The organism is Rhodococcus sp. NPDC127527, assembly GCF_042672245.1.
In the GTDB taxonomy this organism is placed as follows: Bacteria; Actinomycetota; Actinomycetes; order Mycobacteriales; family Mycobacteriaceae; genus Rhodococcus_G.
Genome location: NZ_JBHXVP010000002.1, coordinates 1 through 43,916, shown reverse-complemented (window position 1 = coordinate 43,916; position 43,916 = coordinate 1). Strand labels below are relative to the sequence as shown.

Sequence of the window (43,916 nt, the reverse complement as noted above, 5' to 3'; positions counted from 1 at the left end):
TCCTGCCCCCCCCTTCTATGTTGGCCACGGGGGAGCCCGCTTCCAACAGCGTCACTTACGGGGTGGGGGGGTGTGCCCCCGGGGCTCCCGACCCCGCCGAGGCCACCGGCGATCCGGCGGACGCGACGGTCGCGGCGAGCAGAATCGCGGCGACCGTCCCCGTCACGCGCCCGGCCACCCGACGATCCACGGGTCGATCATGCTCCCCCGGGCCGGCCGTGTCAGGCCGCGCCGGTACCGGACTCGGACTTCTCTGCCTTCTTCGCGGCGGGCTTCCGCGCGGCGGGCTTCTTCGCGGCAGGGGTGCCGCCGCGAATCTCGACGATGGGCAGCACCAGCGCGGCCGGCGCGCCGGCGGGCACCACCGGGCTGTTCGGGGCGACCGGGTCCAGTCGCTGATAGCCCTCGCCCTGCGCGGGCCGGGTGTCCTGCTCGCCCTTGTTCGGCCACAGCGACGCGGCGCGCTCGGCCTGCGCGCTGATGGTCAGCGACGGGTTGACGCCGAGGTTGGCCGACACCGCGGCGCCGTCGACCACGCTGAGCGTCGGGTACCCGTACACGCGGTGGTACGGGTCGATGACACCGTGCTCGCGGTCCGCCGCGATCGCGCAGCCGCCGAGGAAGTGCGCCGTCAGCGGGACGTTGAAGACCTCGCCCCAGGTGCCGCCCGCGACGCCGTCGATCTTCTCGGCGATCCGGCGGGTGGCGTCGTTGCCCGCGGGAATCCACGTCGGGTTCGGCTCGCCGTGGCCCTGCCTGCTGGTGACCTTGCGGCGGCCGAGGATTCCGCGCTTGGTGTAGGTGGTGATCGAGTTGTCGAGGTTCTGCATGACCAGGGCGATGATCGTCCGCTCGCTCCAGTTCCTGACCGACAGCATCCGGGCCATCTGCTTGGGGTTCGCGGCAATCACCTTGAGCAGCTTCACCCAGCGTGGCGTGGTGCCGCCGCCGTCGGTCAGCAGGGTCTGCAGCAGGCCCATCGCGTTCGAGCCCTTGCCGTAGCGGACCGGCTCGATGTGGGTGTCGGCGGCGGGGTGGAACGAGGAGGTGATCGCGACGCCCCTGGTCAGGTCGAGCTTCGGGTCGACCTCCAGCTTCGCCGCCCCGAGGATCGCCTCGGAGTTCGTCCGGGTCAGCTCACCGAGCGTCGACGAGAGCTTCGGCAGCGCGCCGGTGTCCTTCATCGTGTGCAGCAACTGCTGGGTGCCCCACGTCCCGGCCGCGACGACGACGTGCTGTGCGGTGTAGGTCTTGTGGTTCTTCCGGACCTTGGCGCCGGTGCGGCGGGTCACCACGTCCCAGGTCCCGTCCGAGGCCTCGTGCAGTCCGGTGACCGTGGTCATCGGGACCACTCGCGCGCCGGCCTTCTCGGCCAGTCCGAGGTAGTTCTTGACCAGGGTGTTCTTCGCGCCGTGCCGGCAGCCGGTCATGCACTCGCCGCATTCGATGCAGCCGGTGCGGTCCGGGCCGGCGCCGCCGAAGAACGGATCCTTCACGGTCTCGCCCGGCTCCCCGAAGAAGACGCCGACCGGGGTCTGGATGAAGGTGTCGCCGACCCCCATGTCGTCGGCGACCGACTTGATGATCTCGTCGGCGGGGGTCATGTGCGGGTTCTGCACGACGCCGAGCATCTTGCGGGCCTGCTCGTAGTGCGGCGTCAGCTCGGCGTCCCAGTCGGTGATCTCGCGCCACTGCGGGTCCTGGAAGAACGACGTCGGCGGCTTGTAGAGCGTGTTCGCGTAGTTGAGCGAACCGCCACCGACTCCGGCACCCGCGAGGATCAGGACGTCACGCAGCATGTGCACGCGCTGGATGCCGTAGCAGCCGAAGGCGGGGGCCCAGAGGAACCGCTTGAGGTCCCAGCTCGTCTTCGCGAAGTCCGCGTCGGCGTACCGCCGGCCGGCCTCGAGCACGCCCACCTTGTAGCCCTTCTCGACCAGTCGCAGCGCGGTCACGCTGCCGCCGAAACCCGAGCCGATGATCAGGACGTCGAAATCCGTTGCACGCTTGCCCATCAGGACACCTCCACCAAGAACTCGTTAGTTACCCGCCAGTATGCACCCTGCGACTGTGACCGATGCCACAAGGGTTACCTAACTGTCACGACAGGTAGCAGAAACAGTAGACGAAGGCCCGGAAGGTTCATCCGAGAATGCGAACGGACCGTGCAGCGCCGCAAAGTGGGCGCCACACGGTCCGTTCCCGCGTGCGGAGGAGGTCAGGCGCGGACCGTGAGTCCGACCTTCTGGAACTCCTTGAGGTCGGAGTAGCCCGACTTGGCCATCGAGCGACGCAGGCCGCCGACCAGGTTGAGCGAGCCGTACGGGTCGTCCGACGGACCGGTGAGCACGCGGTCGAGGGACGGCCGCTCCTCGCCGAAGGAGACCGGCAGCAGCGCACCACGAGGCATCGACGGGTGCGCGGCGGCGGACGGCCAGTACCAGCCGTGCCCGGGCGCCTCCGCGGCGACCGCCAGCGGGGCGCCGAGGACGGCGGCGTCGGCGCCGCACGCGATGGCCTTGGCGAGATCGCCGGAGGTCCGGATGTCCCCGTCCGCGATGACGTGCACGTACCGGCCGCCCGTCTCGTCCAGATAGTCGCGGCGCGCGGCCGCGGCGTCCGCGATCGCCGTCGCCATGTGCACGCCGATGCCGAGGACCTCACCGGTGGTGGTGGCACCCTCGGTGGACCCGTAGCCGACGATGACGCCCGCCGCGCCGGTGCGCATCAGGTGCAGCGCCGTGCGGTGGTCGCTCACGCCGCCCGCGACCACCGGAACGTCCAGCTCCGAGATGAACGTCTTGAGGTTCAGCGGCTCGCTGTCACCGTGCGCGACGTGCTCGGCGGAGATGATGGTGCCGTGGATGACCAGCAGGTCGATGCCCGCCTTGACGAGCGCGGGCGTCAGCGCCCGCGCATTCTGCGGGCTGACCCGGACGGCGGTCGTCACGCCGGCCTCGCGCACCTGCGCGACCGCGGCCGCGAGCAGTTCCGGCTGGATCGGCGCGGCATGCAGCTCCTGCAGCTTCGCGATCGGCGCGTCCGCGTCGGTGTCCGACTCGGCGACCTGGATCAGCCCGGCGATCGCGGCGTCGACGTCGGCGTGCCGACCCCACAGCCCCTCGCCGTTGATGACGCCGAGGCCGCCGCGCTTGCCGAGTTCGATCGCGAACGACGGCGAGACGAGCGCGTCGGTCGGGTGGGCGAGCACCGGGATCTCGAAGCGGTACGCATCCAGCTGCCAGGCGGTCGACACCTCCTTGGAGGATCGAGTCCGGCGCGAGGGGACGATGTCGATGTCGTCCAGCTCGTAGGTGCGGCGGGCGGTCCGGCCCATGCCGATTTCAACGAGGTCGCGCACGCGCGCCCCTTTCTTCGTGGTGGCTGATGCTTGCCTTGGATCTTCGCTGGAAACTATCCCGCGGCGTCAGCGCGCGGCGTAGTTCGGCGCTTCCACCGTCATGGTGATGTCGTGCGGGTGGCTCTCCTTGAGGCCCGCCGCGGTGATCTGCACGAACTGCGCCTCCTGCAGGTCCTCGATGGTCTCGGAACCCGCGTAGCCCATCGCCGCACGCAGTCCACCGGTGAGCTGGTGGATGACCTGCGAGAGCGGACCACGGAACGGGACCCGGCCCTCGATGCCCTCGGGCACGAGCTTGTCCTCGGAGAGCACGTCGTCCTGGAAGTAGCGGTCCTTGGAGTAGGACTTGCCCTGCCCGCGACTCTGCATCGCGCCCAGCGAACCCATGCCGCGGTAGCTCTTGAACTGCTTGCCGCCGACCAGGACCATCTCGCCGGGCGACTCGGCGGTGCCGGCGAGCAGCGAACCGAGCATCGCGGTCGACGCGCCTGCAGCGAGCGCCTTGGCGATGTCGCCGGAGAACTGCAGGCCACCGTCGGCGATCACCGGCACACCGAGCGGCTTGCAGGCTGCGACGGCCTCGAGGATCGCGGTGATCTGCGGGGCACCGACGCCGGCGATGACGCGGGTGGTGCAGATCGAGCCCGGTCCGACGCCGACCTTGACCGCGTCCACGCCGGCATCGACCAGCGCCTGGGCGCCGCCGCGGGTGGCGACGTTGCCGCCGATGATCTGCACCCGGTCGCCGACCTCGGCCTTGATCTTGGTGATCATCTCGAGCACGTTCCGGGAGTGGCCGTGCGCGCTGTCGACGACGAGCACGTCGACGCCGGCATCGGTGAGCGTCATCGCCCGGGCCCACGCGTCGTCGCCGACACCGACCGCGGCGCCGACCAGCAGGCGGCCGTCGCGGTCCTTGGTGGCGTCCGGGTGCTGCTCGGTCTTGACGAAGTCCTTGACCGTGATCAGTCCGGTGAGCTTGCCCTGACCGTCCACGATCGGCAGCTTCTCGATCTTGTGGCGGCGCAGCAGACCGAGCGCGGCCTCGGCCGTGACGCCCTCGCGCGCGGTGATCAGCGGCGCCGGGGTCATCACCTCGGAGACCGGGCGGTTCTGGTCGACCTCGAAGCGCATGTCGCGGTTGGTGATGATGCCGACCAGTTGGCCATGCTCGTCGGTCACCGGCAGACCCGAGATGCGGAAGCGGGCACACATGGCGTCCACCTCGGCGAGGGTGTCGCTCGGCTTGCAGGTGACCGGGTCGGTGACCATGCCCGCCTCGGACCGCTTGACGGTCTCGACCTGCCCGGCCTGCGCCTCGGTGGACAGGTTCCGGTGCAGCACGCCCATGCCGCCGGCACGCGCCATCGCGATCGCCATCCGCGACTCGGTGACGGTGTCCATCGCGGAGCTCACCAGCGGCACCCGCAGACGGATGTCGCGGGTCAACTGACTGGACGTGTCGACCTGGCTCGGGATGACGTCCGACGCGGCGGGCAGCAGCAGCACGTCGTCGAAGGTGAGTCCGAGCATGGCAACCTTGTCGGGGCGGTCCCCTCCGGTACGCACGTGTCCTCCGGAAATACTCATGCGGCTCGGGACCCTTTCCTGAAACTGTGGTGCCCCGCCGTGCAGGGTGTCGTAACCCGCGGCGCGGTCAAGTCGTGATTGCTTCGGGTCTGGGAAGAATGCTCGATCGAGGGCGAACTATTCCCTCAGCCCGCCCACAATGGTATCGGCTGTACGACCATGCGAGCGAACGCGGTGACCGATCCGCTGGCGCAGACCCGCCTGCGCTGCGTACCGTGGGACCTGTGCGAGATCAACTGCCCCCCGGTCTGCCGCCGGACCCGTTCGCCGGTGACCCCGCCGACCCCTCCGCCGCGCTCGACGCGATCGAGCCCGGTCAGCCGCTGGACCCACACGAGCGCCTTGCCGTCGAAGAGGACCTCGCGGACCTCGCCGTCTACGAGGCGCTGCTGGGCCACCGCGGTATCCGCGGCCTCGTGGTCTGCTGCGACGACTGCCAGCAGGACCACTACCACGACTGGGACATGCTGCGGGCGAACCTGCTGCAGCTGCTCGTGGACGGCACCGTGCGACCGCACGAGCCGGCCTACGACCCGATCCCCGAGGCCTACGTGACGTGGGACTACTGCCGCGGCTACGCGGACGCGTCGATGAACGAGGCGCTGCACGGCGACGGCTTCGACGCCTGACGGCCCGACAGCGAACGAAGAGAACGGCCCGGCAAGGATCCCTTGCCGGGCCGTTCTCTTCGTGCTGGACCGCCTAGGACGGTGTCGCGGGCACCAACGGCCGAGTGTCGACCGACGGCACGGTCCGAACGGTCGTCGACGCGGCGGGTGCGCTGGTCGTGGTCGGCGCCGGTGACTGCGGCTTGGACGGTTCCGTGGTCGGCGGGACCTCGCTCGGTGTCGCGGGCAACGTCGGCGTGACCGACGGGACCGACGGCGTGACCGGCGGGGTTCCGGGCGACTCGCTCGACGGGACGCTCGGCACGGTCGTCGAGGGCAGTCCGGGGACCGTCACCCCGGGCACGACGGGCACGGCGGACACCGACGTGGACTCGCCGGGAGGGGTGGTCGTCGTCGTGGTCGTGGGCGTCGTGGTCTTCGCGACGTCCGCCATCAGCCGGTCGTGCCAGGCGTTGAGCTCGTCACGCTTGTCCGAGTCGTTGACGTCGCCGGCCCGCTTGCTCGCGGACTGCAGGACCGTCATGGCGGCCTGGGTGTCGCCGGCCTTGATCAGCCGCTCGGCCTCCTGCAGGTTCGACGTGGTGTCGATGCCGGCCACGGTGGAGTTCGCTCGCTCGGTGAACACGACCTCCTTGACCTTCCACAGCGGGTCGCCGGGCTGGGCGTTGTAGGAGAACACGGTCACTCCCGCCATCACGACGGCGATCGCGGCGGCCGCGCCTGCGATCGGTCGCAACAGGCGCAACCGGCCGGTCCCCCCGGAACCGGGCGCGAGTTCCTCGTTCACCGCCGCCACGACCTCGTCGAGGCTGGGTTCGTCGGGCAGTGCGGGCGTGACGATCTCGGCCCGCCAACCTGCCAGCAGCATCGCGAGGCGGTACTCCTCCGGAGTCTCCGTCACGACCTGACCCTCGCCGGAGATCGCGTCGATCAGCGCGTCGTCGCGCTGGACCGCCGCAAGGTCGAAGGGCGTCGAGTCCGTCTCCTCGTCCAGCTCCAGCGGTGCCGGGGCGAGATCGGCGTCGGACGTTGTGCGCCGCGTCCACTTGTCGTTTCCGCTGCGTTTGCTCCCCCTAGCCATACATCTCACCCGCTTTCGCTACTTCGTTCTTCAACTTCGCGAGTGCCCGGTGTTGGGCCACTCGTACTGCTCCGGCAGTGCTCCCCACAGCCACCGCCGTTTCCTCCGCGGACAGACCCACCACCAGCCGCAGGATGACAATCTCTCGATGCTTCTCGGAGAGCGTCGAGAGCAGGGCGTTCATCTGCCTGCTCGTCTCCGAGTCGAGCGCGAGTTTCTCCGGTCCCTCGTCGGTCGATACGACATCCGGAACCTCGGCCATCGACTCGGCCTTGTTTCGGCCGGCATTGCGATGCGCGTCGGCGACCTTGTGCGCGGCGATGCCGTACACGAATGCCATGAAGGGCCGACCCTGATCCCGATACCGCGGCAGAGCGGTCATCACAGCCAGGCACACCTCCTGCGCCACGTCGTCCGCGGAGAGCTGTCCTCTCTCCGCGGCTCCGACCCGTGATCGGCAGTAACGCACGACCATGGGTCGGACACTCTCGAGAACCCGAGCCAAGGCAACTCGATCGCCCTGCGCTGCCGCAGCGACGGCTGAGTCCAACTCCTCGCTCGTACTAGTCATCGTCAGAGAATGTCCCGGCGTTACAGGGGCGCTAGAACGCGGCGCTTCCACCCCGGCGGTGGAACGATTGAAGGATAGCGACAGGGACTCACAGTTCCCTGAATCGCCCGCCCCACCCGGCGATCCGCCGTTCGCACAGCGCCCGGACCGCGGTCGCCTCGTCGCTCGGCTGCACACCGCCGAGCAGCATCGACGCCGCCCACTGCAGTGGCACGAGACCGTGTTCCGCACAGCTGTCGAGCACCCGCGCGGCCGGCCCCGCCGCGGCGGCCGGGTCCGGGCCGGCGCTCTGGGCGGCGGCCAGCAGGAGTGCGGACTTGACCTGATGCCGGACCGATTCCCCGGCACCGGCGAGCTCGAGTGCGGCGGCGGCGTGCCTGCGCCCGGCCTCCGCATCCCCCGTCGCAAGCGACATCTCCGCGTTGACCCAGTGCCACCGGATCCGCTGTCGCCACAACGCCGGGTCGGGGCGGTCCGCCACCGCGCCGCAGCGCTCGAGCAGCCGGAAGCCGAGCGGGAACCGTCCGCATCCGAGCGCGTCCGCGGCCAGCCCGGTGAGTGCATCGCAGCGCGCCGCCGCACTCTCGCCTGCGGGGCCGACACCGGGGTCACCGATCAGGGCCAGCGCGCGCCCGTCGTGACCCGCGGCGAGCGCGTGCCAGCCGAGTTGACGCAGCAGCGAGGCCTCGGTGCTGGCCGCGAGGGAGGCGAGCACCGGTCCGGGACTGCACCGGCGCAGCTCTGCGAGTTCGGCGCGCGCTGCCGCGTAGCGCCCCTGCCCGCCGAGGGCGACCGCACGGAGCCAGTGCCCGCGCGCGTCGGTGGCCGCGGGCAGGTCGGGGGCGCCGGGGGTGTCACCGAACGCGGCGCGCTCGAGCACGGAGTCGGTCATCTCACGACCGCCACTGTGCGGGTCGAACTCGATCGGATACGCGCCCGCGGGCATTTCGGTGCTGCACGGCGTAAGGGTAGGTCCCCGGACGTGCGCCGCGGCGGCGCGGTCGGGTTCCGACGGCACGGCGCCCCGATAGTCGTTCAGTTCGGATTTGTCGAGAGTTTTCCTCGCATTAACATTCGCCACCGCGGAATCGTTCAACCCATTAGTGGTGACCGACGTCTCGGTCTCCCCCATTGCGTTAATCGCATATCGTGCGGCCTCGGCCGCACCGATGCCGTCCGCGACCGCCCGACACATGCATTCGAGGCGGGCGACGTCGCGAGCGGTGTACCTCCGGTGGCTCCCGCTGACGTGGCTCGTCGGCCCGATTCCGTACCGGCGGTCCCAGGTCCGCAGCGTGGACGGCGCCACCCCCAGCCTCGCTGCCAGCGCAGATACCGAGATTGCCGGCTCCGAACCGGCGGCGGGGACCGAAGCTGCGCGCCGCTCTCCGGACTCCGCCGGCGAATCGTCGACCTGGGGCATCGGCCCATCGTCACCCCGCGGGTCCAGGTTTTCAACACGGGGAAAGAATCACGAATGCGTGTCGATTACGTATCTATGTCGATGAACGTGGCGTTAATTCACCGTTCGCGGGGTATGTAAATCACCACTTGAACAACTATTGACTCGATTTCCCGGACACCTCTAACGTGGCTAACGGAAATTGAGAACGCGCCTGAACGACCATCAGGTCGGGGCCCCGAGCCCCGCATACGTCAGGAGATGACATGCCGCAGCCGAATCACCTCCCCGGACCGAACGCCGACATCTGGGATTGGCAAATGCACGGGCTCTGCCGCGGAGTCGACTCCTCCATGTTCTTCCACCCCGACGGGGAGCGCGGACGCGCCCGCACGCAGCGGGAGATGCGCGCCAAGGAGATGTGCCATCGCTGCCCGGTGCTCGCGCAGTGCCGCACCCACGCGCTGAGCGTCTCCGAACCGTACGGAATCTGGGGCGGACTGTCCGAGTCCGAGCGTGAGTCCCTTGCCCGCCGAGGACGCCAGCGCATCGCCTCGTAGTCGGTTCGCGACACCCACACCTGTCAGGGGTGGCCCCACCGTCGCTCGTCGACCGCGCGGTCGCGCCCACCACCTGAACACGCAGGGCCCCGGACGGGATTCGTCCGGGGCCCTGCGTGTGTTCTGCGGCGGTGTGCCTAGTGGCTGTGGCCGTGTCCGTGGCCCTCGTCGACGGCCTGAACCGGCTTCTCGACCACGGCGCTCTCGGTGGTGAGCACCATGCGCGCGACGGAGGCGGCGTTGACGACCGCCGAGCGGGTCACCTTGACCGGGTCCACCACGCCGTCGGCGAGCAGGTCGCCGAAGGTGAGGGTCGCGGCGTTGAAGCCGTGGCCCTTGGGTGCGTCCGCGACCTTCGCGACCACGACGGCCCCGTCGAGGCCGGCGTTGCTGGCGATCCAGAACAGCGGCGCGTTCAGCGCGGCGCGCACGACCTCGACGCCGGTGGCCTCGTCGCCGGACAGCGACGCTGCGAGCCCGGTGAGGACCTGACCGGCCTGGACCAGCGCGGAACCGCCGCCGGGCACGATGCCCTCCTCGACCGCGGCCTTGGCCGCGTTGACGGCGTCCTCGACGCGGAACTTGCGCTCCTTGAGGTCGGTCTCGGTGGCGGCGCCGACCTTGATGACCGCGACGCCGCCGGAGAGCTTCGCGAGCCGCTCCTCGAGCTTCTCGCGGTCCCAGTCGGAGTCGGTGTTCTCGATCTCGCGGCGCAGCTGCGCGACGCGGGTGGCGATGTCGGCCTCGGTGCCGGCACCGTCGACGATGGTGGTCTCGTCCTTGGTGACGACGACGCGGCGAGCGCTGCCGAGCAGTTCCAGCCCGGCCTCCTTGAGCGAGAGGCCCACGTCGGTGTTGATGACGGTGCCCGCGGTCACGACCGCCAGGTCGTCGAGGAACGCCTTGCGGCGGTCACCGAAGAACGGCGCCTTGACCGCGACGGCCTTGATCGTCTTGCGGATGGAGTTGACCACCAGCGTGGAGAGGACCTCGCCCTCGACGTCTTCGGCGATGATGAGCACCGGCTTGCCGGACTCGGCGATCTTCTCGAGCAGCGGCAGGAAGTCCGGCAGCGAGCCGATCTTGTCGCGGTAGAGCAGGATCTGCGCGTCCTCGAGCACCGCCTGTTGTGCGTCGATGTCGGTGACGAAGTAGGGCGAGAGGTAGCCCTTGTCGAACTGCACGCCCTCGGTGACGACGAGCTCGGTCGCCAGCGTCGAGGACTCCTCGACGGTGACGACGCCGTCGACGCCGACCTTGGTCATCGCCTCGCCGACGAGCGCACCGATCTCCTCGTCGCGCGAGGAAACGGTTGCGACCTGCGCGATCGCTTCCTGGCCCTGGACGGGGGTGGCGGCGGCGATCAGCGCCTCCGACACGGCGTCGGCGGCCTTGCCGATGCCCACGCCGAGCCCGATCGGGTTGGCGCCGGCGGCGACGTTCTTCAGTCCGCCGCGGACCAGCGCCTGCGCGAGCACGGTGGCCGTGGTGGTGCCGTCGCCCGCGACGTCGTTGGTCTTGGTGGCGACGCTCTTGACGAGCTGGGCGCCGAGGTTCTCGAAGGGATCCTCGAGCTCGATCTCGCGGGCGATGCTCACGCCGTCGTTGGTGACGGTCGGGCCGCCGAACGCCTTGGCGAGCACGACGTGCCTGCCGCGCGGGCCGAGGGTGACCTTGACGGCGTCCGCGAGCTGGTCGACGCCACGCTCGAGGGCCCGGCGGGCGGTCTCGTTGAATTCGATTTGCTTGGACATGTCGCTTTGCTGCTCCTGGGTGTGGAGGGTCGTCAAACGCGATCCGCCCCGGGTCACCAGTGGTGGGACGCCGGGGCGGATCGCAAGTGGCTTACTTGGAGATGACAGCCAGCACGTCACGCGCCGACAGGATCAGGTACTCCTGGCCGGCGTACTTGATCTCGGTTCCGCCGTACTTGCTGTAGATGACGGTGTCGCCTTCCTTGACGTCGACCGGGATGCGGTTGCCCTTGTCGGTCACGCGGCCTTCGCCAACGGCGACGACGGTGCCCTCCTGGGGCTTCTCCTTGGCCGTGTCGGGGATGACCAGGCCAGAGGCAGTCGTCGTCTCGGCCTCGTTGGCCTGGACGAGGATCTTGTCCTCGAGCGGCTTGATGTTCACGCTCGCCACGATGAGCCCTCCACTTTCAGGGGTTGTTCCGCCCGGGGCTGTTCCCTGGGCGGTTCTTTTCGGTTCCGTACGCTTGCGGCCCCTCGCCAAGCCCCGTCGTCGCGGGTGCCGGAGCTGGGTCAGCGCCAACTAGCACTCTATACATGCGAGTGCCAGCGCTCAAGAGCGGCGGGTGCCGGGACCGTCGACGGAACGACCTCCGACATGAACCCCCTTTGAACGCCCGGTGACAGGGCGATGACCTACAGTCGTCGCCGTGGCGAACATGAACCGACGATCGTTCCTCGGACTGGCAGGCCTGGGCGCTGCGGGCGCGATGGGAGTCGGCGCCTTCGGGCGCGCCCCGTGGGGCACCTGGTACGCCGCCGCCGACGTGCTGCCGGAGGCCCTGGCCGGGACGACCCTCGAGGCCGTCGCGACGCCGATCGGGAGCTCCGGCTACCGCACCCTGACCGCCGGGCCCGGCTGGCCGGTGATCGTGCGCGGCGAGCTGGCCGAGGCCAAGTCGGGCCGCGAGGCGCGCCGCGCGGCGTTGGCATCGTTCGTCCAGATGACCGACATGCACGTGCTCGACGCCCAGTCGCCGATGCGGTTCGAGTACCTGCATCCGTTCACGGGGTCGGCGTTCCGGCCGCACGAGACGCTGACCACTCACGGCCTGGCGTCGCTGGTGTCCCGCATCAACTCGCTCTCCGGCGGGCCGCACACTCGGCGCCGCTTCGACGCCGTCGTCACCACCGGCGACAACACCGACAACAAGGAGCACGCCGAGCTCGGCTGGCTGCTGGCCACCCTCAACGGCGGCACCTTCCGGCCGAACACCGGCGCCCTGGACCGTTACGAGGGTGTCCAGAACTCCGGCTCGGACCTGTACTGGAATCCCGAGTCACCGATCCACGACATGTACAAGAAGGCCGGCTTCCCCGAGATCCCCGGGCTGCTCGGCGCCGCCCTCGCCCCCGTCACCAGCCCGGGCCTTCGCACCCCCTGGTACTGCGTCTTCGGCAACCACGACGACTCCGTCGAGGGCACCGTCCCGAGCGGCATCCCGCCCCTCGAGGCGATGTACACCGGGTCGATCAAGATCGAGGGACCGGACTCCGAGCAGGCCCGCGCGATCGGCAGTGCCGCGAGTTCGGACCCGTCCGCGTTGCCCGCCCTGCTCGCCGCCGTCACCACCCCGCCGCGCATCGTCACACCGGACGGCAACCGGGCGCCCTTCACTCCGCGGCAGTTCATCGCCGCGCACCTCGATCCGAGAAACACCGGACCGGGCCCGGTCGGGCACGGCTTCGCCCCGGACGCCGGCGAGACCGGGGTCGGCTACTACTCGTTCGAGATCGCGCCCGGTGTGGTCGGAATCAGCATGGACTCCACCAACCGCGCCGGCTTCGTCGACGGGTCGCTGGGCGAGGCCCAGTTCCGGTGGATCGAGCACACCCTGCAGTCGGGCAGCAGCCGCTACTACGGCGTGGACGGCCGGCCGGTGACGCAGTCGCGTGAGGACACCTACTTCCTGCTGTTCAGCCACCACACCAGCGACACCATGGACAACCTCGTGCCGGACCCGGAGAACCCGGCCGAGCGCCGCCACTCCGGCGCCGAGCTGGTCGCGCTGCTGCACCGCTTCCCCAACGTGCTGGCCTGGGTCAACGGCCACACGCACGAGAACAAGATCTCCGCGCGTTCCGGGCCCACCCCGGTGCAGGGCTTCTGGGAGATCAACACCGCGTCGCACATCGACTTCCCGCAGCACGCGCGCATCATCGAGGTCGCCGACAACCGCGACGGCACGGTCTCGGTGCTCACCACGCTGATCGAGTCGGACAGCCCGTACCAGGTCGGTCACGGCGACTTCTCGCAGTCCGGACTGGCGTCGCTGTACCGGGAACTGTCCTTCAACGACATTCACGCCGACCCGAAACTCATGGGCGCGTCGAGCGACCACAACACGGAGCTCCTGCTGCCCTCGCCGCGCGCCTGACCAGTGCCGATCCCGATTTCGATTTATTGCATACGAAATGCAAGTAATATACGGTCGTCATCGTGCAGCTGACGCGATTCACTGACCTGGGGCTGCGCGTGATGATGCGCCTAGCCGTCTCCCCAGGAGGCGGCGGCTTGACGACGAGTCAAGTGGCGGATGAGATGGCGATTCCGTACACGCACACGACCAAGGTCGTGCTGCGGCTACGCGAACTCGGCATGGTCGAAGCCCGCCGCGGTCGGGGCGGCGGGCTCACGATCACCGACCGCGCGCGCGCCACCTCGATCGGATGGCTCGCGCGTGAACTCGAGGGCGAAGGCGAGGTCGTGACCTGCGAGGGCGCGACCCCGTGCCCGCTCCGCAGCGCGTGTCGGCTGCGTGGAGCGCTGCGCCGGGCACAGAACGCCTTCTACGAGTCCCTCGACGGCGTCACCGTCGACGACCTGGTCTCGGCCCCCGACACCGTCTCGATTCTCTCGCTCACCGCCAGGCCGGCGGACTGACTAGTCCTCGGATTGGCGGCGCCGCTGGCCCGCCTTGACCGCGGCGGTGATGATCTTCACGCCGACCGCGAGCAGCACCAGGTTCCCGACGATCTGCACCGACACGATCGCGCGCGCGGTCTCGCTGACCGCGGTGATGTCGCCGAAACCCACGGTGGAGAAGCAGACCAGCGTGAAGTACAGCGAGTCCAGCTTCGTGAGCGGTTCGGTGAAGCTGGATGGCGTCACCGTCGAGGTCACCACGTAGATCGTCGCGAACGCGAGCAGGTACGCGGGCAGGGCCAGCGCCAGCGCCTCGACTGCCTGCAGCCCCGGATACTGCGCGTGCACGATCTTCCAGATCTGCCACGCGCACAGGGCCCCCACCAGCGCGAGTCCCAGCAGCAGCCCGCCCAGCGCGGAGGCCGACTGCAGGTTCCACATCGGCAGCAGGAAATACGCGATCACCAGTAGCGACGCCGAACAGACGGGGCGCACCACCGCCCGACGGAGCAGCCGGTTCCGGTCCGCCTTCGGCAGGGCGGCGAAACCGTCAGCGGGCATCGCCGAGGTCCCGCGACTGGCTGACCGTCACGGACAGGCCCGGATCGGTGGCGACGGTCAGCGGCGACGGCAGCGCGCCCCCCGCGATGACGTGTGCACCCAGTGCCGCGATCATCACGCCATTGTCGGTGCACAGTCGCGGCTTCGGGATGCGAAGCGTCAAACCTGCGGCGGCACAGCGCTCCTCGGCGAGCTCTCGGATGCGCGAGTTCGCGGTCGCACCGCCGCCGAGGACGAGGGTGTCCACGCCCACGTCGGTGGCCGCCCGGACGGCCTTCATGGTGAGCACGTCGGCCACCGCCTCCTGGAAGCTGGCCGCGACGTCCGGGATCGAGACCGGTTCGCCCGCCCGCTCCTTCGACTCCACATACCGTGCGACGGCGGTCTTCAGTCCGGAGAACGAGAAGTCGTTGCGCGCGTCTCGCGGGCCGGTCATGCCGCGCGGGAAGGCGATCGCGGTGCGGTCGCCGTCCTGGGCGGCCCGATCGAGCGCCGGACCACCCGGGAAGCCGAGGCCGAGCAGCCGGGCCACCTTGTCGAAGGCCTCGCCCGCCGCGTCGTCCACGGTGGTTCCGAGCTCGACGATCGGCTGCGCGAGATCCTGCACGTGCAGCAGGTGCGTGTGCCCGCCGGAGACCAGCAGCGCCACGCAGGGCGGCATGGGACCGTGCTCGAGGGTGTCCACCGCGACGTGTCCGCCGAGATGGTTGAGGGCGTAGAAGGGCACGTCCCAGGCGGCCGCGTAGGCCTTGGCCGCGGCGGCACCGACGAGCAGCGCACCGGCGAGGCCCGGGCCGATGGTCACGGCCAGCGCGTCCGGCTTGGCGATGCCCGCCTGCGCCAGCGCCCGGCGCATGGTCGGGACGATCGCCTCGAGGTGTGCGCGCGAGGCGACCTCCGGCACCACGCCGCCGTAGCGCGCGTGCTGGTCGACGCTCGAGGCCACCTCGTCGGCGAGCAGTTCACACGTCCCGTCGGCGCGCCACCGGACGATGCCGACTCCCGTTTCGTCGCAGGAGCTCTCGATGCCCATCACGATCATGCCGGCTGCTCCTTCGTCACGTTCTCCGTCGCTTCGCTCGCCCGGCGCTCCCGACGCATGGTGTACGCGTCGGCGCCGCTGGGCTGGTAGTAGTTCCGCCGGGTGCCGAGGATCTCGAAGCCCTCACGCCGGTAGAGCGCGATGGCCGACTCGTTGTCGGTGCGCACCTCGAGGAACACCGGACCGCCGTGAGCTCCGGCGACCCGCAGCAACTCGTCGAGCAGCCTCGATCCGAGCCCGCGCCGCTGGTGCGCCGGATCGACGCCGATCGTGTGCACCTCGGATTCGGGGTCGGATCCGCCGCCCAGCAACGCAATTCCCGCGTAGCCGACGGTCGTTCCGGACTCGTCTCGGGCCACGAAGTAGTGATTGTGCGCATGGGCGAGTTCCGAGCGGAAGGCCTCCGCACTCCACGGCCCGTCCCCGGGGAACAGGATCTCCTCCAGCTCCGCACAGCGAGTCGCGTCGGCCGCCGTCATCGCGACGATGGCGACACTCATCGGGTGCGGTTCGCGATCTCGACCGCGTCGGGGCGTCGAAGATACAGCGGGACAAGCGGTTCCGGTTCCGCCCCGTCGATCAGCGCTTGTCGGGCGACCCGGACGAGCCCGGCGGGCGAGGGCGTCTCGACCGGCTCCACCGGCAGGTCGAACAGGTCCACGTGCGCGGCGGAGCCGGCAACCACGTTCGACGGCAGCGGGTTCACATCGGCCGGTTTGTCCACCGCGGGTCCGGACACCCGGGCACCACCGGAGTACCGCGCCCAGTACACCTCTCGTCGCCGGGCGTCGGTGACCACCAACAGGTCTCGCCCGAGCGCGGCCTCGACGGCGATCGCGTCGAGACTGCACACGCCGTACACGGGAATGCCGAGCGCGTCGCCGAACGCCGCCGCGGTGGCCATCCCGACCCGCAGTCCCGTGAAGGGTCCCGGGCCGCAGCCGACCACGACCGCGTCCAGGTCGCGCGGCGTGTGCCCCGCCTCCGCGAGGCATTCGAGGATGTGCGGCGTCAGCACCTCCGCGTGCGCACGGGCATTGACGGTGACCCTGGTGGACAACGTCGTGGGTTCGTCGCCCACGAGGCGGACGACCCCCGCGGTGACGGCCGGGGTGGCGGTATCGACGGCGAGTACGAGCACGGCTACCGAGGATACCCGCACGTCAGCACGCATCTCGACACGACGACGGCATACCCGGCCCCGCGGCTCTCACTCCTCGCGATAGCCGAGGGCTGCCGAGATCCGTCCGGCGGCACGACGCACGACCGGCACCAGGCCCTGCATCCGCTCGTCCGGCATGTAGGGCGTCGTCGCCGACACGCTGATGGCACCGACGATCCGGCGGGACACGTCGCGCACCGGCGCCGCGACGCAGCGGATCCCGGGCTCGTTGTCCTCGAGGTCCAGCGCGACCCCGGTCCGGGCGTAGCTGCGCATCCGCGTACAGAACTCCTCGAGACCGACGGCGTCCACCGGCGACGCCTGCGCCTGGGCCGCGTCCGCGCGGTACAGCGACTCCCACCGCTCCGACGAGTCCAGCAGCAGCGCCTTGCCGACGCCGGCCCTGGTCAACGGCATTCGGTAGCCGACCCGCGAGCGCATTTCCGCACCCCGAGAGCCGGACAACTTGTCCAGGTAGAGCACCGATCCCCCGTCCTCCACCGCCAGGTGCACGGTGTCGTGCACGTGCGCCGACAGGTCCTCGAGGATCGGGCGCGCGACCATCGGCAGCGGATTGCCGTGCAGCGCCTTGAAGCCGAGTTCGATGAGCGCGGGGCCGAGCGCGTAGCCGCCCACCCCGGTCCGCAGGTAGCCCTCGCGCACCAGCAGCTGCACGAACCGGTGCGCACTGCTGCGGCCCAGCCCGGTGGCCTCGACGACGCCGCGCAGGTCGTGGGCCCCCTCGGACACTGCGCGGATCACCGCCAGTCCACGGGCGAGGGTCTGGGTGCCGGGCGGGATGTCGTCGGTCGCGGTGTCCACTGCCCCAGTATCCCATATATAGGGATACTGTTCGTCATAATGGGAACTGGGGCACATAGTGGTGGCCGTGATCGACAGCACCACGGCACACCCGACACCGCGCCTCGTCGCCCTCGACTGGGGCACGACGTCGCTGCGCGCCTGGCTGCTCGGCGACGACGGACGCATTCTCGACTCCCGCCGCCACGACGACGGGCTGCTCAGCACGACCGCCCGCGACGAGGCCTCGCGCACCGCCCACTTCGCCGCGACCTTCGACCGGGTGTGCGGCGACTGGCTGCGCGCGCACCCCGGTCTGCCGGCAATCGCCTGCGGCATGGTCGGCAGCGCGCAGGGCTGGCACGAGGCCGGATACCTGACCGTGCCGACCGATCTGCGCGCGATCGCCGACGCGCTGTCCACGGTGCGGCACGACCGCGGCGTGCTGCACCTGGTTCCCGGGCTGCGGATGCCGAGCGAACCCGGCGGTCGGGTGCCCGGCGACGTGCTGCGCGGCGAGGAGACGCAACTGCTCGGCGTGCTGCCCGACGGCGACGCCCACCACACGGTCGTGCTGCCGGGTACGCACACCAAGTGGGTCCAGGTCGAGGATCGCAAGGTCACGTCGTTCGCCACCGCGATGTCCGGCGAGCTGTACGGACTGGTCCTCGAGCACGGCATCCTCGGCCGCACCGCCGCCCCTGCCGTCCGCGACGACGCGGCGTTCGCCCGGGGGCTCGCCACGGGTGCGTCCGTTCCCTCGCGCGGCCTGACCGCGGAACTGTTCGGCGCACGGGCGCTCGTGCTCGACGGGCTGCTCGCACCGTCCGCACTGCCGGACTACGTGTCCGGCGTGATCATCGCCGACGAGGTGGCGCACCTGCTGCCGCACCGCGGCGAACACGAGCGGATCCTGTTGTGCGGCACCGCCGACCTGTGCCGACGCTATGCCACCGCGCTCGCCGCGCGCGAGGTGACCGTCGACATCGTCACCGAAGAGGCCTCGGCCCACGGACTGTGGTCGATCGCCCTGTCCGCCGGGCTCGTCGAACCGACCGAGCGCGGCGCGCGCACCCAGAAGGAGCAGCCATGACCATGTCAGCAACCACCACCCGGACCGGTTTGGTGGCGATCCTCCGAGGCATCACCCCGGACGAGGTCGTCGCGGTCGGGGAAGCCCTTGTCGAGGAGGGTTTCCCCGCGATCGAGGTACCCCTCAACTCGCCGGACCCGTTCGAGTCGATCGAGCGGCTGGCAGCAGCCGTCGGCACCGACTGCCTGGTCGGGGCCGGCACCGTGCTCACCGTCGACGACGTGATCCGAGCCCAGTCCGCCGGCTCTCGGATCATCGTCTCGCCCGACGCCAACACCGAGGTCGTCGCCGCGGCCGTGCAGCGCGAGCTGCACCCCTACCCCGGTGTGACCACGCCGACCGACGCGTTCCGGGCGATCCGCGCGGGCGCCCGCAGCCTCAAGCTGTTTCCCTCCGACGCCGTTCGGATCAGCGGCATGCACGCCTGGCAGGCCGTGCTTCCGCCCGAGGTCGAACTGCTTCCGGTCGGCGGAGTCGACGCGCGCAACCTCGCCGCCTGGGCCAGCGCGGGCGCGGGCGGCGCCGGGCTCGGCTCGTGCCTGTACCGCCCGGGGGACGCCGCCGCGGACGTCCGAGTCCGCGCCCGCATGCTGCTGGACATCTGGTCCGAAGCACTGGCCTGACCGAGAACACATCGCCCCGGGCCCACGCCGCGCAGGAGGAACCCCATGAAGATCAGATCGTTGACCACCCACCTCGTCCCGCCGAGGTGGCTGTTCCTGCGGATCGAGACCGACGACGGTCTGGTCGGCTGGGGCGAACCGGTGCTCGAGGGCCGCGCCGCCACGGTCGCCGCGGCGGTGGACGAGCTGTCCGACTATCTGATCGGCCGGGATCCGCGCAACATCGAGGACCTGTGGACCATGCTGTACCGCAGCGGCTTCTACCGCGGCGGCGGCATCCACATGAGCGCGCTCGCCGGCATCGACCAGGCGCTGTGGGACATCAAGGGCAAGGCACTCGGGGTCCCCGCGTACGAACTGCTCGGCGGCCGCGTCCGCGACTCGATCAAGGTCTACTCCTGGATCGGCGGGGACCGGCCGGCCGACACGGCCGCCGCCGCGCGGGAGGTCGTCGACCGCGGCTTCACCGCGGTCAAGATGAACGGCACCGAGGAACTCCAGTACCTCGACACGTGGGACAAGGTCGACCGCTGCGTCGCCAACGTCGCGGCCGTGCGCGACGCGGTGGGACCCGACGTCGGCATCGGCGTCGACTTCCACGGCCGTGTCCACAAGCCGATGGCGAAGGTGCTGCTCCGGGAACTCGAACCGTACCGACTGATGTTCGTCGAGGAGCCGGTGCTCTCCGAGCACGTCGACGGCTTCGTCGACGTGCTCCGGCAGTCGCCGATCCCGATCGCGCTCGGCGAGCGCCTGTACTCGCGCTGGGACTTCAAATCGGTGATCACCTCGGGCGCCGTGGATGTGATCCAGCCCGACCCGTCGCACTGCGGCGGTATCACCGAGGCGCGCAAGATCGCCCACATGGCGGAGGCGTACGACATCGCACTCGCGCTGCACTGCCCCCTCGGGCCGATCGCACTGGCGTCCTGCCTGCAGATCGACGCGGGCTGCTACAACGCCACCATCCAGGAGCAGAGCCTGGGCATCCACTACAACACCGCGAACGACCTGCTCGACTACCTCGTCGACCCGTCCGTGTTCGCCTACTCCGACGGCCAGGTCGCGATCCCCACCGGACCCGGCCTCGGTATCGAGATCAACGAGGACTATCTGGCCGAACGGGCGGCTGAGGGACATCGATGGCGCAACCCGGTCTGGCGCCACGGCGACGGATCGATTGCGGAGTGGTGAGGACGATGACGGTGAACGAGCGAGTCGAACACAGGCCGGCGCTCGCGACGCAAGCGTCACGGGCGCGGCTGCTCATCGCGGTCATGCTGTTCGCGACCGTGGTGATCAACTACATGGACCGCGCGAACCTGTCGATCGCCATGCCGGCGATCGCGCACGAGATGGACCTGTCCAAAGCGCAACAGGGACTGCTGCTCTCGGCGTTCGGATGGACGTACGCGGCAATGCAGATCCCCGGCGGCTGGCTCGTCGACCGGATCCCGCCGAGGGTGCTGTACCCGGCGTGCCTCGCGCTGTGGTCGCTGGCCACCGTGTTCATGGGAGTCATCGGCGGCTTCGTCGCGCTCATCGCCCTGCGGCTGTTCGTCGGCGCGTTCGAGGCGCCCGCGTACCCGATCAACAACCGCATCGCCACGGCGTGGTTCCCCGAACGCGAACGGGCGTCGGTGATCGGTTTCTACACCTCCGGCCAGTTCATCGGCCTCGCCCTGCTCACCCCGTTCCTGTCATGGCTGCAGTCGGAGATGTCCTGGCACTGGGTGTTCGTCGTGACCGGCGTGATCGGCCTGGTCTGGGGCGGCATCTGGTACCTGCGTTACCGGGAGCCACGGGACTCGCGCGCCAACGACGCGGAGATCGAGCTGATCCGGGACGGCGGCGGGCTGGTCGACCTGGCGCAGACGCTGCGCCCGCGCGCCGCGATCACCCGCGAGGACGTGGCGACCGTCCTGGGCCGCCGCAAGCTGTGGGGCATCTACCTCGGACAGTTCTGCCTGACCTCGACCCTGTGGTTCTTCCTGACCTGGTTCCCCACCTATCTGGTCGAGTACCGCCACATGGACTACATCAAGTCCGGCTTCCTGGCCTCGCTGCCGTTCGTCGCGGCGCTCATCGGCGTGCTGTTCTCGGGCGTGTTCTCGGACTTCCTGCTGCGGCGCGGGGTCTCGCTCGGCGCGGCCCGCAAGGGTCCGATCATCGTCGGCCTGCTGCTGACCACCGCGATGATCGGTGCGAACTTCACCGACTCGACGGTGCTGGTCATCGCGTTCCTGTCGGTCGCGTTCTTCGGCAACGGGCTGGCCTCGATCACCTGGTCGCTGGTGTCCGCCCTGGCCCCGGAGCGGCTGCTCGGGCTGACCGGCGGGACGTTCAACTTCATCGGCAATCTCTCCTCGATCGCCACGCCGATCGTCATCGGCCTGCTCGTCACCGACCAGAGCTTCGCCCCGGGATTCGTCTACATGACCGTGGTGACGGCGATCGGCATTGCCGCCTACGTCCTCCTGGTCGGCAAGGTGGAGCGCGTCCGCGACTAGGAGACCCAACCCCACTGCGCGGTGCGGACGTCGGACTCGGGTTCGCGGCGCAGCCGCACCAGCAGGTGCCGGTCGGTCAGGTGCTCGACCACGCCCTCACCCCATTCGACCACCACGACGGCTCCGGCCAGGTCGGTGTCCAGGTCGAGGGCGTCGAGCTCGTCGAAGGTCTGCGCGCTGCCGGCGCGGTCGCCCGCCCCGAGACCGAGCCGATACGCGTCCACGTGCACCATGGCCACCGGCGGCCCGCCACCGGGACGCTCCCCCGCCCGGTGTTCGCGGGCGATGATGAAGGTCGGCGAGCTGACCCGGCCCTGTACGCCGAGGCCGGCCGCGATGCCGCGCGCCAGCGCGGTCTTCCCGGCGCCGAGCGGACCGTCGAGGACCACCAGGTCGCCTGCGTCCAGCTCGCGGGCGAGGCGCCTACCGAACGCCTCGGTGTCCTCGGTGGCCGGCAGCTCGATCGTCGCGTGCATCGACTCAGCCACCGAAACCCACCCGATCCGCGTACTCGCCGTGCGCAGCGGCCCGATTGACGAGCCGGTCGATCGCGTCCGTGACCCGAATCGGGAACTCGAGCTGGACCAGATGGCCCGCGGAGACCACCCGAACCAGTTCCGAGCGGGGCAGGACCGCCGCCATCGCCTCCGACTGCGCGAACGGAATCACCATGTCCGCGTCGCCGCACAGCACCAGTGCCGGCAGGTCGGCGATCACCGGCAGCGCCTCCGACTCGTCGTGCAGCTCGAGCGACTTGAGGAAGTTCACGATGGTCGTGACCGACGTCTCGTTGAGCATGCTCTCCGAGAACCTCATCAGCGAGGGGCTCACGTCGGTGCCGTACGACGCGGCACGCAGGATCGGCGAGATGATCGCCCGGGCGGCGCCGCGGCCGAACTGGACGACCCCGGGCGCGGTGCGGACCGCGAGACGGAACGCGTCGATCACCGGGTTCCGCAGGTTACGGCTCAGTCCTGCTTTGTTCAGGCCCTCGGCCGCGGTGGCGACCAGGCCGACCCCGACCACCCGCGTGCCGAACTGCTCCGGCATCTGCCGGGCCATCGCCAGGATGCTCATGCCGCCCATCGAGTGTCCGACCAGCACCACCGGTCCGGTCGGTGCGACCGCTCGCACCACCGCGTCGAGGTCCCGTCCGAGCTGGCCGATGGTGCAGCTCTCGGGGCTCGGGGTGCCGGAACGGCCGTGGCCGCGCTGATCGTAGAAGACCATTCGCACCGCACTGCCCCAGCGCCGCTCGAGCTGGCGGCGCTGGAAGTGCCAGGAGTCCATCCGCAGGCAGTAGCCGTGCACGAACACGACCGTCAGCGGCGCGTCGGCGGGTCCCACCTCCCGCACCGCCAGCGGGATGCCATCGTCGGCGGTGACCAGGCTGCCCCGGTCCGCGTCCATCAACCCGAAGTCCTCGCGGGCGTGCCGGTCCCGCCTGCCGCGCCGCGGCTGCGCGGGACGATGGGCGACGCTGACGCCTGCAAACGCCCCGAGCACGGTGGCGACGCCGGCGCCACCGATGAGCCCGGCCTTTCCGAACGGCTTCACCGCGCGACCCGCCCGCCGCCGGTGTACGTGCGCACGACGCGTCCGCGCACACCGGTCACCACCTCGTAGTGGATGGTGTCGAGCGCGTCGGCCCAGTCCTGCGCGACGGGTTCGCCGGAGTCACCGGGGCCGAAGAGGATCGCAACGTCGCCCTCGGCGACCGGGCCCGGATCGGCACCGAGATCGACGACCACCTGATCCATGCACACCCGACCGATCTGCGGGTACCGCCGGGATCCGATCTGCACCTCGAACCGGCCGCCGATGGCGCGCGGGATGCCGTCGGCGTAGCCGACGGGCAGCAACGCGACGGTGGTGTCGCGCGGCGCGATCCAGGTGTGGCCGTACGACACTCCGCCGCCCGCGGCGACCTTCTTGACCAGTGCCACGCGCGCGCGGAGCACCATCGCGGGCCGCAGGCCGAACTGGCCGAGCTCGGGCACCGGGGACAGCCCGTACAGCGCGATGCCGGGACGCACCATGTCGAAGCGCAGGTCGGGCCGTGTCAGCGTGGCGGCCGAGTTCGACAGGTGCACCCGATCGGCCTTCAGGCCCCGGCGCGCGGCCTCGGCCACGGCGTGCCGCAGCGCCTCGACCTGGAGGTCGATGACGGGATGGTGCGGCTGGTCCGCGTGCGCGAGGTGGGAGAAGACGCCCCGGAACCGGATCGCGCCCTCCGCCTCGGCTCGGGCGAGCCCGTCGAGCAGTGCGGCCAGCTCGGTCGGCGAGACGCCGTTGCGGTTCAGTCCGGTGTCCACCTTCATGGTGACCTGTGCGGTGGTGCCGAGCTCGCGGGCCGCGGAAACCACCGCACTCAGGTGGCGCGGCGAGGAGACGGCGAGTTCCACGCCGGCCGCGATCGCCGCGGCGAAGTCGGCGTCCGGGGTGTGCAGCCAGGACAGCACGGGCGCCTCGATGCCCGCGGCGCGCAGGTCGAGCGCCTCGTCGATGGTGGTGACGCCGAGTTCGGTTGCGCCGGCGGCCAACGCGGTGCGGGCCACCTCGACGGCCCCGTGGTTGTAGGCGTCGGCCTTGACCACGGCCATCACCGCGGCACCACCCGCGTGCTCGCGCAGCAGTCGCACGTTGTGCGCGACGGCGTCGAGATCGACGAGTGCCTCTGCCTGCGGTGCGTTCCGGTGCGACGGGTCGCCGGCCGGGCGCGGGTTTCCACCCGACCCTGACAATACGGACAAGTCGACACCCGCCCGAAGAGCGAATGCCGCATGGTCGAGCTGCGGAGCGGTAGTCATGGTGTCGTAGATCCTGCCATTTTCAGTTGCCTAGCCAAATGACATCCGTCACTCCGCGGGTCACGGTTTGAGAACCCGCTGCGCCCGCAGGACCCGAACGGCATCCCTGACCTGGGACAACAGGGTTCCGGCAGAAATCGGGGCGGCCGTGTCGGAACCACCGCCCGCCGCGAGCGCGGCGGCCAGCGCGTGGGCGCGGGCCCCCATCGCCGCCGCCGTCGACTGTGTCAGCCCGGTCGCCGTCAACGCGCCGATCATTCCCGCCAGCACGTCGCCCGCGCCCGCGGTGGCCGCCGCGGAGCCGCCTGCCTCGTTGACCAGCACCTGACCGTCCGGGTCGGCGACGACCGTGCACCTGCCCTTGAGCAGGACGCTCACGCCCCACTCGGCGGCGAGGCGGCGGGTATGGCCGATCCTGTCCTCGGCGGGATCGCGACCGGTCAGTCGTTCGAATTCGCCCGCGTGCGGGGTCAGCAGGGTCGGAGCCCGCCTGCCGGACACCAGTGCCGGGTCCGCCGCGAGCAGCGTCAGCCCGTCCGCGTCGACGAGCACCGGCAGGTCGGTCTCGAGCGCGGACCGCAGCACCGACCGGGCGGCCGCGTCGGTGCCGACACCCGGCCCCACCACCCAGGCCTGCACCCTGCCGGCGGCCGCGAACCCGTCGACCGCCACCACCTCGGGCCACCACGAAATAACTTGTGGCGCAGCGGTTCCCGCGTATCGAACCATCCCCGACGTGGCGGCCACCGCGCCGCCCGCGCACAACACGCCCGCGCCGGGATAGTGCGCACTGCCCGCGACCACCCCGACCACGCCCTGGGTGTACTTGTCGTCGGTCGCCGCCGGGACCGGCCAGAGGGCACCGACCTCCGGCGCGGTGAGCGCCCGAATCTCGGCCGCACCCACCCCGAGACCGATGTCGACGAGTTCGACGCGTCCGCAGTGCGGCGCGGCGAGCACGTGCACCGGCTTGAGCGCACCGAAGGCGACGGTGACCTGCGCGGTCACCGCCGGACCGGAGACGGCGCCGGTGTCGGGGTCCACCCCGCTCGGCAGGTCGACGGCCACGATCGGCGCGCTGATCGACTCGACCAGCGCCGCGGCGGCCGGGCGCAGCGGTCCCCGGCCCGAGATCCCGACGATGCCGTCGAGCACGAGGTCGGGCTCTCCGAGACCGGTGTCGACCCGTCCGCCCGCGGCGCGGAACGCCGCCAGCCCGGCCGGGTGCGCTCGGTCCGGCGCGAGCAGCACCGCGCGGACCGCGACGCCGCGCGCGCGCAGCATCGCTCCGGCCCACAGCGCGTCCCCCCCGTTGTCCCCGGATCCGACGAGGAGCGCAACCCTGCGGCCCGCCACACCTCCTGTGCGCGAACGTAACTCGTCGGCCGCGACCCTGGCCAGTCCGTACGCGGCCCGGCGCATCAGCGCGCCGTCGGGCAGCGCGGCGAGCAAGGGTGCCTCGTACCCGCGCACCCGGTCCGCGGTGAAGTAGTCACGCATCGATCGACCGTAACCCGCCGAGTACGACCGCGCGGTCCGCGGAGGGGTTCCGTCGGCGCCGCGACGGGGATAGCGTGTAGCTCATGCAGGCATTATCGATGCGGGCATTCGGAGTCATGGTGGCGTCGGGGCTTCTCCTGACGTCGGCGATCGCGGGATGTGCCGTGACCAACGAGTCGGCCAATGCCATAACCACCACGCAGTTCGTGCGGGTGACGAGCATGCAGTTCCAGCCGGCCACCCTCCGGATCCAGCTCGGTCAAACGGTGACGTGGAATTTCGTCGGAAACACCGACCACAACGTCACCTCCGATCCGAACGCACAGGAGACCTTCAGCAGCCCGACCATGAGCGACGGCAGCTGGAGCTACACCTTCAAGGAGCGGGGCACCAACCCGTACTACTGCACGATCCACTCGAACATGGCCGGCACCGTCATCGTCCAGTGATGGCGGCGGCGCGAGGCGGCCACCCCGTTCCGGGTGAACACCTCGCGCCGACTGCTTGACGTGCTACTCGACCGTGACGGACTTCGCCAGGTTGCGCGGCTTGTCGACGTCGTAGCCGCGAGCCTTCGCCACCTCGGCCGCGAACACCTGCAGCGGCACCGTGGACAGCAACGGCTGCAGCAGAGTCGGGGCCGCGGGGATCTCGATCAGGTGATCGGCGTGCGGTCGCACCGTCTCGTCGCCCTCCTCGGCGATCACGATGGTCCGGGCGCCGCGGGCCTTGATCTCCTGGATGTTCGAGACCAGCTTCGAGTGCAGCACCGCCCGCCCCTTCGGCGACGGCATCACCACGATGACCGGCAGGCCCTCCTCGATCAGCGCGATCGGACCGTGCTTGAGCTCGCCCGCGGCGAAGCCCTCGGCGTGCATGTACGCGAGTTCCTTGAGCTTGAGCGCGCCCTCGAGTGCCACCGGGTACCCGACGTGCCTGCCGAGGAACAGCACCGTCGACGAGTTCGCGAACTCGCGCGCCAACGCGCGCACCGGCTCGACGTTCTCGAGCACCCTCGCCACCAGCGCCGGCATCGCCTCGAGGTCCGCGTACTCACGACCGACCTCGTCGGGGTACTTGGTACCGCGGGCCTGTGCCAGTGCGAGACCCACCAGGTAGTTCGCGGTCACCTGGGCCAGGAACGCCTTGGTCGAGGCCACCGCGATCTCCGGCCCCGCCCGGGTGTAGAGGACGGCGTCCGCCTCACGCGGGATCTGCGCACCGTTGGTGTTGCAGATGGCCAGCACCCTGGCCTTCTGGTCCTTGGCGTGCTTCACCGCCTCGAGCGTGTCCGCCGTCTCACCGGACTGCGAGATCGCCACCACCAGCGTGGAACGGTCCAGCACCGGGTCGCGGTAGCGGAACTCGCTCGCCAGTTCCACCTCGACGGGCAGCCGGGTCCAGTGCTCGATCGCGTACTTGGCGAGCAGACCGGAGTGGTAGGCGCTGCCGCAGGCGACGACGAACACCTTGTCGACGTCGCGAAGCTCCTGGTCGGACAGGCGCTGCTCGTCGAGGACGATCCTGCCGTCCGCGAAGTGACCGAGCAGCGTGTCCGCGACGGCCGCGGGCTGCTCCTCGATCTCCTTGAGCATGAAGTAGTCGTGACCGCCCTTCTCGGCGGCCTTGAGGTCCCAGTCGATGCGGAACGGACGGCCCTGCGCCTCGTTGCCCGCGAAGTCCACGATCGAGTAGCCGCCGGCGGTGATGACCACGACCTGGTCCTGCCCCAGCTCGATGGCGTCGCGGGTGTGCTCGATGAACGCCGCGACGTCCGATCCGAGGAACATCTCGCCTTCGCCGACTCCGACGACCAGCGGGGTGGAGCGGCGCGCGGCGACGAGCGTGTCGGGGTGGTCGGCGTGCGCGAACACGAGGGTGAACGCGCCCTCGAGCCTGCGCACCACGGCCTGCGCGCTGGCGACGAAGTCGCCGGCGGTCTCCCCTGCCGCGTATGCGCGGGAGACGAGGTGGACGGCTACCTCGGAGTCGGTGTCGCTGAGCAGTTCCACGCCGGCGGCCTCGAGTTCGGCGCGCAGCGGGGCGAAGTTCTCGATGATGCCGTTGTGCACCACCGCGACCTTGCCGGTCGCGTCGACGTGCGGGTGCGCGTTGCGGTCGGTGGGACGACCGTGAGTCGCCCAGCGGGTGTGTCCGATCCCGGTGCTGCCCACGAATCGGTCGGCACCGACCTCGGCGAGTTCGGCCTCGAGATTGGCCAGCTTGCCCGCCTTGCGCTCCACGGCGAGCCCGCCGTTGCCGTCGAGGACCGCGATGCCGGCGGAGTCGTAGCCGCGATACTCCATCCGGCGCAGAGCCTCGACGCCGACGTCCAACGCCCCCCGGTGGCCGACGTATCCCACGATTCCGCACATGGTTAGAAAGGGTACTGGGAACGTGGCCGCCTGCCGACCACGAGGGGCTCAGGTCGATGCGTGCTGGTCCGGATCGAACTCGGCCAGGAATTCGGCAAATGCGGGCCACAGGGTGTCGCGGGCGGCGCGACCGGTGAGCACGCCGAGATGGCCGCCGGGAAACACCCCGTAGCGAACGTCCGGCGACCCGGTCAGCAGCTCTGTGAGATGGAGCACAGCACGTTTCGGGGCGAGTCCGTCGCCGCTGCCTGCGACGACCAGGACCGGCACGTCGATGGCATGCAGGTCCACCCTCCGGCCGCCGATCTGCATGTGCCCGGTCGCGAACTCGTTGGAGCGCATGATCACGTGGTAGAGCTGCCCGAAGGTCCGGCCAGGGTAGGCGTACATGCTGCTCATGAACCGGTCGACTGCCTCGATCTGCTCGAGGTGGTCGCGATCGTCGAGGTTCGCCAGCACCGTCCACGGCCGGGTCAGGTACTTGTCGACGCTGGCGGCCTTGAATCCGAGGCTGGTCAGCGGTGCCGGAACGGTGCCGAACAACTTGTAGAACGGGGCGACGGTGTACGGGCCGAACAGGCGGTCCAGCGGCCGGAGGGTGGCGAACAACGGCACCTGGCGCAGATCGAACGGGCTCGCGATCGGTGTGACCGAGCGCAGCGGCAGCTCGGGGTGCGCGGCTGCCGCGTAGACGGCGAAGATCCCGCCGAGCGACCACCCGGCCAGGTGCACCTGCTGTCCGTTCGCATCCTCGCTGACGACCCGGACGGCATCGGGGACGACGTCGTCGACCCAGTGCTCGAACCCGCGCGCACGGTCCGCGAAGTTCACCGGGCCGTAGTCGACGACGTACACGTCGCGGCCCGTCTCCTTCAGGTATTCGACGACGCTGCACCCGCGCCGCAGGTCGAAGGCGACCGAGGTCGCGGCCAGTGGGGTGACCAGCAACACCGGTGCGCCGGTGGCCTCGCGGTGGGTGGAGCGGAACCTGCGGACGGTGCGGTCGGCGTTGGTGTCGACGATCTCGGACTCGGTCGGGCGGAGGTCGGCCAACCCGTTCGACTCGATGCGCGCCCGCACGTTCGCCACTGCTCGGGGAAGGTCGCGCGGAACGGGTACCGGAATGCCAAACACTGCGTGAGATCTCCTAGCTCGCTGCCCTGCCCGATCCCGCCCATCGGCTACGGTCATCTCCGTGGCGCCGACTTCGAAGACCCTGGCCTCCCAACTATCTAAGCGCGGCCCCCACCAGGTGCTGCGCGGCGACCTCGCGTTGGCGGGCCTGCCCGGTGTTGTGTACACCCCTGCCGAGGGCGTCGCGTTGCCCGCCGTCGTGTTCGGCCACGGCTGGCTGACCGGCGTGGACCGGTACCGGGAAACCCTCGTCCACCTCGCGTCGTGGGGTCTGGTCGTCGCGGCGCCGGACACCCAGCGCTCGCCGGTCGCATCGCATCTCGGTCTCGCGGCCGACCTGCGCAGCGCGGTCGAGATCTGCACCGGTGTGCGCCTCGGCCCCGGCAAGATCAGCGTCGACGGCGAACGGATCGCCTTCGCCGGCCACGCGATGGGCGCGGGCGCCGCCGTCATCGCCGCGGCCGAGCACGGCTCCCCGGCCGCGGTCGCGGCCCTTTTTCCGGCCCCGACGTCGCCGCCCGCCGAGAAGTTCGCGTCGAAGGTGTCGGGCCCGGGCCTGATCGTCGCCGGCGCGGACGACATCGACTCGATGAACTGCAACGCGCGGTCACTGGCGAAGGCCTGGGGCGGCCAGGCGATCCTGCGCAGTGTGGACGGCGCGTCCGGCGGTGGTCTCGCGGAGGGACGGCGACTGTTCGGCGCCCTGGGCCTCGGCGGGTCCGAGCGGAAGACCCAGCGCACCACTCGCGCCCTGCTCACCGGCTACCTGCTCTATCACCTGTCGGGCGAGACGAAGTACGAACAGTTCGCGCTGCCCGGCGCCGAGCTTCCCGGTACGCACGTGATCGACCCGGACGCTCACTCCAACCAGCTCGCCACCGGATAGTCCGCGAGGTCGCCGCGCCCCGTCGGTTCCCGATCGGGGCGGGCTGCTCGCGGGCCACCCGCGGCCGATGGTGCCGCCGAGCGCAACTCGCGCGAGCGGGAGTCCGCCTCCCGGTGGGCGCTCTCGATCCGGTCCCGGACGCCGGCGAGCGCGACGGCGTGCGCAGCGCGCAGCTCGTCGAAGAGCGCGCTCACAACGGACCCGCCTCGGCCAGTTCCGCGCCCGAGTCCGGCGGACGCCCGGCCGTCGCGAATTCCCCGGCGAAGGCCAACGTCCCCGGCACGGGCTGGGCATGATCGGCGTCGGGCTGGGGCGGTGCGGGCACCGGGGCCCACTCCTCCGCCAAGTCCTCGGCCGGGTCCTCGGACGGGTCGTGGGGTGGGGATTGCGGCGGTTCCGCGGGCTCGGGCGCCGGCGCCACCACGCCCGCGCCACCTCCAGAATCGCCTGTAACACATGAACATTCGGCTCGAGATTGCGACTGAGTCGGATCCGGCGACTGCGAGTGCGGCTCGGGATCGACGCGCCCGATCGCGTCGTCGACCGCCACGCGCGCCGCCTCCACGGTGTGCGCGGTCGCCTCGATCAGGTCCAGCAGGTTCTGGGTCTGTGTCCGCACGTACGGGACGAGCACCTCCCGGAGCCACCGCGCACACGCGTCGGTGTCGATGCCGACGAGGGGGGCGAATGCCTGCATCGGGTCCGGTGCCGCGGCCCCGGCGCCACGCGTCAGGGACAGCATCGAGTCCACGTCGGCCGGAGTGCACCCGCCGACGTGCTCGGCGTCGATCGCGTCGGCGGCGTCGTCACGGTCGGCGACCGCCGTGCGGATCACCCCGGCCGCCTCGGCCATCGCGGCGTGCACCTCGTCCATCGCCGCACTGTCCGCCGCTGCCCGCTCCAGTCGGCCGCGCAGCGCTGCGGCCGCCCGGTCGGCGGCCTCCCCGTCCCAGGCCGCGGCGAGCTCCGCGGCCAGCCGCTCCTGCACCCGGACCTGCGCATGCATGGTGGCCGACGACGCCGCCACGACGTCCGCGTCGACCTCGAGCGCGGCCGCCACCCGCCATCCGTCGCCCTCGCGCCAGGCGGCGTTCGCGCCGATCGGCGCGACGGCGGCCGCACGCACCGTGAACTCCGGGAGGTGCCGAAGCTCGGGCATGCCGGTCACCTGTTCGTCCCGTCCAGCGTCCCCGCGAACTCGCCGTCTCGGCCGCGGTACGCCGCCACCGCGGCCCGCAGACGCTCCGCGTCCGCGAATGTCGCCCGCGACCACGCGCAGACGCTGTCCGCGAGCCGATCGAGCCCCCGACCGCGCAACGCCTCCGCGGCCGACTCCAGCGCGTACGCGGATTCGGCCAGCCCCTCGGCAACCGCCTGCACCGCAGACCCGTCCAGCCCGAACTGTCCGCTCATGCCGCTCCTCCCAGTTCACGGATTCAGACGCACCGGACCCGGCCCCGGTTCCCATCGCGGGGCCGGGACTTTTCCCACTCGTCGGGATTGCGGGACCCGAGCCGTGTCCCGACCCGGTGGAATCGGTGTCATGCTCCACACTTCAGCCCTGTCTCCCGGTGCCCTGCTCGCCGGCCGGCGAGCCCTCGTCACCGGCGGCGGCGCCGGAATCGGGGCCGCCATCGCGAGCGCGTTCGCCGCCCACGGCGCCGACGTGCTGGTCGCGGACGTCGACCCGGCCGCCACGCTCGACTTCGACGCGGCCGCAGGCGGCACCATCCGGTCCGTCGAGTGCGACGTGCGCGTCGACCCGGTCCCCGCATCTCTGCTCGAGCACCGGCCCGACATCCTGGTCAACAACGTCGGCCACTACCTGCGCCCGCCGCGCGCCTTCGCCGAGAACGAGCCCGCGCTGTGGGGCGAGTTGCACGAGGTCAATCTCGGCCACGCGCTGCGGCTGACCCACGCGGTGCTGCCCGGCCTCACCGAACGCGGCCGGGGCGGCTCGATCATCAACCTCACTACCGTCGAGGCGCACCGAGCCATCCCCGGCCACACCGCCTACTCGGCCTACAAGGCCGCGCTGATGCAGTTCACCCGCTCGCTCGCCGCGGAAGTGGGCCCCTCGGGGATCCGGGTCAACGCCATCGCCCCGGACCTCATCGAGACGCCCCAGGTCCCGTACGCCGACATCGTGCCCGAGCAGGACCTGCCGCTGTGGCCGACCTGGTCGCCCCTCGGCGGACCCGGCAGGCCCGAGGACGTCGCGGGCGCCGCCCTGTTCCTGGCCTCCGACCTGTCCCGCTTCGTCACCGGCGGCACCATCCACGTCGACGGCGGCACCCACTGCTCCGGCGGCTGGGTGCCCCGCTCCTCCGGCGGCTGGACCAACCGCCCCCGCAACCCCTGAAAGGCAATCCCGTGAAGATTCTCGTCATCGGCGGCACCGGCATGATCGGCGCGCACGCCGCCCTCCACCTGCGCGAGGAGGGCAACGACGTCACCCTGGCGGCGCGCAGCCCGATCGCGGACGGCTCGCCGGTCGCCGACTTCCCGGTCCTGTTCGGCGACTACACGATTCCGTCGTTCACCCCCGACGAGCTGTCCGGGTTCGACGGCATCGTCTTCGCCGCCGGCCAGGACGTGCGGCACAAGAGCAGCGACGCCGACGAGGCGGAGTTCTGGGAGCAGACGCAGAGCGGCGGTGTCCCCCGTTTCGCGGCGCTGGCGAAGCAGGCCGGGGTGCCGAGGTTCGTGCAGGTGGGTAGCTACTACCACCATCTCCGCCCGGATCTCGCGGCCGGCAACCCGTACATCACGGCCCGTCAGGCAGCCGACGAGGGTGCGCGCGCCCTTGCGGACGACTCGTTCACCGTCTCCACCCTCAACCCGCCGTCGATCATCGGGGCCGTGCCCGGCGCGTCGGCGAATCGCTACCGCCGGATGATCTCGTGGGCCGCGGGCAACGAGCCGGGCATCCCCGACTTCGCCCCCGCCGGCGGCACCAACTACATGTCCGCTCGATCACTGGCCGAGGCGATCTGGGGTGCGCTGCGCGGTGCCGAGACGGGCACGGCGTACCTGGTCGGTGACCAGAACCTCCGCTACCGGGAGTTCTTCCAGTTGATCGTCGACGCTGCGGGCGGTTCCCGGGTGATCGAGGAGCGCGACGAGGAGCACCCGCTGCTGCCGGACGGATACATCATCCAGGGCCGCGGCAACGTGCTGGCATACGAACCGAGTTCGGACGACATGCGGGTGCTGGACTACACGCGCGACGACTGCGCTCGTGCGATCCAGGATCTCGTCGACGTCGTGCGCGCCGCCGGCTGAGATTCGGCGAGGCTCGGCCGCGAAGGCCCCGCCGCCGGAATCCGGCGGCGGGGCCTTCCCACATACACACGACATCCCCGCACCGCGCACACGTATCCGAACTCCAGAAAGGCCTCGACGGTGACTGTCAGCTCTGTCCCGAACGACGAAACTCGACCGACCCTGCACCCCGAGGTGGCAGCCCTCATCGGTGCGCTCGAATCCGGCTTTCCCGATGTCACGACGATGCCGCCCACCGAGGTGCGCGATGCGATACGCGGCCGGCGCGGTCCGCTGCAACGCCTGCCGGACATGCGGGAGGTGCACGACCTCACCGTCGACGGGCCGGGCGGCGACCTGGCCCTGCGGATCTTCCGGCCGCACCACGACGAGCCCGCGCTGCCCGTCGTCGTCTTCGCTCACGGCGGCGGATTCGTGTTCTGCGACCTCGACAGCCACGACGAATTCTGTCGCTCGATGGCCGACGGCATCGGCGCTGTCGTTGTCGCGGTCGACTACCGTCTGGCACCCGAGCATCCCGGACCCGCTGCCCACGAGGACGTGTACTGCGGCCTGGAATGGGCATCGAAGAACGCGGCCGCCTATGGCGGCGACCCCGCGAGGATCGTCGTCGCCGGTGACAGCGCGGGCGGCAATCTCGCCGCGACCGTGGCCGTCTCGGCCCGTGACCTCGGCGGCCCCCCGATCGTGGCTCAGGTTCTGCTCTATCCGGTGATCGACGACGACTTCGATACCGAGTCGTACCGCCGCTACGGCAGCGGGTACTACAACACGACCAAGGCGATGAAGTGGTACTGGCAGCAGTACGCGCCGGACGGAACGGACGACGCGCGGCTGGTACCGACGCGGGCCCGAACACTTGCCGGTCTGCCACCGGCAGTGGTGATCACGGCCGAGCTGGATCCGCCGTGCTCGGCGGGCGACGCGTACGCGGAGCGTTTGGCGGCCGACGGTGTCACGGTGCGGCACCACCGCTACGACGGCTTGTTCCACGGATTTCTGACGATCCCCAGCCTGTCGATGACCGCGCCCGCGCGCCGGGAGATCTGGGAGATGGTTCGCGGCGTGCTCGGCCACTGACGGCGCCCCGCCACCGGAGACCGGTGGCGGGGCCGTTTCGTGTACGCCGAACGTTGTGGGGCGCAAACGATTCCGGCATCGGGTAGGAACCGTCGATCGGCCCGGACGTCAGGCGACCAGCTTGTCTCGGAGCGCGGCGATCGTTCGTCCGCTCAGCCCGAGCCCGGTCGTCAGGTAGTTCTCGACCGTGCCGTAGGACGTGGCCAGCTGGTCGATGCCCGCCTGCAGGTAGCTCGACTCGACCCCGAGCAGCGGGGCGATCTTCGCGGCCGTCTCCGCCCCCTGGGCCTGCTCGATGTGCGCGATCGTGGCCGCGATCGAGTCCTTGGCGTACTCGTTGGTGAGCAGGTAGTCGTCCATGATCGCCGCCGGCGCCACCCCGGCGAGGCTCAGCAGCAGATAGGACGCCCAGCCGGTGCGGTCCTTGCCTGCGGTGCAGTGGAACACCTGCGGCCCATCGGTGTTCGCCAACTCGGTGAGCAGTTTCCCGAATCCGGCCCGCTCCACCTCGCCGGTGACGAACGAGCGGTTCGCTTCCCGCATCCGCTCGCGCGCGTCCTCGGGCGTGTGGATGCTCGCGACGATCGCGGCCTCGTTGACGTTGCCGGACAGGACTGGGATGTTCAGGTACGCCACCCCGTCGGGTAGCCGGTCCTGCTTCTTGGCGATCTCCCCCGGGCTGCGCAGGTCGTACGCCACGGTCAGCCCGAGGCCGGCGAGGGTCGCGAGGTCCGCGTCGTTCGGCGCGATCGCGTTGGAACGATAGAACACTCCCTTGGTGACGTGCCGACCGCGCGCCGCGGCGTATCCGGCGCCGGTGCCTGCGACGTCGCGGAAGTTGTCGATACTCGCCAGCCGCGGGGCGTCGGCGACCGGAGCGGAGCTGCCGAGCCCTGCCGAGCCGGACTCGAGCAGCCCGGCCAGTGCCGGGGGAAGAACGGGCTCGGCCGCGGCGAGGCCCGCCGAACCCGTGAGCAGGACGGAACCCGTGACCAGGAGCGCCGCGATCCTGAAACCACATCGAGACATGAAGACCTACCTCTGTCGAATGAGCGAACACTGTCGCCGGGGACGGTAGGCCGGAGTGCGACGCCGCCGAGCGGGGTCTTCCCGCGGAGCGGACAAACCCGTCATTCCCGTCGGCAACCGGTCGAGGACTCCCAAATCTGTTGCCGCAAGCCCACTCTCACCGCAGCGATCCGCCGACGGATGTTCCCGCCGAGCGGACATCGGTGGCCACACGCCCTTGCGGCAGCATTAGCGTCGGCGCTCTCGGCAAGGATCGACCACTGGAGAGGCACACCCGTATGACACTCGACCTGATCGGAAAGACGGCGCTGGTCATCGGCGGCGCCGGAGGCATCGGCGGAGTGGGGGCCCGCGCACTGCTGTCGGCGGGCGCGTCCGTGACGATCATGAGCCGCGACGAGTCGAGGATCGCCGCGTTCGCGGCGGAGCTGGCGTCGCAGGCCCCCGACGGCGTGCGGGTCGACCACATCGCCGGCGACTCGCTCGTCGAGGAGGACGTCGCCTCCGCCGTCGCGAGGGCAGGCGGGGACGCCGGGCTGGACATCTGCGTCAGCACTGTCGGCCGGGGCAGCACCACGCCGCTGCTGATGAACAACGCGCACGACTTCACCGCCGAGCTGGAGGTCAACATCACCAGCGCATTCGTCGCCATCAAGGCGTGCGTGCCGGCCATGGCGAAGGCGGGCGGCGGCTCGATGGTGTTCACCTCGTCGGTCATCGCGGCCCAGACCTTCCCGTACATGAGCGGCTACTGCGCGGGCAAGGCCGGACTCGAGGCGCTGGTCCGCACGGCCGCAGACGAATTCGGCCACCTCGGCGTCCGGATCAACTGCATCCGCCCGGGCCTGGTGAACTCGCCGGACAACCCCAAGGTCGCGGCCAGCTTCACGGGCTCCCGACCGACGGCGTTCCTCGAGCAGACACCGCTCGGGCGGCTCGGGGTGCCGGCCGACATCGTGGGCGCCATCCGGTTCCTCGCGGGCCCGGAATCGTCCTGGGTCACGGGCACGGCGATCACGGTCGACGGCGGCGCCCACATGCGCCGGGCCCCCGACATCACCGGCCGGCTGCGAGACGAGCTCGGTGAGGCCACTGTCGAGGCGCTGCTCGCCGGCCAGGTACCGAACGGTCGGCGCGGCTGACTCCCAGCCGCCGACTGCTATTCTCCAGCCGTGGTCGAACCCACGCCGGATCGCGCGTCGTACCCCGAACTTCCAGCGACCGCCTGGGCGGTCCTGGGGATGTTCACGTTCGGGGAGAAGCTCACCGGCAACGATCTCAAGCGCTGGGCCGACCTGAGCGTCAAGTACTTCTACTGGGGCCCGTCACTGAGCCAGGTATACGCGGAGCTCAAGAAGCTCGAGGAACAAGACCTGGTCGCCTCGACGATAGTCAGCGAGCCGGGCGTCCGGGCCCGTCGCGTCTACGAGATCACCGGGGCAGGCGTCGATGCGATCCGTGCGTGGTCGCACAGCGCGCCAGTGGAACTGCCGGTGCTCAAGCACGGTGTCGTGCTCCGGCTCTGGATGGGACACCTGAACGATCCGGAGCATCTGAAGTCCCTGCTCACCGAGCACATCAGGAATCTCGGTGAGATCCGGGACCGGGCCGGCGCGCAGGCGCTCAGGTCCGACCGCGACCCGGCGTGGGCGTTCACAGCGCTGAGCCTGCGCTGGTCGCAGCGCTACTTCCAGGCCGAGATCGATCTGGCCCGCGGCCTGCTCGAGGACATCGACTCCGCCGCACTGGAGTTCGGCAAGGTCGAGGAGTTCGACGAGTGGGGCATGCCGAAGCCGATCATGCCCGGCGGTTGGCGCACGCACGACGGCGCCGGCACCGATCCGGCCGCGGCGGACTGACGTCCACCGCGGCACGAACAGGCTTACACAGATGTCGAAATCGTGTTGCCGCGCAGCAGCGGCGGTCGGGAGGCCCCGCCGCGGGAGCCCTCGATCGCGCGCCAGATCTGGGCGGCGGCCGCCCGCACCGGGAAGCGGAGCCGGTCCTCCGACACCACGCGGGTGATCGGCGCGCAGATGGAGACGGCGGCCACGACCTCACGGCCCCCGGGCGGACCGATCGGTGCGGCGATGCACCCGAATCCGCGCAGCGACTCCTCGCGTTCGTACGCGAAGCCCGTCTGCCGGACCGTGACGAGTTCCGGCGACTTGAGAATCGCGCAATCGTAGGAAGCCAACAGCGCCTTGCCCACTGCCGACGGGTAGGCCGGCAACCGGCCGCCCACGCGGGAGGTGACCGCCGTGGCGAGTTCGCCGCCGATCTTCTCGAGATAGATCACGTCGGTGCCGTCGAGCACGCCCAGGTGCACGATGCACCCGGTGGTCCGGTGCAGCCACTGCAGACTGGGCAGTGCGGCCTGTCGCAACGGGTCCTGGTGCACTGCGGTCGAACCGAGCTCCATCATCCGCAGGCCGAGTCCGTACTCGTTTCCCTGCCGGATCAACCACCTCAGCGACACGAGCCGCTCGAGCATCCTGTGCACCGACGAACGGGGCAGCCCCGTCCTCAGTACGACCTGCGACAGGTTCAGGCGCCGTCCGCCTTCGAAGGCGTCCAGGACCAGCGAGGCGCGCTGCAACGTGCTGGTGACCGATTCCGCCGGGGCTTGCTGAGCCATCCGGACTCCTCTCCCTACCCCCACCCGCGTGACATGGCTATTTCTAATCGGAAGTGTGTCATATCGGGGAGCGGGTATGCAATGGGTCACAAGTCCGGGTGCGGACCGTCCACCACGGGCCGGGCGTTCAGAGCTCGTCCTTGGGAAGGAGGATCCACATCGCCAGGTAGACGAGGAACTGAGGCCCTGGCAGCAGGCAGGAGGCGACGCACAGAGCCCGCACCAGCCACGGCTTCCGGCCGAGGCCCCACCCGCCCGTCACCGTCGAGCAGGCGTCCCGATCGCCACGTCCTGCGACGCCAGGTCGTGCATCGTGGCGACCAGCCGTCGAGAACTGCCCGCAGTCGCCTCCGACCAGGCGCGGACACTGAGCGCGAGGCGGTCCAGGCCCCGGTCCGTGAATCGGTCCGCCTCCGCCTCGAGTACGCCCCCCGACGCGACGAGCCTGCCGGCAATGACCTGCAACGCCGCCAGGTCCAGCCAGAACTGCTCGCCCATCGTGGCTCCTGTCTTCGAAGATGCCCGTCTCGGTGTCAGACGCACCGGATCGAACGGTGATTCCGTTGATGATCGCGTCCCCGACGGGACGCGGCGGGCACACAATACCGCCTCGCGGGGTGGCCCGACGGCCGCCCCGTCCACAACGGCGCTAGACCGACGCGACGCAGTCCGCGAGGTCGTCGGCGAGCTTGCGGGCGATGTCGATCTCGGTGGCCTCGACCATCACCCGGACCAGTTGTTCGGTGCCCGACGGCCGCAGCAGTACCCGACCCGCCTCCCCCAGCATCTGCTCGGCCTCGGCCACCGCCGCGAGCACCTCGGGCGCTGCCGCGACCGCGGCCTTGTCGGAGACCCGGACGTTGACCAGCACCTGGGGCAGCGTCTGCATGACACCCGCCAGGACGGCGAGCGACCGTGAGGTCTGCGCCATCCGGCCCATCAGCCGCAGCGCGGTCAGGATGCCGTCACCGGTCGTCCCGAACCTAGGCAGCACCACATGCCCGGACTGTTCGCCGCCGAGGCTGAACGATCCGTTGCGCAGTTCCTCCAGGACGTAGCGGTCGCCGACCGCCGTGGTCCGCACTTCGATACCCGCCCCGCGCATCGCGATGTGCAGTCCGAGGTTGCTCATCACGGTCGCGACCAGGGTGTTCCCTGCGAGCTCGCCGGCCTCGTTCATCGCCACCGCGAGGATCGACATGATGGCGTCGCCGTCCACCACCGCGCCGGTCGCGTCGACGGCGAGGCAGCGGTCGGCGTCGCCGTCGTGCGCGATGCCGAGGTCGGCGCCGTGCTCGAGCACCGCCGCCTGCAGGTCCTCGAGGTGGGTGGAGCCGCAGCCGTCGTTGATGTTGCAGCCGTCGGGGTCGGAGTGGATCTCGACGACCGTCGCGCCCGCCGCGCGGTAGGCCGCGGGACCGATGCCGGAGGCGGCACCGTTGGCGCAGTCCACGACGACGGTCAGACCGTCGATGCGGTGGGTGGTGGCGTGGGCCAGTTGCGCGAGATAGCGCTCGGCCGCATCGGTGGCGACGGTGACCCGGCCGATCGCGGCGCCGGTGGGCCGCGGGATCAGGTCGTGGTCGGCGATCGCGGCCTCGATGCGGTCCTCGGACTCGTCGTCGAGTTTGTGCCCGCCCGCGGCGAAGATCTTGATGCCGTTGTCCGGCATGGGATTGTGCGAGGCGGAGATCATCACGCCCAGCGCGGCGTCGTAGGCGCCGGTGAGGAAGGCCACTGCGGGAGTCGGCAACACGCCGACACTGATCACGTCGACGCCCGCGGCGCAGAGTCCGGCGGTAACCGCCGCCTCGAGCATCTCGCCGCTCGCGCGCGGGTCCCGACCGACCACCGCGGTGGGCCTGGGGTTTCCTCGTTCGGACAGGGCGAGCACCGAGGCCGCCGCGCCCGCGATCCGCAACGCCACTTCGGCGGTGAGCTCCGCGTTGGCGAGGCCACGCACGCCATCAGTTCCGAACATTCGACCCATGAATTCCGACCCCTTGCCGTTCCGACGATTCCCGCGGGTTCCGCTTGTCCTACGCCAAGAGCAGGCGTCCGATTCTGCTGGACGCCTGCTCTTGGTGGTGAACAGGTGCCGATGTCGACCCGCCGGGTCGGCATCGGCCTTGCATCAGCGCTTCGAGTACTGCGAAGCCTTGCGGGCCTTCTTCAGGCCGTACTTCTTGCGCTCGACGGCGCGGGCGTCACGGGTGAGGAAGCCGGCGCTCTTGAGTGCGGGGCGATCCTCGGGGGTGACCTCGATCAGCGCACGGGCGATGGCGAGACGCAGCGCGCCGGCCTGACCGGACGGTCCGCCACCGTGCAGGAGGGCGACGATGTCGAAGGACTCGGTGCGCTCCACGGTGACCAGCGGGGCCTTGATGAGCTGCTGGTGCACCTTGTTGGGGAAGTAGTCCTCCATGGTGCGACCGTTGAGCTTGAACTCACCGGTGCCGGGGGTCAGCCGGACGCGGACGACGGCCTCCTTGCGGCGACCGACGGTCTGGATCGGACGGTCGATGTAGATCGGGGCGGGAGCGGCGAACTCCTCCACCACGGTCTCCTCGACGATCTCGGGCTGGTCCGCCGAAGCGAACTCCTCCACGACGGTCTCCTCGACGATCTCGTTCTGCTCGGTCACTGGGCCACCTGCTTGATCTCGAACGGAACCGGCTGCTGCGCGGCGTGGGGATGATTCGGGCCTGCGTAGACCTTCAGCTTGCCTGCGATGGCGCGGCCGAGCTTGTTCTTGGGGAGCATGCCGGTGACGGCCTTCTCGACCAGACGGTCGGGGGTCCGATCGAGGACCTCGCCGACGGTGCGGGACTTGAGGCCACCCGGGTAACCGGAGTGGTTGTACAGGAGCTTGCCGTCGCGCTTGTTGCCGCTGATGGCAACCTTCTCGGCGTTGATGATGACGACGAAGTCGCCGCCGTCAACGTGCGGGGCAAAGGTGGGCTTGTGCTTGCCGCGCAGCAGGTTCGCTGCCTGGACGGCAAGGCGGCCGAGCACCACGTCAGTGGCGTCGATGACGTGCCACGTGCGGGTCACATCTCCGGCCTTCGGGGTGTACGTAGACACAGAACTTCCTCGTCATATCGTGTAGCTGCTGGCCAGTGGGGTGTGATCGAAGTTCCCGGCGGCCAGTGGAGACCCGGGAACCCGCTCTACGACCGACACCGCAGTGCCATGCCGTAACGCACGCCGACGTAGAACCTTACCGTGCAGGTCAGAACCAGGTCAAAGCGGGTCTGGCGAGTCCAGCAGCGAATCGGCCAACTGTTCGACCGCCCAGGTGAGCTCGTCCCGCTCGACGACGAGCGGCGGGGCGAGCCGGATCGTGCCCTCGTGCGCGTCCTTCGCGAGGACTCGCCGGGCCAGCAACCGTTCGCAGACGACCCGGGCGGGTGGCTGTCCGGGTGCCAACTCGACCCCCGCCCACAGCCCGCGTCCGCGTACCTGCGCGACCGTGCCGGCCGGCAACTGGGCGAGCATTTCGTGCAGGTAGCCGCCGAGTTCGCGGCTGCGCTGCTGGTACTCGCCGGTCTCGAGCATCCGGACCACCTCGGTCGCGACCGCGCAGGCCAGCGGATTCCCACCGAACGTACTGCCGTGCTGGCCGGGCCCGATCACTCCCATCACGGGCCAGTCCGCGACCACGGCCGACACCGGGACGAGACCACCGCCCAGTGCCTTGCCGAGTATGTAGACGTCGGGGACCACGTCCTCGTGGTCGCAGGCGAACGTCTCGCCGGTGCGACCGAGACCACTCTGGATCTCGTCGGCCATCATCAGCACACCGTTGTCGTCGCAGAGGCGACGCACCGCGCCGAGGTACCCGTCGGGCGGCACCAGCACGCCCGCCTCCCCCTGGACGGGCTCGACCAGGACGGCGACGGTGTTCTGGGTGATGGCATCGGCCAGCGCGTCGGCGTCGCCGTAGGCGACCGTCCGGAATCCCGGCGGGTACGGTCCGAATCCGTCGTGTGCGTCGGGATCCGTCGAGAATCCGACGATGGCGATGGTCCGGCCGTGGAAGTTGCCGGTGAAGGTGACGATCTCGGCGCGGTCGACGGGCACTCCCTTGACGTCGTAGCCCCACCGGCGGGCGAGCTTCAACGCCGTCTCCACCGCCTCCGCGCCGGTGTTCATCGGGAGCACGGCATCCTTGCCGCACAACCCGGCCACCGCTTCGCAGAACTCGCCGAACAGCGAGTGCTGGAACGCACGGCTGGTGAGCGACAGCCGCGCCATCTGCGCAGTGGCGACGGCGACCAACCGCGGATGTGCGTGACCGAAGTTCAGGGCCGAGTAGCCGGCGAGCAGGTCCAGGTAGTCCACCCCGTCGATGCCGCGCGCCCACACTCCGCGCGCGGACTCGAGGACCACCGGCAGCGGGGCGTAGTTGTGGGCACTGTGGGCGTCGGCTCGCGCGAGCGCCGACCGCGTCACCTCGGTGACCGGCACCCTGGCCCGGCCGTTCACGGTCGCTCGCCCGGTTCGACCCAGCCGCGCAATTCCATTGTGCAGCATTTGATTCCGCCACCCGACTTGAGGAACTCCGACAGGTTCACCGGCACCGGGCGGTACCCCCGCTCGCGCAGCTGCGCCGCCAGGGAGGACACCTGCGCGGCCATGACGACGTTCAGCCCGTCGCTGACCAGGTTCAGTCCCAACCACGCCGTGTCCGACTCGTCCGCGAGGATCGCGTCCGGGAAGAGCGACCGCAAGGTCTCGCGGCTCCGCGCGTCGAAGGCCGCCGGCAGGTAGGCGATGGTGTGGTCGTCGATGACGCCGAGTGCGGTGTTGAGGTGGTAGTACCGCGGATCGACCAGACGCAGCGTCACCACCCGACGCCCGAGGTGCCGTTCGACCTCGACGTGTGCCCGTTCGTCGGTCCTGAAACCCGTTCCCGCACAGATGATGTCACCGACGACCAGCAGATCGCCCTCGCCTTCGTTGACGAACTCCGGCCGGGTCGGACGCAGCAGTCCGTGCTCGACGAACCAGCGCAGTACGTGCTCTGCCTCCGGCGCGCGGTGCTCGCTCCGGTACCTCGCTCCGAGGGCGACGCCGTCCACCACCAGGCCGCTGTCTGTCACGAAGACCATGTCGGGCAGACCCGGGACCGCGTCGACGAGGTGCACCCGGTGCCCGAGCCGGCGGTACGTGTCCACCAGTGACTGCCATTGGTTCTGCGCGAGCGCGTTATCGACCGGTTCGGCAGGGTCCATCCACTCGTTGATGCTGTAGCGCACGTCGAAATAGGTCGGCGGACACATGAGATAGGTCCGGGCAGTCGCCGTTCGGGCCGGCGGTGGCCCGTCGCTCGGGCCGGATCGCGACATCACCGTCATGTGCGCTCCCCTCCTCGCCGGTGCAGACAGTATCCGCGGTGCGAGTGGGCACGGCAATGCAACTCGGGAAAACATCCCCGGAATGCACGAAGACCCCCAGCGCAATGCTGGGGGTCTTCGTCAACGTATGTTCGGCGGTGTCCTACTCTCCCACACCCTGTCGAGTGCAGTACCATCGGCGCTGGAGGGCTTAGCTTCCGGGTTCGGAATGGGGCC

The 43,916-nt window shown here is 70.3% G+C and carries 45 protein-coding genes, 1 rRNA gene and 2 pseudogenes; 15 read left to right on the top strand and 33 right to left on the bottom strand.

Annotated features, from left to right (window positions below; translation table 11 throughout):
- Positions 1 to 221: 221 nt before the first annotated feature.
- From ACFVH2_RS03195 to guaB, 3 genes are all read right to left on the bottom strand, one after another.
- Positions 222 to 2,015 carry an FAD-dependent oxidoreductase gene (locus ACFVH2_RS03195; protein WP_378427986.1) on the bottom strand — a complete coding sequence of 598 codons (1,794 nt, stop codon included), beginning with the start codon at positions 2,013 to 2,015 and terminating at the stop codon, positions 222 to 224.
- Positions 2,016 to 2,218: 203 nt separating this feature from the next.
- Positions 2,219 to 3,361, bottom strand: a complete 1,143-nt coding sequence (locus ACFVH2_RS03190) for a GuaB3 family IMP dehydrogenase-related protein (RefSeq protein ID WP_378427987.1) — start codon at positions 3,359 to 3,361, stop codon at positions 2,219 to 2,221.
- Between the two features lie 66 nt (positions 3,362 to 3,427).
- Positions 3,428 to 4,951, bottom strand: a complete 1,524-nt coding sequence (gene guaB, locus ACFVH2_RS03185; RefSeq protein ID WP_378427989.1) for an IMP dehydrogenase — start codon at positions 4,949 to 4,951, stop codon at positions 3,428 to 3,430.
- 224 nt (positions 4,952 to 5,175) lie between these two features.
- Between guaB and ACFVH2_RS03180 the strand changes: the two genes are divergently transcribed.
- Positions 5,176 to 5,580: a DUF5319 domain-containing protein gene (locus ACFVH2_RS03180; RefSeq protein ID WP_378427991.1), complete on the top strand. Its 405-nt coding sequence runs from the start codon at positions 5,176 to 5,178 to the stop codon at positions 5,578 to 5,580.
- 73 nt (positions 5,581 to 5,653) lie between these two features.
- Here ACFVH2_RS03180 and ACFVH2_RS03175 read toward each other — a convergent pair whose 3' ends face one another.
- The 4 genes and pseudogenes from ACFVH2_RS03175 to ACFVH2_RS03160 all read right to left on the bottom strand — a co-directional run.
- A complete protein-coding gene (locus ACFVH2_RS03175; RefSeq protein WP_378427993.1) occupies positions 5,654 to 6,661 on the bottom strand; it encodes an anti-sigma-D factor RsdA in 1,008 nt (335 codons plus the stop codon).
- Positions 6,654 to 7,232: a sigma-70 family RNA polymerase sigma factor gene (locus tag ACFVH2_RS03170; protein WP_378427995.1), complete on the bottom strand. Its 579-nt coding sequence runs from the start codon at positions 7,230 to 7,232 to the stop codon at positions 6,654 to 6,656. The genes ACFVH2_RS03175 and ACFVH2_RS03170 overlap by 8 nt, the downstream gene beginning before the upstream one ends.
- A gap of 88 nt (positions 7,233 to 7,320) precedes the next feature.
- Complete coding sequence (locus ACFVH2_RS03165) at positions 7,321 to 8,124, bottom strand: hypothetical protein (RefSeq protein WP_378428061.1); 804 nt, start codon at positions 8,122 to 8,124, stop codon at positions 7,321 to 7,323.
- A gap of 264 nt (positions 8,125 to 8,388) precedes the next feature.
- Positions 8,389 to 8,655: pseudogene (locus ACFVH2_RS03160) on the bottom strand (MerR family transcriptional regulator); the annotation flags it as partial.
- Positions 8,656 to 8,900: 245 nt separating this feature from the next.
- Here ACFVH2_RS03160 and ACFVH2_RS03155 point away from each other — a divergent pair.
- Positions 8,901 to 9,194, top strand: a complete 294-nt coding sequence (locus ACFVH2_RS03155) for a WhiB family transcriptional regulator (protein ID WP_378427997.1) — start codon at positions 8,901 to 8,903, stop codon at positions 9,192 to 9,194.
- A gap of 137 nt (positions 9,195 to 9,331) precedes the next feature.
- Here the strand turns inward: ACFVH2_RS03155 and groL are convergent, their stop codons facing one another.
- Both groL and groES read right to left on the bottom strand, forming a co-directional pair.
- On the bottom strand, positions 9,332 to 10,948 hold the full coding sequence (gene groL, locus ACFVH2_RS03150; RefSeq protein ID WP_378427999.1) for a chaperonin GroEL: 1,617 nt from the start codon (positions 10,946 to 10,948) through the stop codon (positions 9,332 to 9,334).
- 91 nt (positions 10,949 to 11,039) lie between these two features.
- The gene (gene groES / locus ACFVH2_RS03145; RefSeq protein WP_027501788.1) at positions 11,040 to 11,339 is read right to left on the bottom strand and encodes a co-chaperone GroES; all 300 of its coding nucleotides are present in this window, start codon (positions 11,337 to 11,339) and stop codon (positions 11,040 to 11,042) included.
- A 256-nt stretch (positions 11,340 to 11,595) separates the two neighbouring features.
- Between groES and ACFVH2_RS03140 the strand changes: the two genes are divergently transcribed.
- Together ACFVH2_RS03140 and ACFVH2_RS03135 are read left to right on the top strand one after the other, a co-directional pair.
- Entirely contained in the window at positions 11,596 to 13,323 is a 1,728-nt protein-coding gene (locus ACFVH2_RS03140; protein WP_378428001.1) for a TIGR03767 family metallophosphoesterase, read from the top strand.
- A gap of 62 nt (positions 13,324 to 13,385) precedes the next feature.
- Positions 13,386 to 13,829: an RrF2 family transcriptional regulator gene (locus ACFVH2_RS03135; RefSeq protein WP_378428003.1), complete on the top strand. Its 444-nt coding sequence runs from the start codon at positions 13,386 to 13,388 to the stop codon at positions 13,827 to 13,829.
- On the opposite strand, the gene ACFVH2_RS03130 is transcribed toward ACFVH2_RS03135, so the two are convergent.
- The 5 genes from ACFVH2_RS03130 to ACFVH2_RS03110 form a co-directional block, all read right to left on the bottom strand.
- Complete coding sequence (locus ACFVH2_RS03130) at positions 13,830 to 14,372, bottom strand: potassium channel family protein (RefSeq protein WP_378428004.1); 543 nt, start codon at positions 14,370 to 14,372, stop codon at positions 13,830 to 13,832.
- Entirely contained in the window at positions 14,362 to 15,414 is a 1,053-nt protein-coding gene (gene tsaD, locus ACFVH2_RS03125) for a tRNA (adenosine(37)-N6)-threonylcarbamoyltransferase complex transferase subunit TsaD (protein ID WP_378428006.1), read from the bottom strand. Before tsaD ends, ACFVH2_RS03130 begins: the two co-directional genes overlap by 11 nt.
- Positions 15,411 to 15,914, bottom strand: coding sequence for a ribosomal protein S18-alanine N-acetyltransferase (gene rimI / locus ACFVH2_RS03120; RefSeq protein ID WP_378428008.1), 504 nt, complete (start codon positions 15,912 to 15,914; stop codon positions 15,411 to 15,413). Before rimI ends, tsaD begins: the two co-directional genes overlap by 4 nt.
- Positions 15,911 to 16,555 carry a tRNA (adenosine(37)-N6)-threonylcarbamoyltransferase complex dimerization subunit type 1 TsaB gene (tsaB, locus tag ACFVH2_RS03115; RefSeq protein WP_378428010.1) on the bottom strand — a complete coding sequence of 215 codons (645 nt, stop codon included), beginning with the start codon at positions 16,553 to 16,555 and terminating at the stop codon, positions 15,911 to 15,913. The genes rimI and tsaB overlap by 4 nt, the downstream gene beginning before the upstream one ends.
- A 69-nt stretch (positions 16,556 to 16,624) precedes the next feature.
- The gene (locus tag ACFVH2_RS03110) at positions 16,625 to 17,455 is read right to left on the bottom strand and encodes an IclR family transcriptional regulator (protein WP_378428063.1); all 831 of its coding nucleotides are present in this window, start codon (positions 17,453 to 17,455) and stop codon (positions 16,625 to 16,627) included.
- Between the two features lie 10 nt (positions 17,456 to 17,465).
- Here ACFVH2_RS03110 and ACFVH2_RS03105 point away from each other — a divergent pair, with 10 nt between their 5' ends.
- The 4 genes and pseudogenes from ACFVH2_RS03105 to ACFVH2_RS03090 all read left to right on the top strand — a co-directional run bounded on the left by ACFVH2_RS03105 (position 17,466) and on the right by ACFVH2_RS03090 (position 21,603).
- Positions 17,466 to 18,470 carry a 2-dehydro-3-deoxygalactonokinase gene (locus ACFVH2_RS03105; RefSeq protein WP_378428012.1) on the top strand — a complete coding sequence of 335 codons (1,005 nt, stop codon included), beginning with the start codon at positions 17,466 to 17,468 and terminating at the stop codon, positions 18,468 to 18,470.
- Complete coding sequence (locus tag ACFVH2_RS03100; protein WP_378428014.1) at positions 18,467 to 19,093, top strand: 2-dehydro-3-deoxy-6-phosphogalactonate aldolase; 627 nt, start codon at positions 18,467 to 18,469, stop codon at positions 19,091 to 19,093. Before ACFVH2_RS03105 ends, ACFVH2_RS03100 begins: the two co-directional genes overlap by 4 nt.
- A 42-nt stretch (positions 19,094 to 19,135) precedes the next feature.
- Positions 19,136 to 20,287, top strand: a pseudogene (dgoD, locus tag ACFVH2_RS03095) (galactonate dehydratase); the annotation flags it as partial.
- A 5-nt stretch (positions 20,288 to 20,292) separates the two neighbouring features.
- Positions 20,293 to 21,603, top strand: coding sequence for an MFS transporter (locus ACFVH2_RS03090; protein WP_378428016.1), 1,311 nt, complete (start codon positions 20,293 to 20,295; stop codon positions 21,601 to 21,603).
- Here ACFVH2_RS03090 and tsaE read toward each other — a convergent pair.
- From tsaE to ACFVH2_RS03070, 4 genes are all read right to left on the bottom strand, one after another.
- A complete protein-coding gene (gene tsaE / locus ACFVH2_RS03085; RefSeq protein WP_378428065.1) occupies positions 21,600 to 22,079 on the bottom strand; it encodes a tRNA (adenosine(37)-N6)-threonylcarbamoyltransferase complex ATPase subunit type 1 TsaE in 480 nt (159 codons plus the stop codon). The genes ACFVH2_RS03090 and tsaE overlap by 4 nt on opposite strands.
- A 4-nt stretch (positions 22,080 to 22,083) precedes the next feature.
- A complete protein-coding gene (locus tag ACFVH2_RS03080; protein WP_378428018.1) occupies positions 22,084 to 23,160 on the bottom strand; it encodes an alpha/beta fold hydrolase in 1,077 nt (358 codons plus the stop codon).
- Positions 23,157 to 24,347, bottom strand: coding sequence for an alanine racemase (gene alr / locus ACFVH2_RS03075; RefSeq protein ID WP_378428067.1), 1,191 nt, complete (start codon positions 24,345 to 24,347; stop codon positions 23,157 to 23,159). Before alr ends, ACFVH2_RS03080 begins: the two co-directional genes overlap by 4 nt.
- Before the next feature lie 126 nt (positions 24,348 to 24,473).
- Positions 24,474 to 25,913 carry an NAD(P)H-hydrate dehydratase gene (locus ACFVH2_RS03070; protein ID WP_378428020.1) on the bottom strand — a complete coding sequence of 480 codons (1,440 nt, stop codon included), beginning with the start codon at positions 25,911 to 25,913 and terminating at the stop codon, positions 24,474 to 24,476.
- Positions 25,914 to 25,996: 83 nt separating this feature from the next.
- Here ACFVH2_RS03070 and ACFVH2_RS03065 point away from each other — a divergent pair, with 83 nt between their 5' ends.
- The gene (locus tag ACFVH2_RS03065) at positions 25,997 to 26,362 is read left to right on the top strand and encodes a plastocyanin/azurin family copper-binding protein (RefSeq protein ID WP_378428022.1); all 366 of its coding nucleotides are present in this window, start codon (positions 25,997 to 25,999) and stop codon (positions 26,360 to 26,362) included.
- 63 nt (positions 26,363 to 26,425) lie between these two features.
- Here the strand turns inward: ACFVH2_RS03065 and glmS are convergent, their stop codons facing one another.
- Together glmS and ACFVH2_RS03055 are read right to left on the bottom strand one after the other, a co-directional pair.
- Positions 26,426 to 28,288 (bottom strand): glutamine--fructose-6-phosphate transaminase (isomerizing), encoded by a 1,863-nt coding sequence (gene glmS, locus ACFVH2_RS03060; protein ID WP_378428025.1) that lies wholly within the window; start codon positions 28,286 to 28,288, stop codon positions 26,426 to 26,428.
- 48 nt (positions 28,289 to 28,336) lie between these two features.
- The gene (locus ACFVH2_RS03055; protein ID WP_378428027.1) at positions 28,337 to 29,422 is read right to left on the bottom strand and encodes an alpha/beta fold hydrolase; all 1,086 of its coding nucleotides are present in this window, start codon (positions 29,420 to 29,422) and stop codon (positions 28,337 to 28,339) included.
- A 61-nt stretch (positions 29,423 to 29,483) separates the two neighbouring features.
- On the opposite strand from ACFVH2_RS03055, the gene ACFVH2_RS03050 reads away from it, so the two are divergent.
- Entirely contained in the window at positions 29,484 to 30,308 is an 825-nt protein-coding gene (locus tag ACFVH2_RS03050; RefSeq protein WP_378428029.1) for a hypothetical protein, read from the top strand.
- Here the strand turns inward: ACFVH2_RS03050 and ACFVH2_RS03045 are convergent.
- Genes ACFVH2_RS03045 through ACFVH2_RS03035 form a run of 3 tightly spaced genes read right to left on the bottom strand, consistent with a single transcriptional unit; the run spans position 30,281 to position 31,721 of the window.
- Complete coding sequence (locus ACFVH2_RS03045) at positions 30,281 to 30,502, bottom strand: hypothetical protein (protein WP_378428031.1); 222 nt, start codon at positions 30,500 to 30,502, stop codon at positions 30,281 to 30,283. The genes ACFVH2_RS03050 and ACFVH2_RS03045 overlap by 28 nt on opposite strands.
- On the bottom strand, positions 30,499 to 31,467 hold the full coding sequence (locus ACFVH2_RS03040; RefSeq protein WP_378428033.1) for a hypothetical protein: 969 nt from the start codon (positions 31,465 to 31,467) through the stop codon (positions 30,499 to 30,501). The genes ACFVH2_RS03045 and ACFVH2_RS03040 overlap by 4 nt, the downstream gene beginning before the upstream one ends.
- Before the next feature lie 5 nt (positions 31,468 to 31,472).
- Entirely contained in the window at positions 31,473 to 31,721 is a 249-nt protein-coding gene (locus ACFVH2_RS03035; protein WP_378428035.1) for a hypothetical protein, read from the bottom strand.
- 130 nt (positions 31,722 to 31,851) lie between these two features.
- Here ACFVH2_RS03035 and ACFVH2_RS03030 point away from each other — a divergent pair, with 130 nt between their 5' ends.
- The 3 genes from ACFVH2_RS03030 (at position 31,852) to ACFVH2_RS03020 (ending at position 34,673) form a co-directional block, all read left to right on the top strand.
- Positions 31,852 to 32,670, top strand: a complete 819-nt coding sequence (locus ACFVH2_RS03030) for an SDR family NAD(P)-dependent oxidoreductase (protein ID WP_378428036.1) — start codon at positions 31,852 to 31,854, stop codon at positions 32,668 to 32,670.
- A gap of 11 nt (positions 32,671 to 32,681) precedes the next feature.
- Positions 32,682 to 33,593: an NAD-dependent epimerase/dehydratase family protein gene (locus ACFVH2_RS03025; RefSeq protein WP_378428038.1), complete on the top strand. Its 912-nt coding sequence runs from the start codon at positions 32,682 to 32,684 to the stop codon at positions 33,591 to 33,593.
- Positions 33,594 to 33,713: 120 nt separating this feature from the next.
- Positions 33,714 to 34,673: an alpha/beta hydrolase gene (locus ACFVH2_RS03020; RefSeq protein WP_378428040.1), complete on the top strand. Its 960-nt coding sequence runs from the start codon at positions 33,714 to 33,716 to the stop codon at positions 34,671 to 34,673.
- Positions 34,674 to 34,781: 108 nt separating this feature from the next.
- Here ACFVH2_RS03020 and ACFVH2_RS03015 read toward each other — a convergent pair whose 3' ends face one another.
- Positions 34,782 to 35,702, bottom strand: a complete 921-nt coding sequence (locus ACFVH2_RS03015; protein ID WP_378428041.1) for a tyrosine-protein phosphatase — start codon at positions 35,700 to 35,702, stop codon at positions 34,782 to 34,784.
- A 278-nt stretch (positions 35,703 to 35,980) separates the two neighbouring features.
- Here ACFVH2_RS03015 and ACFVH2_RS03010 point away from each other — a divergent pair, with 278 nt between their 5' ends.
- Together ACFVH2_RS03010 and ACFVH2_RS03005 are read left to right on the top strand one after the other, a co-directional pair.
- Positions 35,981 to 36,844: an SDR family NAD(P)-dependent oxidoreductase gene (locus ACFVH2_RS03010; RefSeq protein WP_378428043.1), complete on the top strand. Its 864-nt coding sequence runs from the start codon at positions 35,981 to 35,983 to the stop codon at positions 36,842 to 36,844.
- 99 nt (positions 36,845 to 36,943) lie between these two features.
- Positions 36,944 to 37,561, top strand: a complete 618-nt coding sequence (locus ACFVH2_RS03005; protein ID WP_378428069.1) for a PadR family transcriptional regulator — start codon at positions 36,944 to 36,946, stop codon at positions 37,559 to 37,561.
- Between the two features lie 23 nt (positions 37,562 to 37,584).
- Here the strand turns inward: ACFVH2_RS03005 and ACFVH2_RS03000 are convergent, their stop codons facing one another.
- The 9 genes from ACFVH2_RS03000 to rrf all read right to left on the bottom strand — a co-directional run.
- On the bottom strand, positions 37,585 to 38,340 hold the full coding sequence (locus ACFVH2_RS03000) for an IclR family transcriptional regulator (RefSeq protein WP_378428045.1): 756 nt from the start codon (positions 38,338 to 38,340) through the stop codon (positions 37,585 to 37,587).
- A gap of 127 nt (positions 38,341 to 38,467) precedes the next feature.
- Positions 38,468 to 38,602 (bottom strand): PspC domain-containing protein, encoded by a 135-nt coding sequence (locus tag ACFVH2_RS02995; RefSeq protein ID WP_378428047.1) that lies wholly within the window; start codon positions 38,600 to 38,602, stop codon positions 38,468 to 38,470.
- Positions 38,599 to 38,838: a hypothetical protein gene (locus tag ACFVH2_RS02990; RefSeq protein WP_378428049.1), complete on the bottom strand. Its 240-nt coding sequence runs from the start codon at positions 38,836 to 38,838 to the stop codon at positions 38,599 to 38,601. Before ACFVH2_RS02990 ends, ACFVH2_RS02995 begins: the two co-directional genes overlap by 4 nt.
- Positions 38,839 to 38,989: 151 nt before the next feature.
- The gene (glmM, locus tag ACFVH2_RS02985; RefSeq protein ID WP_378428051.1) at positions 38,990 to 40,330 is read right to left on the bottom strand and encodes a phosphoglucosamine mutase; all 1,341 of its coding nucleotides are present in this window, start codon (positions 40,328 to 40,330) and stop codon (positions 38,990 to 38,992) included.
- A 144-nt stretch (positions 40,331 to 40,474) separates the two neighbouring features.
- Positions 40,475 to 40,984 (bottom strand): 30S ribosomal protein S9, encoded by a 510-nt coding sequence (rpsI, locus tag ACFVH2_RS02980; RefSeq protein ID WP_378428052.1) that lies wholly within the window; start codon positions 40,982 to 40,984, stop codon positions 40,475 to 40,477.
- Positions 40,981 to 41,424 carry a 50S ribosomal protein L13 gene (gene rplM / locus ACFVH2_RS02975; protein ID WP_378428054.1) on the bottom strand — a complete coding sequence of 148 codons (444 nt, stop codon included), beginning with the start codon at positions 41,422 to 41,424 and terminating at the stop codon, positions 40,981 to 40,983. The genes rpsI and rplM overlap by 4 nt, the downstream gene beginning before the upstream one ends.
- 159 nt (positions 41,425 to 41,583) lie before the next feature.
- Positions 41,584 to 42,876: an ornithine--oxo-acid transaminase gene (rocD, locus tag ACFVH2_RS02970; protein ID WP_378428057.1), complete on the bottom strand. Its 1,293-nt coding sequence runs from the start codon at positions 42,874 to 42,876 to the stop codon at positions 41,584 to 41,586.
- Positions 42,825 to 43,700: a dimethylargininase gene (gene ddaH / locus ACFVH2_RS02965; RefSeq protein WP_378428059.1), complete on the bottom strand. Its 876-nt coding sequence runs from the start codon at positions 43,698 to 43,700 to the stop codon at positions 42,825 to 42,827. The genes rocD and ddaH overlap by 52 nt, the downstream gene beginning before the upstream one ends.
- Before the next feature lie 129 nt (positions 43,701 to 43,829).
- A 5S ribosomal RNA gene (gene rrf, locus ACFVH2_RS02960) occupies positions 43,830 to 43,916 on the bottom strand; the annotation flags it as partial.

What these genes read in the sequence shown, in the direction of transcription:
- ACFVH2_RS03195 (WP_378427986.1), bottom strand. Translation starts at nt 2,015, where the DNA reads ATGGGCAAGCGTGCAACGGATTTCGACGTCCTGATCATCGGCTCGGGT.
- guaB (WP_378427989.1), bottom strand. Translation starts at nt 4,951, where the DNA reads ATGAGTATTTCCGGAGGACACGTGCGTACCGGAGGGGACCGCCCCGAC.
- ACFVH2_RS03175 (WP_378427993.1), bottom strand. Translation starts at nt 6,661, where the DNA reads ATGGCTAGGGGGAGCAAACGCAGCGGAAACGACAAGTGGACGCGGCGC.
- ACFVH2_RS03170 (WP_378427995.1), bottom strand. Translation starts at nt 7,232, where the DNA reads ATGACTAGTACGAGCGAGGAGTTGGACTCAGCCGTCGCTGCGGCAGCG.
- ACFVH2_RS03165 (WP_378428061.1), bottom strand. Translation starts at nt 8,124, where the DNA reads ATGACCGACTCCGTGCTCGAGCGCGCCGCGTTCGGTGACACCCCCGGC.
- ACFVH2_RS03155 (WP_378427997.1), top strand. Translation starts at nt 8,901, where the DNA reads ATGCCGCAGCCGAATCACCTCCCCGGACCGAACGCCGACATCTGGGAT.
- groL (WP_378427999.1), bottom strand. Translation starts at nt 10,948, where the DNA reads ATGTCCAAGCAAATCGAATTCAACGAGACCGCCCGCCGGGCCCTCGAG.
- ACFVH2_RS03130 (WP_378428004.1), bottom strand. Translation starts at nt 14,372, where the DNA reads ATGCCCGCTGACGGTTTCGCCGCCCTGCCGAAGGCGGACCGGAACCGG.
- tsaD (WP_378428006.1), bottom strand. Translation starts at nt 15,414, where the DNA reads ATGATCGTGATGGGCATCGAGAGCTCCTGCGACGAAACGGGAGTCGGC.
- rimI (WP_378428008.1), bottom strand. Translation starts at nt 15,914, where the DNA reads ATGAGTGTCGCCATCGTCGCGATGACGGCGGCCGACGCGACTCGCTGT.
- ACFVH2_RS03110 (WP_378428063.1), bottom strand. Translation starts at nt 17,455, where the DNA reads ATGTGCCCCAGTTCCCATTATGACGAACAGTATCCCTATATATGGGAT.
- ACFVH2_RS03100 (WP_378428014.1), top strand. Translation starts at nt 18,467, where the DNA reads ATGACCATGTCAGCAACCACCACCCGGACCGGTTTGGTGGCGATCCTC.
- ACFVH2_RS03090 (WP_378428016.1), top strand. Translation starts at nt 20,293, where the DNA reads ATGACGGTGAACGAGCGAGTCGAACACAGGCCGGCGCTCGCGACGCAA.
- tsaE (WP_378428065.1), bottom strand. Translation starts at nt 22,079, where the DNA reads ATGCACGCGACGATCGAGCTGCCGGCCACCGAGGACACCGAGGCGTTC.
- ACFVH2_RS03070 (WP_378428020.1), bottom strand. Translation starts at nt 25,913, where the DNA reads ATGCGTGACTACTTCACCGCGGACCGGGTGCGCGGGTACGAGGCACCC.
- ACFVH2_RS03065 (WP_378428022.1), top strand. Translation starts at nt 25,997, where the DNA reads ATGCAGGCATTATCGATGCGGGCATTCGGAGTCATGGTGGCGTCGGGG.
- glmS (WP_378428025.1), bottom strand. Translation starts at nt 28,288, where the DNA reads ATGTGCGGAATCGTGGGATACGTCGGCCACCGGGGGGCGTTGGACGTC.
- ACFVH2_RS03040 (WP_378428033.1), bottom strand. Translation starts at nt 31,467, where the DNA reads ATGCCCGAGCTTCGGCACCTCCCGGAGTTCACGGTGCGTGCGGCCGCC.
- ACFVH2_RS03035 (WP_378428035.1), bottom strand. Translation starts at nt 31,721, where the DNA reads ATGAGCGGACAGTTCGGGCTGGACGGGTCTGCGGTGCAGGCGGTTGCC.
- ACFVH2_RS03030 (WP_378428036.1), top strand. Translation starts at nt 31,852, where the DNA reads ATGCTCCACACTTCAGCCCTGTCTCCCGGTGCCCTGCTCGCCGGCCGG.
- ACFVH2_RS03015 (WP_378428041.1), bottom strand. Translation starts at nt 35,702, where the DNA reads ATGTCTCGATGTGGTTTCAGGATCGCGGCGCTCCTGGTCACGGGTTCC.
- ACFVH2_RS03010 (WP_378428043.1), top strand. Translation starts at nt 35,981, where the DNA reads ATGACACTCGACCTGATCGGAAAGACGGCGCTGGTCATCGGCGGCGCC.
- ACFVH2_RS03005 (WP_378428069.1), top strand. Translation starts at nt 36,944, where the DNA reads ATGTTCACGTTCGGGGAGAAGCTCACCGGCAACGATCTCAAGCGCTGG.
- ACFVH2_RS03000 (WP_378428045.1), bottom strand. Translation starts at nt 38,340, where the DNA reads ATGGCTCAGCAAGCCCCGGCGGAATCGGTCACCAGCACGTTGCAGCGC.
- ACFVH2_RS02990 (WP_378428049.1), bottom strand. Translation starts at nt 38,838, where the DNA reads ATGGGCGAGCAGTTCTGGCTGGACCTGGCGGCGTTGCAGGTCATTGCC.
- glmM (WP_378428051.1), bottom strand. Translation starts at nt 40,330, where the DNA reads ATGGGTCGAATGTTCGGAACTGATGGCGTGCGTGGCCTCGCCAACGCG.
- rocD (WP_378428057.1), bottom strand. Translation starts at nt 42,876, where the DNA reads ATGCTGCACAATGGAATTGCGCGGCTGGGTCGAACCGGGCGAGCGACC.
- ddaH (WP_378428059.1), bottom strand. Translation starts at nt 43,700, where the DNA reads ATGACGGTGATGTCGCGATCCGGCCCGAGCGACGGGCCACCGCCGGCC.